Source organism: Microbacterium invictum, assembly GCF_034421375.1.
In the GTDB taxonomy this organism is placed as follows: Bacteria; Actinomycetota; Actinomycetes; order Actinomycetales; family Microbacteriaceae; genus Microbacterium; species Microbacterium invictum_A.
Window position 1 is genome coordinate 909,241 of the sequence record NZ_CP139779.1, and the last position, 55,508, is coordinate 964,748.

Genomic DNA, 55,508 nt, shown 5'->3' on the forward strand with positions numbered 1-55,508 from the left:
ACCTTGGCGGTGTGCGAGCCGGTGACGAGCGCGATCAGATCGTCGAGTTGAGCCGACGAATCACCCTCGCCGGCAGCGTCGTCCATCGATCCCGTGAGTGCGCCGAGATCGGGGAGGCCCAGCTCCGACGTCTGCTCGATCGTGCCGCTGAGCGCCTCGACCTCGCTCGCCGCCGCGAACTCGATCAGTTCCTGCGGGGTCTTGTCCGGGAGGTCGACGGCGCCGCTGGCAGCCATCGGCACCGCGATCGCTGCCCCCGCGAGGAGGGGCACCGCAACGACCGAGGTCCAGATCAACGGACGACGGATGCGTGCGCGCGGGCCGGGGTTCATGCGACCAGGCTACGCCGGTCGCGGCGTTCCGACCCGGGTCACGGCGAACCCTCAGATTGCGTGCTGTACGCGGCGAAGGGGCGAGAACGCGACGATGAGCGCGGCGACGGCGAAGATGCCGGCAGCCACGCCGAGGGTGGTCTGGTACCCGAGCTGGACCATCAGGATGCCGGTGAGGAGGGCTCCGACGAAGAAGATGACGCGGTTGATCGTGCGGATCGTGGCGTTCATCCGTCCCTGGATGTCGTCGGGCGCGACCGACTGGCGGTAGGAGATGTCGTTCGCATCTTCGATGCCCATGCCGAGGCCCCACAGGAGTTGCGTGAGCGCGACGACGACCAGGACGGGGGCGGTGCCGCTCGCGGCGGTCAGGGGGGCGATCGCCAGGGTGAGCCAGGGGATGACCACGAGGGAGCGCCCGAGGAGGATGGCGTGCCCCGCGCCGAGGCGCGCGCCGACCCGCGGTGCGACGAGCGCCCCCGCGAAGCCGCCGATTCCGCCGGCGGCCAGGGCTATGCCGAATGCCCACGAGGGGAGGCCGAGCTCGCGCAGGACGTAGACCGCCAGCACCGTGGCGACGATGCTGTTCGCCAGGAACCAGACGTGGATCGAGATCGCCAGGGGGCGAAGCGTGCGATGCCCGTAGGTGTATCGCATGCCCTCCGCGATCTCGTGTCCGACATGTCGTCCCGGCGGTCGCGGTGAGCTCGGCGGCTCGTACACCACGATGCGGGACTGCAGGAGCGCGGCGATTGCGCTGATCATGGCCTCGATGGCGAACAGCACCGCGGGTCCCACGAGGTTCAGGAGGATCCCGCCCAGGGCGGGCCCGGCGGTTCCGGCGACGGTCTCGCTCTGGCCGAGCCGGGCGTTGGCCTGAACCAGCGAGGAGCGCGGGGCGATGCGGGGGAGGAGGGGTTGCGCGGCGGAGTCGGCGAAGAGGGTCAGCACGCCGAGCGCGAGGGTGACCGCAGCGAGGGTCCAGAAGTCCAGGGTGCCGGTGAGCAGGAGCACGGCGAGCACGATGAACACGAAGGCTCGTCCGATGCTGGTGAGCACGAGAGTCCGCTGGCGTCGCCATCGATCCATCAGCGCGCCCACCACGAGACCGAGGAAGAGGTAGGGCACGACGCTCAGCGCACTGAGGATGCTGATCTGCGACGGGGTCGCCTCGAGGATGGTGACGATGACGACCTGGATGGCGACGGTCGCCATGCTGCCGCCGACCGCCCGGAGGCTCGACGCCCCCCAGAAGTACGCGAAGGGTCGTAGCCGCAGGATCTCGCCGCCGCCTTCCCCTCCCTCGCCCATGGCCACAGACTAGGCCCGGGATGTTCGTGGAAATGTCATCCTTTCGGGGGACGCGAAGGGTCGGGACGTTCTCCTAGCCTGGTTCGCATGACTGACGTCTTCGGCTGGGCAACCGTCGCGCTCGTGCTTGTCATCCCCGTCCTTTTCATCGGTGTGGGCGTCGCGTCGCTCCGGCACCGCGACGTCGCGGACGGCTCGGTACCGTCATCCGGAGGGCTTCTCGGGTTCGACGAACTCTTCCACCCGGCGGCTCACGATGCCCGACTGGCGTGGGAGGCGGAACAGCAGATCCCCGTTCCCGCTCCGACGCCCGACCGGGGGCCTGGTGTCATCGCGAACGGGAAGACGATCGTCATCGAGGTGGCCGACTGATCTTCGCCAGGACGCAGCGCGAGGGCGTTCCCCATGTCCGGAGGGGGGACTACCGTGCTCCTCATGTCGATCGATGAGCGCACGCTGACCTGGATGCTCGATACCGACCCCGCTCTGCGGTGGCAGGTGGAGAAGGATGTCGCCCACGCGCCGCCCGAGGTCTGGCGGGCGACCCGCGATCGCGTCCCGCACGAGGGATGGGGGGCGCTGCTGCTGTCGAAGCAGGACGCCGACGGCCAGTGGGCCGGCGGCGCGTACTTTCCCGCGGGGTATTTCGACAGTGAAGAGGCGCAGCAGCCGGGGCAGCCCTGGAACGCGACGACCTGGACGTTGAAAGACCTGCGCGAGTTCGGGGTTCCCGCCCACGCGCTCGGTGGCACGGCGGACAAGCTCGCGCAGAACAGCCGCTGGGAGTACGACGACCTGCCGTACTGGGGTGGAGAAGTGGATGTGTGCATCAACTCCTTCACCCTCGCCAACGGTGCGTGGCTCGGTGTCGACATGTCGGCTCTTGCCGAGTGGTTCCGCGAGCACCGTCTCGCCGACGGGGGCTGGAACTGCGAGGCCGAGGAGGGCGACTCGGTGCGTTCGTCGTTCCATTCCACGCTCAACGCCTTGCGCGGTCTCCTCGCCTACCAGCGGATCACCGGCGACCGCTCGCTGACCGAGGTGCGGCGCAGCGGCGAGGAGTACCTGCTGTCTCGGAAGCTGCTGTACCGGGCGTCGACCGGCGAGGTGGTCGCGCCATTCGCTACGCACTTCTTGTATCCCAACCGGCATGTCTACAGCGCACTCGCAGCGCTCGACTACTTCCGGGATGCCGCGGATTTCGACGGCACCCCGCCGGACGAACGCCTCGCCGAGGCAGTAGAGCTGGTACGGAGTCAGAGGCAGCCCGACGGCACCTGGATCCAGTCCCGCCGGCTGCCCGGCCGGGTCTGGTTCCACATGGATGTTCCGGAGGGCGAGCCCTCCCCGTGGCTGACCCTCATCGGCACCCGGGTGCTTGAGTGGTGGGACACCACGCACGACGTCGCCGTCGCCTGACGGCGTCGGGGTCAGTGGTGCAGCGGGGAGCCCACGACATCGAACCGGAATCCCCCGAAATCGCCGGAAAGCAGGGGCCGAGCCTCGGCGATCTGCGCCTGCACCTCGGGTAACGACAGCGACGCCCGGTGCGCCTCGGCGCTCTTCCACAGCTCCATCACGAACACCGTGTCGGGCTGGGTGTCGTCGGCGCCGACCTCGTAGGCGAGGCACCCGATATCGGCGAGGACGCTGCTCGGCCGGGTCAGCTGGGCGATCAGCTCGTCGCGTTTTCCGGGCTGTGCGCCCAGCGTTCCGACATTCACAAAGGTCATGACGGGCACCCTAGTCCGGGGCACCCCCACGCGGTGTGCCGCTCAGGCAAGCGTCGCCAGCGACACGTCGAGGAGCGGCAGATCGTCCCGCGGCAGCACCACGGTGCACACAACGTGCGGGTCGACTCTGAATCCCGCTCCCACGACGAAAGGGTCGGTGTCGACCCGGATGCCGTTGATCTCTCGTTCGTCCACTCTCATCGTCCCCGTGGCGACGGCCGAGGGCCGCACCTGCCACGACCCATCCCGGGTCGGACCGGTGGGCAGACCCAGCTGTTCGCGGAACTGATTGCGGAGCACGTGGTTCATGTGGTCGATCAGCTGCGCCTCGAGCGACCCGTGGGGCGCGCGCGGATCCGCGTGCCACGTCGTGCGGACGGCTTCCTGCAGCATGGGATAGCGGAAGAGTTGCGCCTGCTCGACCAGCCAGGCCGGGCGTCCCCACGGAGGCTCCTCCTCGATCGCGCGCCTTGTCGCGGCATCCAGCTCCACCTCGTTGCGGGGGTCGGAACGATCATCGGGATACCGCCAGAGCGTGTACGAGAACGACACCGTCCGATGATCGAACCCTCCGGTGCCCGTCGACTCGCTGAACCCGGTAATCGGCATGCGCGTGAGGCTCGGCTGGGGAACGAGCTGCATCACCGGAAAATCGATGCTCCGAAGCCGCGCCTCAGACGCCGCGCTGGGGTCGGGGGCATCGATGGGCAGGACTCCGCCGAATTCCATCGGCCCATGGTCTCCCAGGGGAGCCGCGACACGCCAGAGCCGCCTCAACGCCGTGACTCACCCCGCCGGCGCCACCGCCCTGCGGATGAGCCCGCGGATCTTCTTCTCCGCCGCTTCGGTCATCTCGAGCAGGGCGAAGGAGACGGCCCACATCTCGCCGTCGTCGATCGCAGCGTCCTCGGCGAAGTTGACTGTCCCGTACCGCGTGTCGAACTTCGACGCCGGCTGGTAGAAGAGGATGTTCTTCCCGTCCTGGGCATAGGTCGGGAACCCGTACCAGGTCTTCGGGTCGAGGCCCGGTGCCTCTTCACTCACCATCACGTGCAGGCGTTCGGCGATCGCCCGATCGGTCTCGGGCAGCTCGGCGATGGCGGAGAGGCACGCCTCGAGCTCCTTCGCCTTCTTCGCGGCGCCCTTGACGCCCTTCATCGACCGCAGCTCCTCGGCGCGCTGCTGCATCGCCGCACGCTCGGTGTCGCTGAAGCCGGACTTCGTGGTGGAGCTCTCCGGTGCCATCTCAGGCATCCCCTTTCTGCTGGAGGCGGATCAGATTGCCCGCCGGGTCTCGGAACGCCGCGTCGCGAACCCCGTAATCCTGCTCGATCGGCTCTTGCACGATGTCGGCACCGGCGGCTTCGATGCGCTCGAAGACCGCGTCGAGGTCATCCGTGGCGAGATTCACTCCGAAGTAGCTCCCCTTGGCGATGAGGCCGAGCAGCATGTCGCGCTCGTCATCGGAGATGTCGGTGCCGACGGCCGGCGGGTGCAGGACGATCGCCGTGTCGGGCTGGCCCGGGGGGCCGACCGTGATCCAGCGCATGTCGTCGTAGCCGACATCGAGCCTGACCTCGAAACCCAGAACATCGCGGTAGAAGGTCAGGGATGCTTCGGGGTCGGTGTGCGGCAGGAAACTCGAGTGAATCGTGATGTCCATGGCTTCACGCTAGGACCCACGCTCGGAGTGCGCTTCTCGATTCCTGATCGGTCTGGTCACCTGCCGGGCGATGCACGGCAGCATCCCGGGCCGGAACGGCGCTCCACGTTCGCGATAGACGCTCGGCGGGACGCCGACGAGCTCGGTGAAGCGGGTGCTGAAGGTACCGAGCGACTGGCATCCGACCTCGAAGCAGACCTCCGTCACCGAGAGATCGCCGCGACGCAGGAGGGCCATGGCCCGTTCGATGCGACGCGTCATCAGATAGGCGTACGGCGACTCGCCGTAGGCGAGCTGGAATTGGCGACTGAGGTGTCCCGCCGACATGTGCACGCCGCGGGCGAGGGAGGTGACATCGAGCGGGCGGGCGTACTCGCGGTCCATCCTGTCTCGCACCCGGCGCATCAGCACGAGGGTCTCGAGGTCGGGTCGCTTGCCCACGCCCCGATGATCGCACGAGGCGGCGGGGTCGTGTCGACCGCCGCCTCGTCACTCCTCGTCGATGATGGCGTCCTCCGCCGTCGCCATCGCCGCCGCGCCCTCCTCCGGGGACTCCGAGCCGGCGTCGGCCGCCGAGTTCTTCTCTCCGTCCGCGAGGGGCTCGGAGCTGGTCGATGGGTCGTCGATGTCGCGGTCGCTCAATCTGGTGCCTCCTGTCGTCGTCAGCCCGAGGGGTTGTCTACGGGCTGGTCGTCCTCATCGGTGGTCTCGGGCAGGTCGTCGTGCCCCGGCGGCCGGACCCCGTTCCGCGACTCGTCGTGCTCACTGCGCCCGCTCATCGGTTCGCGATCCGCTGCAGGATGCCGACGACGGGCCGCTGCTGTTCGCCCTGCTGGGCGCTGAGCACGATGAGGACGGCGGTCAATGCGGGAAGAGTCCACTGGGCGATGCGCTGCTGACGCTGGGCGGATGCGAGAGTGTCCGAGGCCTCGGGTCCGGGTTCGGTGACGCCCTCCCCGCCTTCATCGGCGTGGCGGGCGATATAGGCTCCCAGCATCCCCGTGTACACGGTCGCGACGATCGCGGCCGCGGTGACGACAGCCTTGATCACGGTGTTCGTCCTCGCTTCGGGTTGTCCGGCGAGACGGGCCCTGTTGGCGAGGATGAGGCCGACGCCTCCGACGCCGTGGACGATCATCGCGGCGAGCTGCACGGGGGCCCATCGGGCCCACCCTGCGGACGAGATGCGAAGCCGTTCCGAGCCGTCCCGCGCTGCGGCGGCACCGCCGTTCAGGCCCACCGCTCCCATCAACGTGCCGCCGAACCACGCCGCCAGACCCAGATCGTGAAGGGCGCGGACGACGGTGGACCGGCCGCCGGTCACGCTGCTGTGTGTTCCCATAGGTGTCTCCTGTTACGTCGTGTCGTATTGCCGCGCTGTGCGGCCGGGGCCGTGCGGAGTGCGAGGTCAGAGGCTTCGGCGCTGTGCGACGAGCGGGCAGTCGAAGGGGTCACGTTCACCGAGGCCGACCCGGTTGATGTAGCGCACCACGATCGCGTACGACGCGATCAGACCCGTCTCGGTGTAGGGGATGCCGAGACGGAGACAGTAGGCGCGGACGATCGGTGCTGCGCGCCGAAGGTGAGGACGCGGCATCGAGGGGAAGAGGTGATGCTCGATCTGATAGTTCAGGCCCCCCATGAACGTGTCGACGAAGCGACCGCCCCGGATGTTGCGACTCATGAGCACCTGGCGACGAAGGAAGTCGAGTTTCAGCCCCGCCGGCACGAGCGGCATTCCCTTGTGGTTGGGTGCGAACGACGCGCCCATGTACACCCCGAAGACGCCGAGCTGAACGACCAGGAACACCACGGCGATGCCGGGGGAGAGGACGAGGAACACCAGCGTGAGGAATCCGCCGATCCGGAGGGTGAGGAAGAGGATCTCGACCCAGCGGCGGTCGACGGGCTCGCGTCTGAACACCCGTGCGATCCCGGAGGCGTGGAGCGAGACCCCCTCGAGGAGCAGCACCGGGAAGAAGAACGCTCCCTGGTGGCTCACCACCCACGCCGACGCCCGCCCCCGGCGCCGTTGCACCTGCTCGGGGGTGAAGGAGATCACCGGCAGCTCGATGTCGGGATCGGAGCCTTCCTTGTTGGGGTTGGCGTGGTGCCGGGTGTGCTTGTGCCGCCACCACCCGTAGCTCATCCCCACCAGCAGGTCGCCGATCACCAGGCTCGTCCAGTCGTTCCACTTGCCTGCGACGAAGATCTGCCGGTGGGCGGCGTCATGGCCGAGGAACGCGATCTGGGTGAAGACGACAGCGAAGGCGACGGCGGTGAACAGCTGCCACCAGCTGTCCCCGACGACGATGAAGGCAGCCACCACGGCGGCCAACGTCAGCGGCAGCAGCACGAGCTTCGACCAGTAGTAGCCGTATCGTCTTCGCAGCAGCCCCGCGCCGCGGATGCGCGCGGAGAGCTCCGTGAAGTCGCTGATCCCGGTGCCCCGCACAGCGTCCGACGATCCGGTCATGACGACAGCGGCGGCCATGAGATGCTCCCGTCCACGCGTCCGCGTGCTCGATCGAGAAGAGAAGCGACCGAGGTCTGGGGCAACTTGTGCTCAGAGTACGTCCGCGCTGTCGAGAAGGCAAGGAGCTCGCGCAGACGGGGCGGCGATGATCGCCCGCGGACTCAGACGGCGAGGCGGCCGGTGATGATCGCCTCCGCCACGAGGCTCAGCCGGGTCTGCGAGGTGCGCGCGTGAGCGCGAATCCTCTGGAATGCCGCCTCCATGTCGATGCCTTCGAGCTGAGCGACGTAGCCTTTCGCCTGTTCGATGACCACTCGGCTGTCCAGAGCCCGCTGAAGTTGGGCCCGGGCGAGCGCGGACTCCTCGGCCGTGCGCTGCTGGAGGATGCTGATCGTGGCGATATCGGCGAGGGTCTTCGCTGCCGTCGCATCGGGTTCGTTGAGGGCGCCGATCCGCTCGCCGAACAGGTTCAGCGATCCGATGGTCGTGCTGCGCAGCCGCATCGGGATGGCGTGCAGCGAGGCGAAGCCCGATTCCATCGCCAAGCTGGCGAAGGCGGGCCACCGGTCGGAGATGTGCGAGAGGTCGGGGACCGAGACGACCCGACCTGTCGCGACCGCTTCGACGCACGGTCCTTCTCCGACACGAAGCTGCATCAGGCCCACGAACTCGCTGCGCTCACTGGTCGAGACGATCACTTCGAGATCTCCCTCCGGCCCCCGGAGCAGGATGCCGGCGGCGACGATGTCGAAGATCGTGGTGCACTCGTCGACGAGCACCTGCAGAAGCTCCACGACGTCGAAGTCATCGACGAGCGAGTCAGCGAGCACCCCGACGGTGTGCAGGAGCTGATCTTCCCGGGTGCTCATATCAGGATTGTAGGTCTCGGGGTGGGTGGTCGAAGGTGACCCGGCGCGCGATCACGTCACTGGCGACGGAGCGGACGCTGCGCCCCGAAGCGAAAGCGTGAGCGCGCAGCACCACCAACGCGTCGTCGACTCTGATCCGGAGCTGAGCAGCGATCATTCCGGAGGCCTGGTGCATCTCGCGCCGCGAATACGGTCCCTCGCTCATTCCCTCTTCCGTGCCGTCCAGGTCGTGGAGCACGCGACGAAGGACCTGATGGGCCGCGATGTCCGCCAGTGCCGCGACGTCGTCGACCAGAGACGGGGGCAACTGCCGAGCCGTATGCGAGAAGAGGTCGACCGAACCGACGCTCAGGTCGCCGACATGCATCGGGAACGCGAAGAGCGCGCCGATCCGCAGCGATCGGAACGCCTCCCGAGCGACGGGCCAGCTCGACCCCCCGGTGCGCTGGAGGTCGTTTTCGAGGACGGGATGCCGTGTGCTCAGCGCCTCCCAGCAGGGACCCTCGCCGAGGTCGATCTGGATCTCGTCGATCCGGGCCGCCACGGCATTGCTCGCGCACACCGTCTGGCTGCCGAGCAACCGGCCGAGCGTCGACAACGCCGCCCCCGCGACTCCGGTGACGCCGACGAAGGGGGCGCAGAGGTCGTCGGTGGGTTCGGTCGCGGCTTTCAGGCGGGCGGCGGCGGCCGCGAAGGCGTCCGATCTCGGTCCCTGCGAGGGCGAGGTGGTCATGGGTTACCGTCCGGACACCGCTGGTGAGGGCGACCGACGCGACCGCGAGCGTGCCCGCAGGCGTTCCTCGGGCGCAGGTCGAGCCTACTCTCGCACTTTCCGCTGCTGAGCGTCCGGACCGTGACGTCGAGCGCCTACTCTGGCGGAAGACCCGAAGGAGGCGCCCATGAGCGCGAACCCGGCTTCCCCTCTCCGCAACCGGCCCTGGCTGAGCTCCTACGCACCGGGGGTGCCTCACGAGATCGAGCCGGTCACCGAGACCCTGGTCGATCTGCTCGAGGGGGCGGTGTCGAGGTACGGCAGGAAGGTCGCCCTGGAGTTCTTCGGCGCCGAGACCCGGTACGACGAACTGGGGGAGCAGGTCTCGCGTGCGGCGAACGCGCTGCGCAAGCTGGGCGTGCAGGCCGGTGATCGGGTCGCCCTGGTGCTCCCCAACTGCCCGCAGCACGTCGTGGCGTTCTACGCCGCACTCCGCCTGGGCGCGATCGTGGTCGAGCACAATCCGCTCTACACCGCCCGTGAGCTGCGCCATCAGTTCGAGGTGCACGAGGCGGTCGTGGCGATCGTGTGGGACAAGGTCGCCGATGTCGTCGCCGACTTCCCGCGTGACATCGCCCCCGCCGCGATCGTCTCGGTGCGCATGCCCGATGCCCTGCCGCTCGGGAAGCGGGTGGCGCTCCGGCTGCCGGTACCGGCGGCGCGTGCGTCGCGGGAGGCGATGACGGCGACGCCGAAGGCGAAGGGAATCCTGTCGTGGTCGCAGCTGGTGAAGACCCGTCGACTGTCGAAGTCGCACCCGCGTCCCGCACTCGATGACCTCGCACTGCTGCAGCTGACGAGCGGGACCACCGGCACCCCGAAGGCGGCGATCCTCTCGCATCGGAACCTCCGGTCCAACGCCGCGCAGGGGCGCGCGTGGGTGCCGGGACTCGCCGAGGGAGCGGAGACGTTCTACGCCGTGCTGCCGATGTTCCACGCCTACGGGCTCACCCTGTGCCTGACCTTCGCGATCTCGATCGGCGCGCGGATCGTGCTGTTCCCGAAGTTCGACGTCGACCTCGTGATCGCGGCGGCAAAGACCTCGCCGCCGACCTTTCTTCCCGGAGTTCCGCCGATCTACGACGCCCTCGCCCGGGCGACCTCGCGCAAGAACGTCGATCTCACCAGCATCCGCTTCGCCATCTCCGGGGCCATGAGCCTGCCTGTGCCGACCGTGACGCGGTGGGAGGAGGTGACGGGCGGTCTACTCGTCGAGGGCTACGGCATGACCGAGACCTCGCCTGTTGCGCTCGGCAATCCGATCGGACCCTCGCGCCGCCCCGGCACGGTCGGGGTGCCGTTCCCGAGCACCGAGATCCGGGTGGTCGACCCGGATGACCCCGCCGTCGACCGCCCGATCGGCGAGGCCGGCGAGCTGCTCGTGCGCGGGCCGCAGGTGTTCCAGGGGTATTGGCACCGGCCCGACGAGACCGCGGCCGTTCTGCTCGACGACGGCTGGCTGCGCACCGGCGACATCGTCACCGTCTCGCCTGATGGCTTCGTCACCGTCATCGATCGGGTCAAGGAGCTCATCATCACGGGGGGCTTCAACGTGAGCCCGAGCGAGATCGAGCAGGTGCTGATGATGCATCCCGATGTCACCGGCGCGGCCGTCGTCGGCATGCCGCGCGCCTCCGGAGGCGAAGACGTGGTCGCCGCGGTCGTGATGAAAGACGGGGCGGCCTTCGACGCGGGCGCGCTCCGCGACTTCTGCCGGTCTCACGTCACCGCGTACAAGGTGCCCAAGCGCATCGTGGCCGTCGACGACCTGCCGCGGTCGCAGATCGGCAAGGTGCTGCGCCGCGCGGTGCGCGAGGAGCTTCTCGCCCGCTGATGCCTGCGCGCGGCCGGCGGCTCAGCGCGGGACGTGGATGCCGACGAGGCGCTCCGACACGTCCCACAGCTGTCGGGCGTCGTCCATGCTGAGGAGCGGCTGCCACAGCTCGATCTTGGTCGGGCCCCCGCCGACCAGTCGCTTCGGGCCGAAGAATTCGTCGCCGCGAGCGTCCGTCGCCGTAGCCGCCATGAGGGCCGGCTGCGCTGCGGTCTCGGGTGTCCCCGTCACGCCGATGCGAGCGAGCATACCGATCACGCGTCGTTCCGGTGTGACGCGCGTGCGCCCCATGCCGGGCTGCGCCGCGAGCAGGTTCGTCGGCGAGACACCGGGGTGCGACAGGTTGCTGCTGATGCCCCAGTCGCCCGCTCGGCTTCGTGCGTCCAGCTCGCGCGCGAAGAGGCCGACGGCGATCTTCGAGGCGACGTAGGCGCGCATCGCCTCGTAGTCCTGCTCGGAGTTCAGATCGCTCCAGGCGATCCGGCCGCTCCGGGCGGCGATGCTCGTCTGATGCGTCACCCGGGCGCGCCCCGCCCGCAGCAGCGGAAGCAATCCGAGGGTCAGCGCGAAGTGGCCGAGGTGGTTCGTGCCCCACTGCAGCTCGAAACCGTCGGCCGTCACCTGCCGGGTCGGGGGTCGCATGACTCCGGCGTTGTTGATGAGGATGTCGATGGGGCGTCCTTCGTCGTTCAGATCTGCGGCGAGGGCGCTGACGGAGGCCAGTGACGACAGGTCGAGGGTGCGGGTGCTGACCACCGCGTCGGGGACGGCCGATCGGATGCGGCTGAGCGCCGCGTCGCCCTTCGTCGCGGAGCGGACGGGGAGCACGACCTCGGCGCCGGCGGCGGCGAGGCGACGGGCGATGATGACGCCGATGCCGTCGCTCGCTCCGGTGACGACGGCGCGCTTTCCGGAGAGGTCGGGGATGGTGAATCCTGCGGTGCGTGTCATGAGCGGTGTCCTTCGTTCGCGGACCCGGATCGGGTCGTGATCCCATGGTCGATGGCCGTCGCCGCGGCATCCAGGACCCGACGATCCGTGGCTGAGCGATCCGCCCTCCCGATACCCGAGGTCAGGTCGTGAACGCCTCGGCGCCGAGGACGGCGAGGAGCTGCAGCTTCTCGTGGGTGTCGGTGCCCGGCTCGGCGGTGTAAACCAGCAGGCGGTGGGATTGGTCCGGGTCGAGGAGCGTCTGGCAGTGCAGCTCGAGCGCCCCGACCGACGGGTGATGGAAGCGCTTGACCTCGGTGGGACGTGCGCCGACCTCGTGCGCGTCCCACATCTCGCGGAAGAGCGGGTTGTCCTCGAGAAGGGCGACCATCGCCGCCGCGCGCGACTGCGGTCCTCGGAGGGCGACCAGTTCGCGCAGGCCGGAAGCGTAGACCCGTGACAGTTGGCGCTGCTCGTCCGGGGAGTATGCCGCCCGCGCGGCCGGCTCGGTGAACCACCGATAGCCGAGGCTGCGCGCGGGTCCGGTCCGGTGTGCGGCGTCCCCGAGGACCGCGACACCCAGGGGTGTCTGCCGGAGCGTCTCACCGAGCTCGGTGACGATCTCGGCCGGGGTGTCGGTCAGCCGATCGAGGATGCGCAGCATCCCCGGGCTGATGTGCTCGCTCGCGCTGTTGCGCAGCGGGGGGTGATGTCCCGCGAGCCGGAAGACGTGGTCGCGCTCGTCGAGCGTGAGGTGGAGCCCCTGCGCGATCGCGGCGATCATCTGCTCGGAGGGGTGGGGGCCGGTCGCCCGTTCGAGGCGGGCGTAGTAGTCGGTCGACATGTGGCAGAGCGCTGCGACCTCCTCACGCCGAAGACCCTCGGTGCGCCGGCGTGGCCCGCGCGTGAGCCCGACATCCTCCGGTTGCAGCGCCTCCCGCCGACGGCGGAGGAACTCCGCGAGTCCTTCCCGATCGACCACCGGTCACCCCTTTCGACCGCCCCTTTCTACGCGAGAGCGCCCACCGAAGCCAGGGTCTGTGGATCCACCCCTCACTTTCTCCTCCGCACCAACGTCCACAGCGCCACCCACTGGAGTGGTGTGAGGTCGCGGGGCAGCGAGCGCGCCGAGATGCCCGAGTCGCTCAGGGCGCGCCGCGCGGCTCTCGGGTCGAGCCCTGTTGCACTGGCGACGAGCTGATCGAGCGTTCGCCCTCTCCCGGAGAACATCGCCGCCACGAACCGTTCGTAACCCGGGCGGGCATCGAGGGGGAGCAGTGGGGCGTCGCGACGGGCGACGGTGAGGATGCCCCCGTCGACGCTCGGCGCAGGAGTGAATCCCCATCGCGGGATTCGGCCATGGAGGGCGAAGGTGTACCACGGGCCGCTCTGCGCGGTCATCATCGTCTGCCCGCCGACGCCCGCGCGTTTGCGGGCCACCTCCCACTGCGTCACGAGCACGGCATCCTTCCACTGCCGCTCGCCCAGCAGGCGGCGCAGGATCGGGGTGGTCAGATGGAAGGGGATGTTTCCGACGATCACGGGGTCGAGAAGCGGATGACGCAGGGCGTCGGCCTGTCGCACCGTGACGCCCGGCAGGGCGCGGGCGAGGCGGTGCGTGCGGTGCTCGTCGATGTCGATGGCTGTCAGTCGCCGTCCGGTGGCGGCGAGCCGTCGGGTCAGCGCACCGTCGCCGGCGCCGATTTCGAGGATCGGTCCACGGGTGTTGCGGACGAGGGCGTCGATGCGGTCGAGGGAGGGCGTGTGGGTGAGGAAGTTCTGGCCGAGTTCGTGTCGGCCGCCGTGCTGAGAACGAGGCATGGGCGTGCTCCGATGAAGAAGGGAGCACCCGGTGCGGGACGTGTCTGGCGGGGTACGCCGAAGGGCCCGTCCGAGTGCAGAAGGACTCGGAGGAGACGGCGCGATGCGACGAAGCGGTGCGCCGTCAGGCGCGGCGGTCGCGGACCAGAGCGGTGAGCGCCATCAGGGGCGCCGCGTATATCGTTCCCACGCCTCGACCGTATCAGGGTCGCCCGCGTGGGTGCATCCGAACGTCAACCCGGAAAGTGGCGCGCCCGCAGTCTCTCCACGGCGCTGTCTGCGACCAGCGACGCGATCGCGAAGATCCCGGCCACCACGGTGAGCCCGATGCCGAGGGCCATGAGGATCAGGCCGACACTCACCGTCATCTCGACGACGTCACCCACACCGCCCTCGACCAGTGCTGCCGCAACGACGATCACGACGAGGAAGGATGCCGCCGTCGCACTCCCCAACGACACGGTCGCTGCAGCGGCGGACGACTGAGCGAACAGAGCAGCGACAAGGGCGACGCCGAGAAGGACCAGCGGCAGGATCGCCCAGCCGCCACCCTCGCCGAGCAGGTGAAGGCCCGAGGTGAACCACTCCCGTCGGCCCAGGCGGAACCACGGCAGGAGGTAGCCGAGAGTCGTCAGGATGACACCGGCCAGCAGTCCGATGTCCGGGGAGAGACGCGCGCGCGAAGGTGCCATCGCAGACACCGTACCGTTCAGCGCTAGGGTGAGGGCGCTGAAGCGGTCTGGCTCGCCGGGCTCTGGCTCCGCGGGGCTAGAAGGGTGCGGGTGCGTGTGGGTCGTCGGCGGGTTCGTCGAGGATGCGGAATTCGGTGCCGGGGGTGGTCCATTTGACCCAGAGGTCGTCGGGGAGGTCTTCTTCGGGATGGAAGTGGACGCCGTGGCCGGGTGGGTTGTCGGTGTAGACCCTTCCGGTGGGGGAGGTCCATTCGATGATCCCGCTGTGGAGTTGTGTCACTTTCCAGGCGGTGAACTGTTTCATGCTGTGATGCCGTTGGCACAGGCAGCAGAGGTTGCAGATCTCGGTTCTGCCGCCGAGGGCTGCGTCGTGGTTGTGGTCGAGCTCGCATTTTCGGGCGGGCATCCGGCATCCCGGCCACCGGCAGTGTTTATCCCGGCCCTTGAGGAACCGGACCATCGCCCCGGTCGGCCGGTACTGATCCACCGCCATGATCAACCCCGTGATCGGATGAACCAGCAGCCGCTCCCACACCCCGTCACTGTTCCCCGCCAACAACCGCGCCGTCCCGGCGTCGATCGGTCCCACCCCGGCCAGGTCACACGGGACGTCACTGTGCCCCATGAGCGCCATGACCGGGATCACGACCTGCACCTTCGCCCGGATCACCCCCAACCCGCCCGGCAGCTCACCGTCGCGCACCGGGTCAAGGCTCGGGGTGGCGGTGAGGAGCATGTCCGCGAACACGTCCGCGCGGACCTCATCCAGGGACCGGGTGTCATCCGATCCCGGTTCTCGGGCGGCGATGACCTCGTTCGCCTGCCCGGTGATCCGCTGGAAGATTCCCTCGATCAGCACCGTGGAGTGCACCGCCCGCAACTCCGACATCCCCTCCCCGATCGAGTACCGGACGATCCTCCGCTGCCGGAACGCCTCCCCGTGCCGCTCGGTCAGTGTCCGGGGGTGCATCCGCTCTGCGATGACCTCCAGATCCGCCCTCGCCCTCCCGGGTGTTTCGTCCAAACAGACCTCCGCCGCGACCTGATCGAACTCCCCCTTCACCTCCGGCGGCAGGCGCCGCCCGACATCCTCCACCACCGCGACATGCGCCCGGGTGATCAGACCCTTCTCGAGGCAGTGCACCGTCGCGGGATAGTCGGTCACCAATGCGAACGCAGAATCGATCTGGCGTTGCACCGACCGGTCCGACAACCGCACCGCCGCGGCGATCTCCGCCGCCACACCCCGCAACGCCATGTCCCGATCCCGCACCACTGCCGACGACCCCTCCGCCAACCCCGCCGCGAATGCGCCGGCCTTCGCCAACACTCGGGCCTGCGCCGCCTCCGCCTGAGCCAACGCCACCTGCGCCGCCTCGACCTCACCCAGGATCCCCGTCAGCTCGGCCCGGTCCTCGTCACTGAGGAGAGTGAGCCGCGAGTTCGAACGCATGTATGAAGCATCCCACCACCCTCCGACATTGCACCTCGAAACCCTCGAGCACGGATCGAACGAGGTTCCGTCGTCTCGGGGGCCGCTGGGTCTCACTCCTTAATAAGAAACGCGCCTCAACTCGCGAAGCGCAGCCCCACCGCGTCGAGCGCGACGTCGAGCGCGCGAAACGCGCCGGGGGCCGACGCCGTGCAACGCCGCGATCTCGTCGCGGGGCCGGCCCGCGACATCCCGCAGCGTCCGAAGCCCGGCTTCGTCGAGCGCGCGCAGGGCAGGCTTCGCCAGCCCCGTCGGAAGATCACTGCCCGGCAGCGGTCGCCGCGCTCAGTCCGGGTGGGTGGAGCCGGCGCCGTACCGCGCCGCGATCTCGCCGGGATCGATCCAGCGCGAGTAGGTCGGTTCCTGCGGCCAGCCATCGGGTGAGTCCTGCCAGTCCTCCTGCCGTCCCCACGGCAGGAGGTCGACGAGGGCGAAGGTGTGACTGAGCTGCTCGGTGCCCCTCCCGTTGGTATGCCACGTGCGGTACACCGTGTCGCCGTCTCGCAAGAACACGTTCACGGCGAACCCACCGTCCACAGGCGCGTCCATATCGGCTCCGAATGGACTGTTCGCCGTGGAGTACCAGTCCATCCGGTTGCCGACCTTATCGCGGTAGGCGAGGGCCTCGTCGATGGCGCCCTGGGTGACGATGACGAACTGCGCGTCGTAATGGTCGAGGAACCCGAGGCGCGTGAACTGCGACGTGAACGACGTGCAGCCCCCGCACTGCCACTGCGCACCGGGGTGCCACATGTGGTGGTAGGTGATCAATTGCGACCGGCCCCCGAAGATGTCGACGAGCCGTGCGGGCCCCGCCTGCCCCTCGAGCACGTAGTCGGGAAGCTCCACCATCGGCAGACGCCGCCGCTGCGCGGCGATCGCGTCGAGCTCGCGGGTGGCCGCCTTCTCGCGTACCCGCAGCGCCGCGAGATCGCGTCGCCACTCCTCTTCGCTGACGACGGGCGGGAGAGCAGACGTCACGGTGCTCATGGGTTTCCTTTCCTCGTGGGACGGATGCCGCGGTTCAGCGCACCGCCGAGCGCAGGTCTTCGCCGGCTCCGCCGACGGCCGACGACTCCGTCGCCGGGGCCGGCCGGGCTGCATCGGACGTCTCGTCCGACACAGGAGGCGGCGCCGTGGCGTACGCACGCGACAGGCGCCGGTACGGTGCGGAGAAGAACGCCAGCAGCACGACGACCAGCAGGATGGCGCTCGCGGCCACGAAGACCAGCGCGATGCCCCGGGCCTCACCGGGCCCGAGCAGCCAGCCGAGCGAGGACTGCCCCGCCTCGGAGTTCATGAACGGGATCAGCCAGAACTGCGCGAGCGGCCCCACGATGAACGCCGACACCGGAGCGGCGGCCGACTCGACGCTGGCAGCGAAGCCGAAGACGCGTCCCTGCGTCTCGTAGGGCACGACCCGCTGGATGATCGTCTGCTCCGACGCCTCGGCGATGGGCATGAGGCACATGAAGATCAGGAGCCCCAGGGCGTAGAGCCACCACCATTCGCGGATGGCGAAAGTCATCCCGAGGATCGCGATCGCGACGTTGATGAGCAGGAGCGTGCGCACCGGGTTCTTCCCCAGGCCGAACTTCGCCACGAGGCCGCCGCCGATGATGAACCCGAAGCTGGTTATGCCGAGGATGATGCCCCAGACCTCGACGGAGAAGAGCTCCAGGCCGTAGGGGTCCATGAGCGCCATGAACACCCCGCCGACGAGGTTATTGAAGGTCGTGAACAGGATGAGGGCGAGGAGCCCGGGCACGACGATCACCGCGGGGATGACGCCGCGGAACCCGGTCTGCGGCACGACCCCTTCGACGTGGACGACCCCACGCTCGGGGATCGGCACGAACAGCAGATGGGTGAGTGCCACCGCGGTCGCGGCGATCGCGATGACCACCGTCCAGCCCATGCCGAGAAGGCCGACGGACAGCCCCGAGAAGACACTCGTGACCATGAAGGCGATGCCGTGCACGGCCCCGACCAGACCATTGGCGCGGTCGCGCCGGTCGGAGGGGATCAGCAGGGTCACGGTGGTGGAGAGGGCGATGTTGCGGAGATTCTCGACCACCCCGCCGATCAGGATGACGCCGGCGAACACCCAGAACCACGGCCCACCCCAGTCCACGAGCACGCTCTCGGGGAAGGAGAGGTACAGCGCCCCCGCCAGCAGGTAGGTCACCAGGGTCACGGTGCTCGACAGCAGCATGACCGCCTTCTTCTTCATGCGGTCCACCAGCACCCCGAACACGACGCCGAGGAGGGCGACCAGCAGCATGTACGAGCCGCCGATGATCGAGGTGGCGAGCACCGACCCCGTCTCGAGGTACGCCCAGAAGGTCAGGGCCCACCACAGATAGCTCGACGTGACGTTCGCGACGGCGGTGTTGACGAGCACCTGGTAGAACGCGCGGATGGTCCGCGGGCCCGGGGTGTACGCGGCGGCATCCGTTACCTGCGTGCTCATCGTGCTCATTCCCGTCGTGGTGAAACCGCTCGTCCCGCCTGCTGCGGTAGACTCATGTTCACACCGTGAACATCGGCGGTGGCGCCAATCTACACACCCGGAGCGGAGGAGGCAATGGCCGATGCCGCTCGGACGTATCATCACGGAGACCTCCGACACGCCCTCGTCCAGGAGGGGCTCGCGCGCGCGCGAGACGGCGGTCCGGGCGCCGTCTCGCTCCGCGAGATCACCCGCGCCGTCGGCGTCTCGCCCAACGCGGCCTACCGGCATTTCGCCGACCGCGACCATCTCGTGCGCGCCGTCGCCGGGCAGGCCCAGCGCCTCCTCGCGGACGCGATCGCCGAGCGGGTCGCCGCCGCGCCGTCCGCGCTCGGCCGCGCCGCGGCATCCGTCGAGCGACTCCGCCGCGTCGGCCTGGCCTACATCGCGTTCGCCGTGGATGAGCGCGGCTGGTTCGAAACCGCCTTCTTCACCCAGGACACGCGGGCCAGCGAGGGCATCGTCACGCTCGACGACGAGATCGTCGCGCCCTTCCGGCTGCTGATGGACGTGCTCGACGAGATGGTGCAGGCCGGCGCGCTCGCCCCCGAGCGCCGCGCCCTGGCCGAATGGCCCTGCTGGTCGGCGGTGCACGGCTTCGCCGACATCGCCGTGCACGGGCCGGTGCGCTGGCAGTCGCGCGAGGTCATCGACACTCTGGCGGCGAGCGTCGTGGAAGCGGCCATCGTGGGCGTACGGGGGACGACGGCTCCTGCGTGACGGGACGGAGACTCCCGGACGACGGTGGCTCCCGGATGACCGCGGGACCGCGATCTCACACCGGAGCCGGCGAGCAGTGCCAGCGCGCCTCCTTCCAGCCGCCGGGCGTCCGCTTCCATACGATCGTGGCGATGCAGGGATTCTCGATCACGGAATCGCCGATCTCGACGCGCTGCACGAACCGGACGACGCTGTACCCGAGGTCGCCCGCCTCCTCGCCGTGGTAACCGACAACGCGGGATGACAGCACGGCACCGGCCGTCCGCATGGCGGCGAAGTTCGTGGCCATGTAGGCCTCCCACTCCGCGGTGGAGTCGATGACCACCGACCGCCCCTGGGGGTCGACGTCGACGATGCCGTAATCGTCGTCGACCATCGCCCGAAGGGCCTCCAGATCCAGCGCGTTGACGGCATCGAGCAGTGCCTGGGTCTGCATCCGCAGGGGTTCTGTCGACATGTCGGCTCCTTCGCGTCCCTGGTGGTGACGCTACTCGTCCTCGGGGACGCCGGGGCCACTCGGCCTGCGGCCGCTGGGCGGCGGACGGCTCCCGACCGCGGAGCATAGGTCACTGCCACCCTTGTCGTCACCCCCGTGCTCGCAGAGAGGACGCCGGGGTGTACTCGAGAAACACTGGCGAAAGGAACCCCATGAGCGGAAACATCGACGGCGAGGCCCTTCCCGGGACGGAGGACGTCGGCGAGACAACCCCCGGCATCGCCGACACGACGGTCACGGGTGAGGACGACCTCGCCCAGCTCGAGTTCGAGGGGCGCCTCCCCGACGCCGACACCCTCGCCGCCGACGCGCCCGAAGAGGCCTACCCCGACGAGGTCCTCCAGCCCGAGACGCAGGGCGACGACCCCGTCGCCGCCGAACTCGGCGAGGAGGGGCAGGGCGACCTGGCTCCGGAGGATCTGTAAGCCCGCCGCTCACGCGCACGGAAGTCAAGAGCCCGGATCGGATGCCGCGCCGCGGCCAGAATGGGGACATGATCTCCATTCCCACGGTGACCCTCAACGACGGCGTGTCCTTCCCCCAGATCGGTCTCGGCACCTACAACCTCCGCGGGGCGGACGGATCGGATGCGATCGTCGCCGCCCTCGAGTCCGGCTACCGACTGCTGGATTCGGCGGTCAACTACGAGAACGAGCGTGAGGTGGGCGAGGCGGTTCGGAGGTCATCCGTTCCCCGCGACGAGATCCTGGTGACCTCGAAGATCCCCGGGCGTGAGCACGGCCGCACCGAGGCAGTGCAGAGCATCCGAGACTCGCTCGGCCGGCTCGGCCTCGAACGCATCGACCTGCATCTCATCCACTGGCCGAACCCGAGCGTGGGGAAGTACGTCGACACCTGGCGCGGCATGATCGAGGCGCGGGAGCAGGGCCTCGTCCGCTCGATCGGAGTGTCGAACTTCACCGAGGAGATGCTCACCGAGCTGGTCGAGGCGACAAACGTCGTCCCGGCGGTCAACCAGGTGGAGCTCCACCCGTACTTCCCGCAGACAGCGCTCCGCGCATTCCACGACGAGCTCGGAATCCGCACCGAGAGCTGGAGCCCGCTCGCCCGGCGCAGCGAGCTGCTCAGCGAGCGGGTCATCGTGCAACTCGCCGAGGCGCACGACAGGACTCCGACGCAGATCGTGCTGCGGTGGCATGTCGAGCTCGGCAGCACCGCGATTCCGAAGTCGGCCGACCCCGCGCGCCAGCGCGAGAATGCCGATGTGTTCGGCTTCTCGCTCAGCGCCGACGAGGTCGCCGAGATCAGCGGTCTGGAGCGCGGGCGGCTCTGGGACGGCGACCCCCTCACTCACGAAGAGATGTGAGCCACTCCGCGTAGGTCTGGTCGCCACGGCGAGGCTCGCCGACGGGGAGGCCGCGCCCCTCGCGGAGCGCCTTCATCTGCTTCGTCGGCAGGCTCACGGAGGGGGTCCAAACCCGTTCACCGCGGGTCCCCGCGTAGTCGGCGACCATGCGATCGAGCGCCTCCTCGAGAGGACCGGCGATCTCCTGCGCCCGCCCCCGCGGGGCGCCGACGGCGACGTCGGCGAGGTACGCCCCCACCTCGGTCGCGGCGACCGGTTGCAGGCGGGCCCGCGGCGCGAGGTGGATCGGGCCGAACGCCGCCTGCCGGTAGATCTGCGCGGCGAACTCGTGGAACTGCGTCGAACGCACGATGCTCCACGGCACGCTCCCGGCCGTGACGAGCCGCTCCTGCGCGACCTTCCCGGCGTAGTAGTCGTAGGGCATGCGGTCGATGCCGACGATCGAGAGGGTCACCAGGTGCGAGGTCCCCGCACGCTCGGCCGCGGCGAGGAGGTGCCGGGCGCCCGCTTCGAAGAACGCGACCGACGCTCTGGCCGACAGGGCGGAGAGGTTCGTGGTGTCGATCACCGCAGCGGCGCCGCGGAGCGCGTCATCCAGTCCGTCGCCCGTGGCGACATCCACCCCGTTCGAGCGGCTGAGCGCGACGGCGTCGTGCCCCTTCTCGCGCAGCGCCCGCACAGCGTGCGCGCCCACGGTTCCCGTTCCTCCGACGACGGCGACCAGCATCGGCACCCCTTTCCTCGTGCACAGCTTGCCGCACCCGGTCAGGCTCCGCAGCAGGGGCCTCGGTTAGCGTGGAGGGATGCCCACCCCCTTCGACGCCCTCGACGACTTCATCGCCCTTCCCCGCGTGGAGGGTCTGGCGCTCTCACCCGACGGCACCACTGTCGTGCTCACGGTGGCGGCGCTGAAGAAGGATGCCACGGGCTACGAGCGCTCACTGTGGGCGGTGCCCGCCCGGGGCGAGGGCGCGCCTCGACGGCTCACCCGGTCGGCGAAGGGCGAGAGCGGTGCAGCGTTCACCCCGGAAGGCGACATCCTGTTCGTCTCGACGCGCGATGACATCGAATCGGATGTCGACGACGAACCCGGCCAGCTCTGGCTGCTCCCGGCGCGCGGGGGCGAGGCCCGCCCGGTGACCCGGCTCGCCGGGGGCGTGAGCGGCATCGCCGCGACGGCGGAGCAGACCGCACGCGTCGTCGTCTCGGCGCCGCTGCTCCGCTCGTCCGACTCGATCGAGGATGACGCGGCGCGCCGCGCCGAGCGCTCCACGAAGAAGGTCTCGGCGATCCTCCACGACACCTACCCGGTGCGGTTCTGGGACCACGACCTCGGCCCCGCCGAGCCCCACCTCCTCGGCATCGACCTCGCGGGGCTCGCCGACACACTCGCGGCCGCCGTGGAGGACACCGCCGCCGAAGAGGCCGAAGCCGTCGCTGAGCACATCGGGTCCGCTGCCCCGGCGCCCACCCCGTACCCGGCGACCCTGCCGCGGCCGACCGATCTGATGCCCACTCCCGGCCGCGCCCTGCGGCATGCCTCGACGGCGCTGAGCCCCGACGGCGCCAGCCTCGTCGTCTCGCTCGACCGCGCCGAACCGCGCGGCGGCCGCCGCATCCTCGTTCGGATCGACACCGCCACCGGAGAGACCGCGGTGCTTCGCGACGAGCCCGGATTCGACATCGAGATGCCCGCGATCAGCCACGACGGCACGCGGATCGCCTACCTCCGCACCGCGGTGCGCACTCCCTCTGGCCCGACGCCCGAGGAGCTGTGGATTTCGCGGCTCGACGGTTCGGAGGCCCGACGCGTCGCCGCCGACTGGGACCGCTGGCCGTCGTCGATCGCCTTCGCCGCGATGGACGACGCGCTGATCGTCACCGCGGACGACGACGGGCGGGGGCCGGTCTTCCGCGTACCTCTGGACGGCGGAGAGGTGACGCCGATCGTGTCGGACGATTTCACCTATTCCCACGTGGTGGTCGATCGCGCAGGAGGCGGGTTCGTGGCGCTGCGATCGTCGTGGCTCGTCCCGCCCCACCCCGTCCGGGTCGACGCGACGGGTGCGGTGACGCCGCTTGCCACACCCGCCCCGGCGCCCGCGGCTCCGGGCCGGATCACCGAGGTCGAGACGACCGCCGAGGACGGCGCGCGGATCCGCGCGTGGCTGGTCCTCCCCGAGGGTGCGTCAGCCGACGCGCCGGCCCCGCTGCTGCTGTGGATCCACGGCGGGCCGCTGAACAGCTGGAACGCGTGGAGCTGGCGGTGGGCGCCGCTGCTGGCCGCCGCACGCGGGTACGCCGTGCTGCTTCCCGACCCGGCACTGTCCACCGGCTACGGGCTGGATTTCATCGCCCGAGGCTGGAACAGCTGGGGCGGGAAGCCCTACACCGACCTCCTCGCGATCACCGACGCCGTCGTCGCGCGCGACGACATCGACGAGACCCGCACCGCCGCGATGGGCGGCTCGTTCGGCGGTTACATGGCCAACTGGGTCGCCGGCCACACCGACCGGTTCCGCGCGATCGTGACCCACGCGAGCCTCTGGGCGCTCGACCAGTTCGCGGGCACGACCGACAGCTCCGACTACTGGCAGCGCATCTTCACGTCGGAGGCGATGTTTGAGCACTCACCGCACCGCTTCGTCGCCGACATCCTCACTCCCGTCCTCGTCGTGCACGGAGACCGCGACTACCGGGTGCCGATCGGCGAGGGGCTGCGCCTCTGGTCGGATCTCGCCGAGCACCACGCCGACGCCGAGGGACGGATGCCGCACCGCTTCCTGTACTTCCCGGACGAGAATCACTGGATCCTGAAGCCCCAGCACGCCGTGGTCTGGTACGAGACGGTCTTCGCATTCCTCGCCGAGCACGTGCTCGGCGAGGAGGCGGCGCCACCGGCGGTCCTGGGCTGACCGCGAAGAACGCGTCGTGAGCGACGGTGCTCTCTCAAATCGGTCGCTCTCTCCAACCGGGCGCCTTCTTCAATCGGGCGTCCTCTTCAATCGGGCGCCGTCGACAGTCGCGCGCGGACTACAGCCGGGCGCCGTCGTCGTCGGGATCGTTCAGCCCGACCTTCTGACCGCGCCACGACTCGTACGCGATGAGCCAGCCGATCGAGACGGCGGCGGCGACGACGAGCCCAAGTCCCACCGACCCCCAGATCAGTCCGAACAGCGCGCCCCCGCCGAAGATGAGGACGCTGCCGATCACCCAGTTGGTGCGGCCGCGGGGCCAGCCGGTGCGAGAAGCCATGCGCTCAGCCTACGACTGCGCCCCGCATCCAGCGGGCTGTCGAGAGGCCGTTCCGATCACTCTTCGTCGGGCCCCCACGAGAGCATCCAGTCGATGCCGAACCGATCGGTGAGCATCCCGAACCGACCGCCCCACGGCGGCGCCTCGAATGGCGCCGTCACGGAGCCGCCCTCGGCGAGGGCGTCCCAGTACCCCTGCAGCTGCGCCTCGTTGCTGCCGCTCACCGAGACGGCGATCCCCGCGGGCTCGCGGTAGGGCATGCTGCTCGGGGTGTCGGAGGCCATGAGGACCAGACCATCCGGGGTTCGCAGCTGTGCGTGCATGACGAGATCGGCGTCGGCCGGGTCTTGCACCATCCCCTCCCACTGACCGAAGGTGTCGATCGACAGATCGCCGCCGAACACGCGGTGGTAGAACTCGATCGCCTCCCGCGCGTTGCCACGGAACTGCAGGTACGGGTTGAGTGTGGTCATCGCTGATCCTCCGTAGGGTTCGCGGCCCCAGACCCCCCGGAGCCGCCCGATGCCAGTGTGCCCATGCCCTCCGACATCGCGCTCTCAGCGGTCGCGGTGATCCTCGGGATGCACCCGCGGCCCGCGGCGCTGCTCGTGCACTCCGCTCAGGCCGATCAGACGGATGACTCGTTGACGATGGCCGGTCCAGGGGGCGAGGAGCTCCAGCATCCCGTCGTCGTCGGTGCGCGCGCCGGTGAGGGCGAACCCGACCTCGTGCGCCACGTGGTAATCGCCCACGCTGACGGCGTCGGGGTCGCCGAAGGCGCGGATCCTCGTCTCCGCCGCGGTCCACACCCCCACCCCGGGCAGGCTCGTCAGCACGCGGTCGCGCTCATCGCCCGTCGGAGCGGCATGGGTGGCCCGTTCGATGCGGGTACCCCGTTGCGCGGCGGCGACGAGGGTGCGGGCCTGTGGCGGTTCGAGACCCGCACGGTGCCACGCCCAGGACGGAACGTGGCGCCAGCCGTCGACCGAGGGAGGTGCGTGCATCGGCACGGGCGTCGGCCCGGGCGCGCGCTCGCCGAATCCGCGGACGATCCGCCGCCAGGCGGCGAACGCCTGCTTGCCGGTGACCTTCTGCTCGATGATCGCGCCGGCGAGCGCATCGAAGACGAGGTCGGTGCGGCCGAGCCGGAGCCCGGGATTGCGGCGATGGGTCTCGGCGACGAGGGGATGCAGCGACGCGTCGAACCCCTCGAGGTCGTCGTCCCGCCCGCACAGTGCCGGAAGCTGCGAGATCGCCCAGTCGGCTCCCGGCCCCCACGCGGCCCCGCGCACCGCTCCGCCGGCGGCCTGGCGAAGCGCGACCGTCGCCACCCCCTCGGGCGTGCGGCACGCCCGCCAGAGCACGTGCCCGGCGTCGAGGTGGGTCGGGTCTCCGGCGCCCCGGCGCTGGAACAGCAGCACTCGCCGGAGGTCGAGCGGATGTCGCGGACGGTACTCGGTCTCGATCGGCGGACCACTCGGCGCACCGCCCGGTGACGCTCGCCGGGCGGGCGGGAATCGCTCGCCGGAACGCCGCGGAAGCCGGGGCGGAACAGGCGAGGTCACCCCTTCACGGTACGCGCGTCCACCGACATCCTGCCCCGTGTCCGAGAGGGGTCCGGCGTCGCTTATGCTCGCCGAGGAAAGGAAGGTGTCAGTGATCACTCCCCTCGTCCCCGCAGTGAGAATCGTCATCCCCTGGCGTCCGGCGCCGTCGCGTCTGGACGCCTTCGACCGCGTCGTGGCCTGGTATCAGCAGAACCTCCCCGGCGTGCCGATCCTGACGGTCGACACCGGCGATGATCCGTTCGTGCTCGCCGCCTGCCGCAACGCGGCGATGCGCGACGCCGCGGACGACGAGGTCGTGGTCGTCGGTGACGCCGACACGATCCCCGAGCGCGAGCCCCTGCTCGCCGCGATCCGTGCGGCGGCGACGAGCGATCTGGTGCACCTGCCCTACGACGAGTACCGCTGGCTCGGCCGCACCGGGTCCGCCGACTATGCCGCCGGGGTGCCCCTCGAGCGCTGCGTCGTCGAGCAGTTCGTCGACGGCGCCTGCTCGGGCATCTACGTCGCGACGCCCCGCACCTGGGCTGCCCACGGGGGGCAGGACGAGGGCTTCCGCGGTTGGGGATTCGAGGATGCCGCGTGGTACCTCGCCCACCTGACGCTCCTGGGTGCGCCCCCGCGCCGCCACCGCGGGCGGGTCTACGCCCTTCACCACATCGGAGAGGTGCGCGCCGGCACCGCGTACGACGCCAACGCGGCGCGGATGGAGCGGTACCGCGCGGCCGCGGACGATCCGGAGCGAATGGCCGCGCTCGTCTTCGGCTACGAGGATCTGGATGCCGCGGTGCTCGCGGAGCTGGGCGGGGAACCCGACGCCGTGCCTGACGCCGTCAGCTGAGCACCGCGCCGTCAGCTGAGCACCGCGCCGTCAGCTGAACACCGCGCCGTCAGCTGAACACCGCGTCGTCCGCTGAACACCGCGCCGTCAGCTGAGCACCGCGCCGTCAGCTGACTCCGCGGGCCTCTCGCGCGAGCGTCTCGTACGCGATCCGCGGTCCCGGGTGCTCGCGCTGCTCCTCCGCGATCCGGCGAAGCATCGCGCGGCCGGCGAACGCCGGATCGGCGACCTCGCGGAGCGCCTGCGCGAGCGCCTCGACATCGGCGGCGTTCGGGTCGAGCGCGCGACCCGTCCCGGTGCGTTCGATGGCGGCCGCCGCGGCGAACTGGTCGGTCGAGAAGGGGAGGACGACGAGCGGCACGCCCTGCCCGACCGCCTCGGTGACGGAGTTGTTGCCGCCGTGGGTGACCGCTGCCGCGGCCGCGCCCAGCAGACGCACCTGGGGGAGGTAGTCCGCGACGAGCCACCCCTCCGGCACCTCTCCGAGAGCTGAACGCGGCGTGGTGCCGGTGGCGATCGCGGCTCGAAGACCCGCTCTGCGAAGCGCCTCAGCGGTGCGTGCGAGCACGTCGTCGCGCACCGAGAGGAAGCTGCCGAGGCTGACGTAGACGAACGGCTCGTCGCGCGCCAGCCACGCGTCGACCTCGGCGGCGGCCGGCTCCTCGCGAGGTGTCGACCCCAGGAAACGATGAGCCGGCAGCATCCGTCCATCGCCTGCGGCGAGCTCGGCGGGGTAGTTGAACAGCACGGTGTCGCCGTGCACCATGAACGCGTCGTCGACCGCTCCGGCGGCCGGGTCCAGCGTCTCGGCGGTGGTGTTCCACTGGTCGGTGAAGCGGCGCGCGACTTCGTCGCACAGGCCTCGCAGGTCGGCGAGTTCCGCGGGGTCGGGCTGCAGGGCCGTCGGCCACGCCGGCGGGTAGCCGTACACCTCGCCCGGTACCGGCAGCGCGCTCGGGTGGCCGAGGACGACATCGCCGTGAGCGACGCCCGCGGTGTGGAGCGCCAGCCGGGCGCTGAAGGCGAGGTGGTCGACGAGGATCGCGTCGGGTGCCACCGCATCGATGACGGCCAGGGTCGCGCGGGCACGTTCGACCGGCTGCCACATCAGGTCGGTCAGCCGTTCGCGCGCTTGATAGGCGAGGGTCGGCACCATGCCCCGACGGGTGGCGGCGAAGAATCCCTCCAGCGACGCCGCCTCGGCGGCATCCTGCTCCGACGAGCGGATGACGCGGGCATTGGCCCCGCGCCCGAGCGGGAGGTCGACGCGACGGTAGCCGAACTCCGCCACGATCGGGTCGGTCGCGGGACCCGTGGCCACCACGACCTCGTCGCCCGCGTCTCGCCAGGCCGTCGCCAGCGCCGCGAGCGGAAGCAGGTGCGAGGCGTAGTCGGGGCTGATGACGAGGAGCGTCACGTCAGCAGTTCCGCCGTGCGGCGCAGCTCCGCCTCGTGCCGGGTGACGTTCAGGTACATCGGCGTGAGGGTCGCCGCCATCCCCTGGATCGTGAAGCGCTCGGCCACGAGGGTGCGGGAGCGCTCGGCGCGACGCGGGTCGCCGTCGGCGGCGGCGTCGAGCGCCCGGCCGATCGCGGCGACCAGCGCCGCCGGGTCGGCGGTGTCGGTGAGGAACCCGGTGTCTCCGTCGTTCACGTAGGTCGCGGGTCCGCCGCTGTCGGGGGCGACGACGACGAGGCCCGTGGCCATCGCTTCGAGGATCGCCAGGCCGAACTCCTCCTTGACGCTCGCGCAGACGTAGGCGCCGCCCGGGGCGATGGTGCCCGGAATACCGAACCGGGCCGCGGCGAGCCAGGCGGCGGCGATGTCGTTCGAGCGATGGCCCGCGATGATCAGACCGCGCTCTGCGCGCTCGGCGGCCGGGACCGCGCCATCGATGAGATCCAGCTGCTGACGCTCATCGCTCGACGGATCGGCGAGGTCGCCGCCCACGACGAGGAGGTTCGCGCGGGCGGAGAGATCGCTTCCGGCCCAGGCCTCGACGAGCGCCGCCATCCCCTTGATGCGGTGCATCCGGCCCACCGTGATGAGCAGAGGCAGATCCCGACGCGCGGGGGAGAGGCCGGCGACCAGGCCCGCGAGCTCGGCGAAGGCGCCCTCGGGGGGAGTGCCGGCGGCGACGGCGACCGCGCGACTGAGGGCGTCATCGACGATCGCGAGGTCCACGCCCTCGGCGACGACGGTGTGGCGCTCGGGATGGGAGGTCAGGTCGATGCCGATGAGCGCACGCATGTCGCGCTCGAGCTCGGGCCGGGGGAAGAACACCGAGTGCGCGGCCGATGCGGCAAGGCTCTGGACGAGATGGCTGCGGAACCAGAAGTGCTCGGTGCAATCGACCTCGCCGAAGTCTTCGCGCGAGAGGCGTCCCGACCGCTCGAGCGAGGCGATCACACTGTGCGGATCGGGGGCGACGGTGAACACCGTCGGGATGCCGAGCTCGCGCGCCACATCGGCGGCGGCAAGGCTGCCGACATCCGCCATCCGAAGGTGCAGCACGTCGATGCGTCCGGCGGCCCGCAGCAGGCGACGGATGCCACGGCGCACCGTCACCCGCAGGTGCCAGGCGGTCGCCGACGAGGCCGGGATGCTCGTCAGGGGGACGTGTCCGTAGAGGTGGCCGCGCTCGCCGCCGGCCATCTGCAGGAGGTCGGGCCCCGCCTGGGCGACGGTGCCGCGCGAGAGGGTGAGCACGCGGTCGACGACCGAGCCGTCGGCGACGAGGGCGTCGCCCAGGCGTACCAGCAGGGTCGCGATGCCGCCGTTGTCTCCCGCGCCGGAGGCGGACAGGGCGGGATCGATGTCGGCGTGGAGGAACAGCTGCGCGACGGTCAGCCCGCCGTCGCCGCCGGCGTCGTCGGCCGAGGTGCGGGTGCGCGGCGGATCCGCGTCGATGAGCGCGAGACGCGCGAGGTCGCCGATGAGCCCGCCCTCTGCGACGAGGTCTTCGAGGTGAGCGATGACCTCGGCGTCGGCACGCTGGCCGAGTGCGGCGATCGCCGCCTCACGGACGGTCGCGGGGGCCGAGGTGTCGCCGGCGAGGGTGCACAGCGGCGCGGTGGTGAGCGGATGCCTCACGAGGCCGAGCGTCTCGGTCAGACGTATGCGCGCGTCGTTGCCGACTTCTCCGGTCGTCGCGCTCAGCAGCGCCACGGCGAGGAGCTCGCCGCTGCCGGCCGACCACTTCTCCAGCGTGTGCTGCGCGAGCATGCCGGTGAATCCGCCGGAGATGACCTGCGAGATGAGGGGTGCGATGGCGGACGCGCGGGCGGGACGGCGACCGAGCGCCCAGGCGGCGTGCTCGACGATGAAGGGCCGATCGTCGTCGAGGAGGGTGACCAGCAGCGCACCGGCGGCTTCGTCGTTCATCTCGGCGAGGGCGTGCACGGCCGCGATCGCGGCGATGTCGTCGGAGCCGACGAGAGCGGCGGAGAGCACCCGGAGGGTGCGCACGCCGGGGTCGCGCCCGGCCTCGAACGCGACGTCGTCGGCGGCCTGGAGGGCTTGCACGATCGTGGGTGCTTCGGTGATGCGGTCCATCGCCGTCTGGATGCCCATCGCTGCCTCCGAAGCGGGTGCCGCCCGATCGGCGATCGGACGAGGTGCGGCGACCCGTTCGGAAGTCTACGGTTGTCCGGGTGCCGGTGGACCGGCTTGACGTGAAGGGACCGTGTGTGAACGTACTGACCATCGGCGACATCGGGGTGCTCGCGGGCATCATCCACATCGGTGACGAGGCGATGTTCGAGGCCGCGGCCGACGAGCTGTCCGCTCGGGGTGGGCAGGTGGTCGGGGTCTCCTCCGCTCCCCAGGAGTCGGCGGCCCGGTACGGCCTCGGCACCGTCGATCGCCTCGGTTTCATCGGGCTCGAGCGTGCGGTGGCGCGCGAGCGCGCGGCGCACCTGTGCGCGGCAGCGGCCGGCGATGCGGAGCTCGCCGCCGGAGACCCCGCGCGCGGTGCGCTCGAAGCGCTGGACGAGGCGTCGGGAGTGCTCATCGCCGGTGGCGGCAACCTCGCCTCGCGATGGCCGGTGCACGTGTACGAGCGCACGACCCTTGCGGCGATGGCCCGCGCGCGCGGGATCCCCGTGGTGGTGAGCGGGCAGACGTTCGGGCCCGACCTCGACCCCGAGGATGCAGACCGCGTCGCCGCCATGACCCGCGACGCGGCGTGGACGGGCGTGCGCGAGCACGACTCGGCCGCACTCGCCCGCTCGTGGGGGGCGCGGGTCCACGCCGGGGTCGACGACGCCTCGTTCCTTCACAGCAGCCAGGCGGCCCCGGCTGAGCCGTACGTTCTCGTGAGCCTGTCCGGGTGGTTCGCTGGACGGCACGCCGACGACGTCGAGGCCGGGATCGCGCGGGTGCTCGACGAGGCGTCCGACGCTGTGGGCCCGGTCGTCTTCCACGCCCACTTCGGGCCGGTGGCGGCAGGTGCCGAGCCCGCGGGTGATGCCGCCCTCCACGAACGGGTGCGGGAGCGGATGACGCGAGGGAGTCGCGTCCTGCCGAGCGGTGACTCCCGGGGTGCGGCGGCGCTCGCGCGCCAGGCTCAACTGCTCGTCACGAGCCGGTACCACCCCGCGGTCTTCGCCGCACCGGCGGGGGTGCCGATCCTGGGCCTCGCCGCCGACGACTACACACGGATCAAGCTGCGTGGCGCACTCGGCCACTGGGGTCAGACGGGCGTCGTCGATCTCGATGACCTGGCCGGCGCCCCCGAACGCCTGCGTGATCTCCACGCCCGGCGGACGGCGATCGCCGAAGATGCCGCAGCGCGCGTCGATGCGCACCGCGTCGACGCGGCACGGTGGTGGGACACGGTCGCCGAGGGCCTGGGGTGAGGTCTCCCGGCCGTACCGGGATCAGAAGCGGTCGGGCGAGGGCGTGCCGTGGCCGAAGCGGATGACGACGTCGGCGTGCCGGTCGAAGCGGTAGCCGACACCGCGCACCGTGCGGACGATGTCCTCGTAGCGGCCGAGCTTGGCGCGCAGGCGCCGGACGTGCACATCGATGGTGCGCTCGCCCGGGGCATCCTGCTCCTCGGCGTGCCAGAGCGAGGAGACCAGCTCGGTGCGCTCGATCGTGCGGCCCTCGCGGAGGACGAGGTACTGCAGCAGCTCGAACTCCTTGAAGGTCAGCGCCGCCGAATCGCCGTCTATGACGACGCGCTTGCGCGAGATGTCGACGACGACACCGCGGGCGGTGTCGTCGTCCTCTTCGGGCTCTTCGGGCTTGGTGCGGGCGACGGCCGCCGGCTCCTGAAGGGCGAGGCGCACGACGTCGACGTCGCGGCCGCCGGCGCCGACGGGGGCGAGTGCCACGGTGGCGTAGGTCTCGGCGTCGGGGGCGAGTTCGGCAAGGGTGCGGCGGAGGGCCTCGACGAGGACGGGAAGGCTGACGCCCGAGGCCTGCGCCTTCGCCTCGTCGAACCCGACGTAGAGGGCGAAGCCGCGCGGCGCGGTTCCGGGGGGCAGGTGCCGCTGCGGGGCGGGCGCAGCGGTCGGAGCGGCGGCGGGTGTCACGGCCGACGCGGTTGCGGCGGGAGCGGCGTCCGCGATGCGCGGGACGGCGCGGAGGTGACGGGCGGGAGCGGGACGGTCGAGAAGAGCGGTGGTCGACATGATGATGTTCCTCGAGGGAGCGGAACCCGTGTGGTCGAGCGGGTTCGGGAAGTGCTGCGAAAGCGGCCGAAGGGGCCTGACTCGAGGCATCCGCTGCGCGTCGGTACGCGAGGAAAGGCGGAGTCTCGGGGGACGTGTCGCGCGTCGCCTGCGCGGGTAAGCGGAGCGGCGACGCTGATGTCCGGCGGGGTTACCGAGTCAGCGGCACATTCGACAACACATGACAACGCGGCCGGCCACCATCATGCCGGCAGTCCCGTTCGCCTCCCAGGCGGACAGAGAGCGTGCGTCGTCAGTCATGGGCTGATTATGACCGACGGTCCCCGCCCTTGGCAAATTCTTCCCGCTCAGCCCCACTCCGGCCGCGCACAACGGCGGGCCTCGCCGTCGACACGCCGACCCTCGGCGGACGTGGCCGGCGTGTCATCCCGCATTCCCGCGGTTGCGCGCACCGGAGACGGATGTCGGAGGGAGGGGCGGCGGCAGGAGGGATGCCGCGCCGCGGCGCCGTGCCGATTTGTTGCGAGTTGCACCAAAACCCTTGCGCTCCGAGAAGGGTCGTGCGACCATCGTCGAAACGCTTCCGCGAAGCGCTTCGACCACGCGCAGAACCATCCCCTCACACGACGACGGAGTCCCCATGGCGAAGATCGATGAGGTGGCCAAGGCCGCCGGTGTCTCGATCAGCACCGTGTCGTACGCCCTGAGCGGCAAGCGGCCGGTCTCGGCCGACACGCGCCGGCGCATCGAAGAGGCCGTGGAGCGCCTGGGGTACAGCCCCAACGCCGGTGCGCGCATGCTCGCCGGTCGCCGTACGCGCATCTTCGCCCTCACCGAACCGCTGCGGAAGGACACCCACGCGCCGACCCACATGGCGTTCGTGCTCGCCACGGCGGTGGCCGCGCGCCGCAACGACTACGACGTGCTGCTGCTCACCGACGAGGACGCGCAGGCCGGGATGCGACGGGTCGCCTCGAATCGCCTCGTCGACGCGATCCTCGTTCTCGATGTCGCCCCCGAGGATCCCCGGGTCGCGCTCGCGCGCGAGATCGACACCCCGACCGTCTTCATCGGCGTTCCGAACGACAACGACGGTCTCGTCTGCGTCGACCTCGACTTCGAGGCGGCCACGCGCGAGGCGGTGGGACGGATGGCGCGGGCCGGCCATGCCCGTATCGGGCTCGTCGGACAACCCGAGGTCTCGTACTCCCGGTCGAACTTCCCCCCTCGGGTGCGGGAGGAGTTCTTCGCGGCGGCGAGCATGTTCGCCGTCACGGCCGACTTCCGCGCGACCGGTCACGAGCACGCCACCGATGCGGGCGTGCGGGCGGCGACGGGTGAACTCCTCGACGCCGGCGCCACCGCCCTCCTGCTGCACTGCCCCGAGGAGTCGCATCGTGCGGTCCTCGCCGAGCTCGCCGACCGCCGTCTGCGCGTCCCCGACGACATCTCGGTCATCTCGGTCGCGCCGACCTTCGACACTTCCGCGCTCCCGCGTCCCCTCGACGCGCTGCCGCTCGTCCCGCAGGCCTCGTGCGACCTCGCCGTCGACCTCGCCCTGACGTTCTTCGACGGGGACCGCCCGGCCCCCGGCATCCGCCTGATTCCACCCGCCTATCTCGACCACGGCTCGCTCGCGCGGGTTCCCGACGCCCCGTCGGCGGCCGTGGCCGCTTCCGCCGTCGCCTGACCTCGGAGCCTCCCGCCCTATCCACTCGCGCATCATCGAAGCGCTTCGACACCACACATCGCACCACCTGCACACGCGAAAACCGACCGACGAAGGTCACCGAGAAAGGAGTGCCACCGATGGCACGCATCACACGCAAGACGACCGCGCGGGCGGCCACGGCCGCGGGAGCCCTCGCGGCCACCGCGCTCGTCCTCTCCGCCTGCGCCGGCGGCTCGGGGAGCGAATCCGACGACACCCTCACCCTCTGGCACTACGAGGGCGAGAACAGCGCGATGGGGATCGCCTGGGACCAGGCGATCCGCATCTTCGAGGAAGAGACCGGCGCCACGGTCGAGTTCGAGGAGCGCAGCTTCGAGCAGATCCGCTCCACGGCGAGCCAGGTGCTCAACTCCGACGAGGCGCCCGACCTCATGGAGTTCAACAAGGGCAACGCCACGGCCGGGTTCCTGGCCAGCCAGGGACTCATCACCGACATCACCGAGGCGGTCGAGGAGTACGGCTGGGACGATCAGCTCGCCCCGGCGCTGCAGACCACGGCGCGCTACAGCGACGAGGGCGTGATGGGCTCGGGCGCCTGGTACGGGGTGCCCAACTACGGCGAGTTCGTCACGGTCTACTACAACAAGGATGCCTTCGCCGAGGCGGGCCTCGAGGTGCCGACGACCTACGACGAGTTCATCGCGGTCCTCGACGCGTTCGTCGCCCAGGGCGTCACCCCGCTCGCCGAGGGCGGGTTGGAGTACCCGCTCGGGCAGCTCTGGTACCAGCTCGCGCTCAGCCAGGCCGACCGGCAGTGGGTCAACGACTATCAGCTGTACGAGAACCCGGTCGACTGGAGCGGCGAGGAGATCACCTACGCCACCGAGACGCTCAAGGAGTACCTCGACGCGGGCTACTTCTCGCCCGACGTGACCGGCATCGCGGCCGAGGACGCGGGGCTGTCGTTCATCAACGGCACCTCTCCGATCTTCGTCTCGGGCAGCTGGTGGTACGGACGGTTCGTCGACGAGATCGCCGACTTCGAGTTCGGCGTCTTCCCCTTCCCCGACAGCGATCTGAGCCTCGGCTCGTCGGGCAACATCTGGGTCGTGCCCGAGCGCGCGGCCAACAAGGAGCTCGCCTACGAGTTCATCGACATCACGATGCGCCCCGAGGTGCAGGCGCTCATCGGCAACAACGGCGGGCTCCCCGTCGCCGCCGACGAGGCCGACATCACCGACGAGAAGAGCCTCGAACTGATCCAGGCCTTCAACGCCGTCAACGAGGCCGACGGGCTGTCGTTCTACCCCGACTGGCCGACGCCGACCTTCTACGACGCCCTCGTCGCCGAGCTCCAGGAGCTCGTCAACGGCACGAAGACGCCGGCCGAAGTCCAGCAGTCGCTCGGCGAGGAGTACGACTCCTACGTGGCGGACTTCCGCTGATCGAACCAGCCGGGGCGCCGTCTGCCACACGGCGGCGCCCCGGCTCCCACCCCGGCACGTCAGGAGTCCCCGCGATGTCCGCAGTCCCCTTCGTCCGCGCCCCGCGGGCAAAGCTCCCTCCCGAGGAGCCCCTGATCCCGCAGCGGCGGGGCGGCACCGCCGGCTACTGGCTCTACCTCATCCCGGGGCTGGTGCTGGTCACCGTCATCGTCGTCGTGCCGCTGGTGTGGAACATCTACCTCAGCTTCACCGACTGGCGCGGCATCCGTCCCCCGGAGTTCATCGGCTTCGAGAACTGGATCGAGCTGTTCGGCGACGCGACCTTCTGGACGTCCTTCGTGAACAGCGTCTGGATGATCGTGGCGATGGTCATCTTCCCGACCCTCATCGGGCTCGTGCTCGCCGCGCTTCTGTTCGACGTCATCGGCCGGAAGTACGGCGGGCGTCTGGCGAGCTTCCTCCGGGCCACCTATTACCTGCCGCAGATCCTCCCCGCGGCGATCGCCGGCATCGTGATCGGCTGGATCCTCCGCCCTCAGGACGGCGCGCTGAACACCATCCTCGAGAGCATCGGCCTTGGCTTTCTCGCCCAGAACTGGCTCGGTTCGCCCGAGACAGCGCTCGGCAGCATCATGGTGGTGCTCGTCTGGGTCCAGATCGGCTACCCCGTCGTGGTCTTCATGGCGGCCCTCCAGCGGGTGGACCCCGAGCTCTACGAGGCCGCCGAACTCGACGGCGCCAACTGGTTCCAGCGGTTCCAGGCGATCACCGTCAGCATCATCCGGCCCGAGATCTACGTCGTCACCCTCACCTGCACGATCGCGGCGCTGAAGGTCTTCGGCCCCGTGTACGTGCTGACCCGCGGCGGCCCGGGCGACTCGACGATCGTGCCCGCGTACTACGCCTACAGCGAGTTCTTCCAGTCGCAGCAGGTCGGCTACGGCGCCACCATCGCCACCGCGCTGACGGTCGTGATCGCCGTCGTGTCGATCCTCTTCATCCGCGCGCAGAACGCCGCGGAACGCAAAGAAAGGGCGGGACTGTGATGGCCACGACCCTCGCCGTGACGACGGCCCCGAAGACAGGGCGCCGGCCCGGCCGCGCTCCGAAACCGCGCGGCGGCATGACGCGCAAGACCGGCGTCGACTGGCTGATGCTCGCCTTCGCGATCGTCGCCGCGATCCTCATCGCCGCGCCGTTCTACCTGATCCTCATCAACTCGTTCAAATCGCCCGCCGACTACTCCACGGGTGGTCCGCTCGCGCTTCCCTCCGCCATCTACCTCGACGGGATCGCGGCCTTCTGGGAGCGGGTCAACTTCCCCCAGAAGGTCTGGAACTCGGTGTTCATCTCCGGCACCGTCGCGATCCTCGCCGTGCTGATCTCGGTGCTGAACGCGTTCGCGATCGGGATCGGGCGCATTCGCGGACGCTCCTGGATCGTGCTGCTGTTCCTGCTGGCGAACCTGCTCCCGCAGGAGGCGCTGCTCTACCCGCTCTACTACATGTTCCGAGAGGTCGGGCTGTACAACAACGTGTGGTCGGTGATCATCGTCTTCACCGTCATCCAGGCGGCCTTCGGCACCTACCTGCTCTCAGCGGTGTACGGCACCTTCCCGAAGGAGGTGCTCGAGGCCGCGGCCATCGACGGGGCCACGCGGTGGCAGATCCTGTGGCGGGTCATCTTCCCGATCAGCCGTCCGACGCTGTCGGTGCTGCTGATCTTCTTCTTCATCTGGACCTGGAACGAGTTCCTCATCCCGCTCACCTTCCTCGTCTCCAACGAGAACCAGACGGTGCCGGTCGCCATCAGCCTCCTCCAGGGGGAGCGGCTGATGGATGTCACGACGACGAGCGCCTCGGCCCTCCTCGGCCTCATCCCCACCCTCCTCTTCTTCCTCATCTTCCAGCGCACCCTCACCCGGGGCATCACGGCAGGAGCAGTCAAGTAATGAAGTTCACCGACGGGTTCTGGCAGCTGCGCCCCGGCGTCACCGCGCTCTACGCTTCCGAGGCGTACGACATCCGGCAGAAGGATGACGGTGTCGACGGCGCCGCACTCGAGATCACCGCGCCCACCCAGGTGATCGCCCGCCGGGGCGACGTGCTGAACCGCACCACCCTCACCACGACCATCTCTTCGCCGATCGAGGGTGTCATCCGGGTGCGGATCGCCCACCACGTCGGCGGCCGGTGGCACGGCGGGTTCGCGCTGCCGGGCGCGGGCGAGCGAGGCAGCGGTGCGGGAGTCGCCGACGCCGGCGCCGGCACGCTGGCCAGCGGTGCACTCACTGCCCGGATCGCGCCGGGCGCCCCGTGGGCGCTGTCGTTCGAGGTCGACGGCGTGCGGGTGACCGGCAGCGGCCACAAGGCGCAGGGGTTCGTGCGCCTGGGTGCCGAGGCCGCGGTCGAGCACGGCATCGTCGGGAACGCCCGCGCCGAGACCGGTGTGCCACCCGAGCGGGTCTTCGTCCACGAGCAGCTCGACCTGGGCGTCGGGGAGACCATTTACGGCCTCGGCGAGCGCTTCGGGCCGCTGGTGAAGAACGGGCAGACGATCGACATCTGGAACGCCGACGGCGGCACCTCGAGCGAGCAGGCCTACAAGAACGTGCCGTTCTACCTCTCCTCGCGCGGGTACGGGCTGCTCGTCAACGATCCCGGGCACGTGTCGTTCGAAGTCGGGTCCGAGGCCGTCGAGCGGGTGCAGTTCAGCGTGCCCGGTGAGGTGCTGGAGTACTTCGTCTTCGCCGGCCCGACACCGAAGGACGTGCTGACCCGGTACACCGCGCTGACCGGCCGCGCTCCCGTCGTGCCCGCGTGGTCGTACGGCCCGTGGCTGTCGACGTCGTTCACGACCGACTACGACGAGAAGACCGTCACCTCGTTCATCGAGGGGATGGCCGAGCGCGACATCCCGCTGTCGGTGTTCCACTTCGACTGCTTCTGGATGCGCGAGTTCAACTGGTGCGACTTCGAGTGGGACCCCCGGGTCTTCCCCGATCCGGACGGCATGCTGCGTCGCCTTCACGACCGCGGGCTGAAGGTCTCGGTGTGGATCAACCCCTACATCGCGCAGCGCTCGCCGTTGTTCGCCGACGCCGCCGCCGCGGACTACCTCGTGCAGCGCGGCGACGGGTCGGTGTGGCAGTGGGACCTCTGGCAGGCCGGGATGGGGCTGGTCGACTTCACCAATCCCGCCGCGGTGCGCTGGTACCAGGACAAGCTCCGTGCGCTCCTCGCGCAGGGCGTCGACTGCTTCAAGACCGACTTCGGCGAGCGGATCCCCACCGACGTCGTGTGGCACGACGGCTCCGACCCCGCCCGCATGCACAACCTCTATGCGCAGCTGTACAACCGCGCCGTCCACGACGTGCTCGTCGCCGAGCGCGGCGAGGGCGACGCGGTGCTGTTCGCCCGCTCGGCGACCGCCGGCGGCCAGACGATGCCGGTGCACTGGGGCGGTGACAACACCTCGACCTTCCCGTCGATGGCCGAGAGTCTTCGCGGCGGCCTGTCGCTGGCGATGAGCGGCTTCGCGCACTGGAGTCACGACATCGGCGGGTTCGAGGGCACCCCCGATCCGGCGGTGTTCAAGCGCTGGGTGGCCTTCGGGCTGCTCTCCAGCCACAGCCGCTTCCACGGGTCGGACTCGTACCGGGTGCCGTGGGCGTTCGACGACGAGGCCGTCGAGGTCACCCGGCGCTTCGCGAAGCTGAAGATGCGGCTCATGCCGTACCTCTTCCAGGCGGGGATCGACGCTGCCCGCACGGGGACGCCGATCATGCGGCCGATGCAGCTGGAGTTCCCGGATGACCCGGCGACGGCCTACCTCGACCGGCAGTACCTCCTCGGGCCCGACCTGCTCGTCGCTCCGGTGTTCTCGGCGTCGGGCGAGGTCGAGTTCTACCTGCCGGCGGGGGAGTGGACGAGCCTCCTCACCGGCGAGACGGTCAATGGCGGAGGGTGGCGGCGCGAGGTGCACGGGTTCGACAGCGTGCCGCTCTACGCCCGGCCGGGCGCGGTCATCCCGTGGGGGGCGCGCGACGACCGACCCGACTACGACTATCACGACGGGCTGGCCGTCCGTGTGTTCACGGGTGGCAGCGGGACCCGCGAGGTGACGGTGACCGCTCCTGACGGCTCGTCGCGGACCTATAGCGTTGACCTGTCGGACGTGACCGGATGACGGGAGACGATGTGGCCGAGGGACGAGCGGACTACCGCGACGCGGGGCTGGTGTTCCCGCCCGACTTCACCTTCGGCTCGGCGACCGCCTCGTACCAGATCGAGGGGGCGGCGGCGGAGGGCGGACGCGGCCCGTCCATCTGGGATACCTTCTCGAAGACCCCCGGAAAGGTGTGGAACGGCGACACCGGCGATGTCGCGTGCGACCACTACCACCGGTGGGAGAGCGACCTCGACCTGATGAAGGCCCTCGGGCTCGAGGCGTACCGCTTCTCGATCGCGTGGCCCCGCATCATGCCGACGGGCACGGGCGAAGTGAATCAGGCGGGCCTGGACTTCTATGCGCGGCTCATTGATGGACTCCTCGCCCGCGGCATCCGTCCGGTCGCCACCCTCTACCACTGGGATCTGCCCCAGGCTCTCGAGGATGCCGGGGGCTGGCCGGCGCGCGCGACGGTCGACGCCTTCGCGCGATACGCCGAAGTGGTGGGCGCGGCGTTCGGGGATCGGGTGGACACCTGGACGACCCTGAACGAACCGTGGTGCTCCGCCTACCTCGGGTACGGCCAGGGCGGTCACGCGCCGGGCCGCCACGAGCCGGCCGCTGCTCTCGCCGCCGTGCACCACCTGAACCTCGCCCACGGTCGCGCGCTGCAGGCGCTGCGCGCGACCTCGACCGGGTCGCCGGATTACTCCGTCACCCTCAACTTCCACGTGCTCCGCGGCGTCGGCGACGGCGCCGACGAGGCGATGCGGCGAATCGACGCGCTGGCCAATCGGGCCTTCACCGGGCCGATGCTGCGCGGCGAGTACCCCGCCGATCTGCTGCAGGACACCGCGGCGGTGACCGACTGGGCGTTCGTGCAGGACGGCGACCTCGGCGACATCCATCAGCCGATCGACGTGCTGGGCGTCAACTATTACTCGACCGCGACCGTGCGTCTGTGGGACGGTGTGTCGCCCAAGCAGATGAACGACGGGCACAAGGGGGCCGCCGGGGGGACCGCGTGGCCGGGCAGCGACCAGGCCGTGGAGTTCGTCGAGCAGCCCGGGCCGTACACCGCCATGGGATGGAACATCGCCCCCGAGGGGCTCGAGGAGCTCTTGGTGTCGCTGTCGGGGCAGTTCCCCGACCAGGCGCTCATGGTCACCGAGAACGGTGCCGCGTTCGACGACGAGGTCGCCCCCGACGGGTCGGTTCCCGACCCCGAGCGCCGGGACTACCTGCGCCGGCACTTCACCGCGGCGCACCGGGCCATGGCGCGCGGCGTCGACCTCCGCGGCTACTTCGTCTGGTCGCTCATGGACAATTTCGAATGGGGCTACGGCTACGCCAAGCGGTTCGGCATCGTCCGGGTCGATTTCGACACGCTCGAGCGGACCGTCAAAGACAGCGGGCGGTGGTACCGGGAGCTCGTGCGCACCCGGGCGATCCCGGAGTGAGCCCCCGGCGTTCCTTCAGCGCCGCTCCAGCGAACCGGGCGTAGCCTGTCGGGGTGACCGAACTGCGCTTCACCGACGAGAAGGACGCCTCGCGGTACACCCTGCACCGCGGCGACGACCTCGTCAGCGTCCTCGACTACCGAGACGACGGCCGGACCGTCGCGATGACCCGGGCCTACACGATCCCGACCTTCCGCGGGAAGGGCTACGCCGGCGAACTTGTCGACAGGGCCGTTGCGCACCTCGAGGCCGCCGGCCGCCGACAGGTGATCCCGGTGTGCTGGTACGTCGCCGACTGGTTCGAGCTGCACCCCGACCGCGCGGGCATCCTGCGCCAGCGCTCCACCGCCTGAGGCACCTCCCGTCCTTCGCGCCACAGGCCCGTACACTGGCCCCGTGCGGCTCGAAGACGTCTTCTCCGGCGTGGCCGTCGCCTTCGAGGCGACCGGCGCCGCCGCGATGATCGTCGGTTTCGTCATCGCCCTCGTCCTGGGCGCCCGGTCGCTGCGGCGCGGCGAGGGAGGCCGGACGGCATTCTCGGTGCTCCGCAACGCCCTCGGCTCGGCGATCCTGCTGGGCCTGGAGATCCTCGTCGCCGCCGATCTGATCCGCACGATCACCTCGAAGCCGTCCCTCGAGGACGCGCTGATCCTCGGCCTCATCGTGCTGATCCGAACCGTGCTGTCGATGTCGATCCAGATAGAGATCGAGGGCGTGCTGCCCTGGCGCCGCGCGTTGCTGACCAGCGGCGGGCAGATGCTCGGCGAGGCCGTCCGCCGAGACCGCGCGGCGCAGGCGGGCGCCGACCGATAGCGAGGCCGCGGCCGCCCGTCAACCCCGCGCCGGGCGCCGATGCGGGGAGCAGGATGGCGGCATGGACGACAAGGACCTGCCCGAGGGCGTCATCAACGCCGACCCCGCCGGGGGATACGGCGACCAGCACGACTCCGCCGCGGCCGAGCGCAGCAGCGCCGGCGCCGACTCCGAGGCCCTCGACCGGTCCGGTCTCGCCGTCAACCCCGAGACCATCGCCGACGGCGACGTCGAGAGCGACGCGCCGACGCAGGGTCTCGACCCCGACCTCTCCACCGACAACCAGACCGAGGAGGACTGATGGCCGACGAGCGCGAACCCGACCACGAGGCCGTGGGCATCGGTGTGCCTCCGGCCGAGCCGCTGCAGGCGCCCGAGGGTGCGTCCTCCGCGTCCGACGCCGACGAATCGGCTGACGCGGCAGCGTCCGGGGCCGACGGCGATGTCGCCGAGCGTGCCGTCGCGGCGGCCGAGGCGCGGGCGACGGCGTCCGAACCCGAGCCCGAGAAGGTGGAGGAGGACGTGCGCGAGCGTGTCGAAGACGTCGGCGGCCAGGCCTCCGACGACGAGGTCGACGATCTGGCCGAGCAGGTGACGACCGGGGACGAAGAGGCCTGAGGCGTCACCGATCTGCGAGGAACTCGCGGATCACCATCGCGGTCGGGCGGGCGTTCCGGATCATGGTCTCGTGGCCGAACTCGGCGACCTCGCGCAGACGTGCGTCGGGGAGCGCGTCGGTGAGCTGCCGGGCCCACTCCACCGGTACGAGGATGTCGCGCTCGCCGCGGATCACGAGGGCCGGTGCGCTCACCCGCTGAGCGGTCTCCTCGGGTCGGTGAGACATCACCGCGCGCACCTTGTCGAGAAGGCGCGGGCCGGCCCGCAGGTATTCGCGAGCCCCGACGGCGATCACGCGCGGGCTCTCGGGGATGATGTCGCGGATCAGCCGCCACAGCTGGCGGAGGGTCGATCGCGCTCCCGGCTCGACGGTCGGGCCGACGAGCACCAGCGCGTCGACGAGCTGCGGGTGTCGCGCGGCGACCTCGAGCGCGACCTGGGCCCCCATGGAGTGGCCGAGAACGACGGTGCGCGCGTCCTCTTCGCCGGCGGTCAGATCGGCGAGGTAGGCGGCGACGACGTCGGCGTTCTCCTCCATCGACAGCACGCGCCCCGGTTCGGGCGTGTCCCCGTAGCCCGGCAGGTCGACCGCGACCACGCGGCCGATGTCGTCGAGCAGGTCGGCGAGCTCGGCGAACGCCGACCGCCCCATGCCGATGCCGTAGATGAGGACGAAGAGGTCGCGGCCCCCGCCGGACTCCTGCGCGACGAGGGTCGCCCCGGCGTGGGTGAACCGCTCGATCGCGAAGGAGGGGGCGTCGCTCATTGCTCCCGACCCTAGGCGAGCAGGGTGTTCTCGGCGAACCGCGGGGGTGGAGCGGGGCGATGTCGGCGGCTGCGCTTACGGTGTGGGACATGCGGATCCTGCACACCTCGGACTGGCACATCGGGCGGTCGTTCCACGGCCATTCCACCCTCGATGCGCTGCGCGGGGTGCTCGACGCCCTCATCGCCCAGGTGCATGAGCACGACGTCGACCTGGTCGTCGTGGCGGGGGACGTCTTCGACTCGGCCGCTCCCGCAGCCGACTGCTATCGGCTGCTCACCGACGCGCTGCGCGGCATCAGCGACGCCGGTGCCCGGGTGATCGTCACAAGCGGCAACCACGACTCCGCGGCGCGGCTGGGATTCCAGGCGGGACTGCTGCGCGACGGCATCCACGTCCTCACCGATCCGGCCGCGATCGGCACCCCCGTGACGATCGACGACGAGCACGGTCCTGTCCACGTCTACGGGGTTCCCTTCCTCGAGCCCTCGCTCGTTCGCCACCTCTGGCCCGGGGTGGAGGTCCGCTCGCAGGCGCAGGCTCTGGACCAGGCGCTCGGTCTCATCCGCGCCGACCTCGCCGACCGCGGGGGTCGGTCGGTGGCGATCGCGCACTGCTTCGCCGCGGGGGTGGAGCCGACATCCGGCCTGGAGCGCGACATCCAGCAGGGTGGGCTCGACGTGGTTCCGCTCGCGGCGTTCGACGGGATCGACTACGTCGCCCTCGGGCACATCCACGGGCGTCAGCGCCTCTCCGACGCGGTCCGCTACGCCGGGGCGCCCCTGCACTACAGCTTCGGCGAGGCCGACAAGCCGCGCGGCTCGTGGCTCGTCGACCTCGACGCCGCGGGCCTCGCCGCCGTCACGTGGCTGGATCTTCCCGTGCCCCGTCGACTGGTCACGCTCCGCGGGCGGCTCGACGACCTCCTCACCGCCCCAGCGCACGCCGAGATCGAGGACGCCTGGGTGTGCGTGCAGTACACCGACCCGACCCCGCAGAGCGATCCGATGCGACGGCTGCTGTCGCGCTTCCCGTACTGCGCCACCGTCATGCACACCCCCGAGGGGGCGCGGGCGGACGACGGGTCGACCTATGCGCGGCGCGTGCGCGCGGCCCGCAATGATCGCGAGCTGATCGACGCCTTCCTCGCCCACGTCCGCGACGGCGAGGGCGCGACCGAGCGGGAGCGCGAGATCATCGCCGAGGTCGTCGACGAGCGGGTCGCCGCAGAGGTCAGCGCGTGAAGCTGCATCGCGTCGAGCTCGAGGGGTTCGGACCCTTCCGCGAGCGTCAGGTGGTCGATTTCGACGCCTTCGAGGCGGACGGCATCTTCCTCATCTCCGGCCGCACCGGGGCGGGCAAGTCCAGCGTGCTCGACGGTGTCTGCTTCGCCCTGTACGGCGGCGTTCCTCGCTACGACGGCACCGAGAAGCGGCTGCGCAGCGATCACTGCGGACCGGATGACCCGACGAGCGTCGCGGTGGAGTTCACCGCCGCGGGTCGGCGCTTCCGGGTGAGGCGGTCGCCCGATTACCCGCGACGCAAGCGCCGGGGAGAGGGCTACACCGTCGTCGCGGCCGATGCCGAACTCGCCGAGCTCGTCGACGGCGCATGGCGGGGGCTCGCGAGCGGACCGCGGCACGTGGGTCTCGAGCTCGACGAGATCCTGGGCCTCAGCCAGCAGCAGTTCCTGCAGGTGATCCTCCTCGCCCAGAATCGATTCGCCGAGTTCCTGCTCGCCAAGAACGACGATCGTCAGAAGCTGCTGCGGCGCCTGTTCGGCACGCGCACCTTCGAGGACTACCTCCACGCCTTCGAGGAGCGACGTCGCGCGACCGAGCGCGACGTCGCCGACGCGACCGGCGCGGCTGCGCTCCTCCTCGGCGAGGCGGAACGCCTGGTTCCCGACGGCGCGTCGGGCGACCTCGACCGAGAGGCCGCCGCGGCGCCCCGCGACGCCGCGGGATCGTCCGCGGTGGGCGCGCGGTTCGACGCGGTCGAGCGCGGCGCGCAGCGCGCGGACTACCGCGCCGAGACTCTTCGAAACGCCCGGGACGCGGCCGAGGCGGCGCACCGTCGTGCCGAGGATCACCACCTCGCGATGCGTCGCCTGCGGCAGATGCAGGAGGACCGGGAGCGCTCGCGCGCCGCGCTGGCGGCGCTGGACGCCGAGGCGCCCGTCATCGACGTCGCACGACGCGAACTCGCCGCTGCGCACGATGCCGAGGGCCTCCGTGCACCGCTCGATGCGGCGGCTGTCGCCCATGCCGACCGGTCTTCCGCCGAGGCGGCGGTCCAGGCGCTCGTCGACGACCTCGGCTCCGCCGCCGAAGACGGCGACCTTCCCTCGTTCTCGCTCGAGGCGCTCGACGCTCTCGTGCGTCAGCTCACCGGCGACCTCGCGGTCTCGCGTGACGCCGAGGCGACCGAGAAGGGGATGGATGCCGCCGAGCAGGCGTTCGCCGACGACGTCGCCCGCGTTCGGGGCGAGGAAGAGCTCATCGCCCGTCTCGACGCCGATCGGGCGCGGATCCCCGCTCAGCGGGCCGTCGTCGAGAGCGAGCTCGCCCCCGTGCGCGACGCCGCCGCCGGACGGGATGCGGCGCGAATCCGCCTCGACGAGGCACGCGCGCGCCGCAAGGCTGCGGCCGAGGCCGTCGGGCTCGCCGAGCGCGCGGTGGTCGCCGAGCAGGCAGCGCTCGCCGCCGCCGAGGCCGCGGCGGGGGCGAATGAGGCCGTGGTCTCGCTGCTGCGCCGCCGGGCTGCAGACCGAGCCGGGTCGCTCGCCGCCGGCCTCGTCGAGGGAGAGCCGTGCCCGGTGTGCGGGTCGGCCGAGCACCCGCATCCGGCGGAACCGACGGGCGACCCCGTCTCCGACGACGACATCGCCCGTGCCGAGGCGGGGCAGCAGCAGGCGGGGAAGCGGGCGCGTCGCGCCGCCGAGGAGTTCCGGGCGGCCCGCGATGCGGAGGCACAGGCCGCGGCCCGCGCGGGGGGCCTCGATCTCGACGCCGCGACGACTGCGGTGGCCGAGGCCGAGGCGGCGTTCGCCGCCGCCACCGCCGCCGTCGCCGAGCGCGATCGGCTGCTGGCCACCCTCGAGACGCTCGGCCTCCTCGAGGCCGAGGCGGCGCAGGAGCGGGAGCGCCTCACGGCCCACCTGGCGGCGTTGCGCGAGGACGTGTCGGCCCGCGAAGCGGAGCTGCGAGAGAAGCGCCGCGTGGTCGCCGCGGCGCGCGGCGACCACGACTCCGTCGCCGCGCGCGTCGCGGCCTTGACCCGTCGATGCGACCGTGCGACACGTCTCGCCGCGGCACGACGGGCGGCCCTGACCGCCGCCGCGGCGGCGGATCGCGCCGCGACCGACCGCGACGGCCGCGTCGCGGCATCGGGCTTTGACGACGCCGCGGCGGCGCGCGAGGCACTGCGGACCGCTTCGGAGCGCGACGCACTCGACGAGCGCATTCGCACCCATCAGGCCGCCTTCCACGCCGAGCGCGACCGGCTCCGCGACCTCGAGCTCGCGCTCGCCGGGGAGCCCGAGGAGTTCGTCGACGTCTCCGCCGCGGAGTCCGCCCTCGTCGCCGCCCGCGACGCGTGGATGGCTGCCGTCGACGCGGCCGCCGACGCCACCGGCACCGCCGAACGACTCCGCGCGCTGCTCGGCCGCGCTCGTGTGGCCCTCGGCGAGGTCGCCGGTCTCGCCGAGGAGCATCACGTGATCGCACGTCTCGCCGACACCGTCGCCGGCCGCGCGCCGAACACCCACCGGATGACACTCGAATCCTTCGTCCTCGCCGCAGAGCTCGAAGAGATCGTCGCCGCGGCGAATCTCCGTCTCGGCGACATGTCGTCGGGTCGGTATCAACTGCGTCACACCGACGCGCTCGCCGCGCGCGGTGCCGCGTCGGGCCTCGGCCTCGAGATCCTCGACGCGCACACGGGTGCCGCCCGTCCCGCGCACTCCCTGTCGGGCGGCGAGACCTTCCTCGCGTCGCTCGCGCTCGCGCTCGGGCTTGCCGAGGTCGTCACCGCCCGCGCCGGCGGCGTGCGCCTGGACACCCTGTTCATCGACGAGGGCTTCGGCTCCCTCGACGACGACACCCTCGAGCTGGCCATGGCGACGCTCGACGAGCTCCGCCAGGGCGGGCGCACCGTCGGACTCATCAGCCACGTCGCGTCGATGAAGGAGCGCATCCCCGCGCAGCTGCACGTGCGGGCCACCCCGCAGGGGCCGAGCGTCATCCGACAGGACGCCGCGGCGGCGGCATCCCTCCCGGTCTGATCGCCCCATCCCCGCTTTCGAGGCCGGTCTCACCCAGCGGCGCAAGAGGCTCCTCGCCCCCACTACCCGGCGTAGTCTGGTCCGGTGAACAAGGGCACGATCTGGACCATCCTCGGAGTGATCGTCGCGATCCTGATCGCGTGGTTCCTCGTCAACATCCTCTTCTCGGTGCTGGCATTCGTGTTCAAGCTCGCCGTGGTCGCCGTCGTGGCGGTGATCGTCTTCTTCGTCCTCCGCGCCGTCTTCACCCGGGACGGGTCGGAGCGGCCGTGACGACGAGCGCCCCGACGACCGCGATCATCCCGCTCTCGAACGCCCGCAGGTGGCAGGCGTTCTGGGTCTGCGTCTCCGTCGCCGCGCTGACGATCCTCGACCTCACAAAGGTCAACGTCGCCCTGCCGTCCATCGAGACGGGTCTCGGAGCGGGCTCCACCGAGGTGCAGCTCATCGTGTCGGGCTTCGTCCTGACCTTCGGTCTCACCCTCGTCCCCATGGGCCGGCTGGGTGATCAGCGCTCGCGCCGCACCCTCTTCGTCGTGGGCCTGGCGATGTACACCGTGACGAGCATCCTCTGCGCCCTGGCGCCGAATGCCCTGGTGCTGCTCGTCGCACGCCTGCTCCAGGGGGTGGCGGCGGGCATCCAGATGCCCCAGGTGCTCGGCACCGCCCAGGAACTGTTCCAGGGCAAGGAGCGCGGCCGGGCGTTCGGGCTCTTCGGCGCGACCATCGGCATCGCCACCGCCTTCGGCCCGACGATCGGCGGCCTGCTCATCGCCCTCGGCGGCGAGACCGACGGCTGGCGCCTCATCTTCTGGATGAACGTGCCGCTCTGCCTCATCGCGATCGCGCTCGTGCTCTGGCTGCTGCCCGACACCCGCACCCGCTCGGCCCGCAAGGTGCAGCTCGACCCCGTCGGCCTTCTCCTGTTCGGGCTCACCGTGCTCTCGCTGATGTGGCCGTTCCTGTTCACCACCGGCGCCCCCACCGACGACCCCGCCCGCTGGTGGCTGCTCCTCGCCTTCGCGGCGTTCCTCACGCTCTTCCTGCTCTGGGAGCGCCGGTACGAGGCGCGCGGGGGACAGCCGCTCATTCCGCTGAAACTCTTCCGGATCAGTTCGTACCGCAACGGCACGATCATCCAGACCACCTACTTCACCGCGCTGCCCGCGCTGTTTCTGCTGACGACGCTCTACCTGCAGTTCGGGCTCGGCCTCGAGCCGGTCTTCGCCGGCATGGTGTCGATCGGCTTCGCTCTGGCCAGCGCGATCGCCTCGTGGGTCGGCGGCAACCTGGTCACCCGTTTCGGGCGCCCGGTGGTCGTTTTCGGGGTCGTGGGCGTGCTCATCTCGGTGGTCGGCCTGGTGACCGCGGCGGTGTTCTCGGCCCCCGCCCTCACCCCCTACCTGATGGCGGCCGTCATGATCGTGGGCGGATTCGGCGGCGGCCTGGTCATCGCTCCGAACCAGACCCTCACCCTCGCCGAGATCCCGGTGAAGCAGGGCGGCGTCGCCGGGTCGGTCGGGCAGCTCGGTCAGCGCATCGGCACTGCCGTCGGCACGGCCGTCGCACTCTCGCTCTTCTACGCCACCATTTATCGCGAGCAGGGCGGCGCGTCCGACCTGGTCGTCTACCATGACGCCTATCTGTTCGGGATGCTGTCGGTCGCCGGCTTCCTGACTCTCGCCCTCATCGTGTCGATCCTCGACCTCGCCAAGCGCAAGGCCGCCGCCGAGAGCTGACGCGCCTCTCGCTCTTCCTCCCACCTCGGGGTCGAGGTTCTGCGCCCCTTCCCGGAGCGGCGCCCTTCCCTTTCTCCCACTTCCTCTCCCGACGCAGCCGAACCTCGGAGAATCGCGCCTCCGTCGGATCGGATCGGCCATCGGGCGCCGCAGATCGCGCGATTCACCGAAGCGAGGGTGCGGGGAGGGCGGCTCGGCGAGGGCGCGCGCCGCGCCCGCACCGCGATCAGGTGAGCCGGTAGCCGACGCCGCGCATCGTCTCGATGCGGCCGGGCCCGAGCTTCTGGCGGAGGTACCCGATGTACACGTCGACGACGTTCGAGCCGGGGTCGAAATCGAACCCCCACACGCGGCTCAGCAGCTGCTCGCGGCTGAGCACCTGACCGGCGTGGCGCACCAGTTCCTCGGCGAGGGCGAATTCGCGTGCCGAGAGCTCGACCGCCGTCCCACCCACGTGAGCACGTCGCGTGCGGATGTCGAGCACCAGGTCGCGATGGCTCAGCTGGGTGGGCGCGGCTGCCTCGTCCCGTCGCATCCGCAGCCGGATGCGTGCGACGAGCTCGTCGAAGCGGAACGGCTTGCCGAGGTAGTCGTCGGCCCCGCCCTCGAGGCCGGCGACGGTGTCTTCGAGCTCGACCCGGGCCGTCAGCATGATGACCGGCATCGACGATCCGCTGCCGCGGAGCTCTTCGAGGACGCGGAATCCGTCCATGCCGGGAAGGTTCACATCGAGCACGAGCAGATCGAACTCGCCGCTGAGGGCGAGGTTCAGCGCTTCGGGGCCGGTCGGAGCGACGCGGGTGGCGAACCCGGCGGCGCGGAGCCCCTTGTCGATGAACCCCGAGATCCGGGCTTCGTCATCCGCGATCAGAATGGATGCCACATCGTCCTCCTCACACGCTCGCTCCGGCGCCCGAGCTCCCCGGCCCCGAGCTCCCCGGCGCCGCCGTGCTCGCCGCACCGGCCCACGCGGGGAGGGGCGGCCTGGGCGGGATGATCTGCCGCGCAGCCCCGGCGTCGACCGTCGGCAGCGTCATCACGAAGAGGGCGCCGCCGCCGGCGGCATCCTCCACCCTCACCCGACCGCCGTGGGCCCGAGCGATCACCTGGACGATGTTCAGGCCGAGTCCGCTCCCGGCCCGTTCGGCCGAGGCCGCACCGCGGTGGAACCGGTCGAACACGACTGACTTCTCATCGTCGGGGACGCCGGGGCCGAAGTCCCGCACCGAGATCTCCAGCTGATCGCCCAGGCGCCTGCTCGAGAGCACCAGCCGGCCGCCGCCGTGGGTGACCGCGTTCTGCGCGAGCTGGAGCACGGCCTGCGTCACCCGGGCGGCGTCGAGCGGAGCGACCACCTCGGCGAACCCCGCGGTCTCGACCGTCGCCCCCGCGATCCCTTCGGCCTTGCGCGCGATCTGGTGCATCAGGTCGGCGGCGTCGAGGGGCACCGGCTTCACCGGCGCCGGGCCGTGGAGGGCCGCCGTCGCCGCGAGATCCTGCACGAGCCTGCTCATCCGCTCGAGTTCGTCGACGGCGAGGTCGCGGGTCTCGCGCACATCCGTCGGACTGTCGGGGTCGACCACCTCGAGGTATCCGCGGACGATCGTGATCGGCGTCTTCAACTCATGCCCCACGTCGCTGAGCAACCGACGCTGCGAGTCGAGGGCCTGGTCGAGCCGGTCGAGCATGTCGTTCATGGTCCGTGCGAGCTCCGAGACGTCATCGCGCCCCGACACCGGCAGCCGCTCCGACAGCGACTGGGCCGAAACCCGCTCCGCCGTCTCGCGCATCTGGCGGAGCGGGCGCAGGAGGCGACCGGTGACGAGGGCGGCGACGGCACCGATGACGACGAGCGTGATCGTGCTGGCGATGATCCACACCCGTGCGGCCGCGTCGATCTCGGCGAGCTCGGCATCCAGGTCGTAGGCGATGACGAACACCGCCTCTTCTGCGTCGCCCGCCACCGCGCCGCCGTCCACCGCCACGGCGATCGGCGTCGCGAGGAACCGCCAGGTCACTCCGTCCTCGGCGTAGGTGCCGATGTAGGGCGAGCCGTTCGCTGTCACGTCGTTCACATGGGCGACGAATCCCGCGGCATCCCGCAGGTCGACATCCATCGGCACCCCCGGCACGAGTCGGGGTTCACCCGCGACGAGGCCCATCACGCCGGTGTTGTCATCGGGGGCCGCGCGCTGCACGACCGCGGCGAGGGCGTTCTCGGTCGACGCCCAGGTGGCGGTGTCGGCATCGCCCTGCTCGACGAGGAACCGGGCCGCTTCGAGGTTGGCGTTCAGCAGGTCGTCGACCTGGCGGAGGATGCGCCCGCGCTCCTCGAGGTACACCGCGGCTCCCACGACGACCATCCCGAGCCCTGCGACGAGGGTGATGACGAGGATGATCCGCGCCCGCACCGACATCACGGGTCGCCGACGGCGGGGCGCGCGCGGGTCGGTGGTCACCCCTCCAGTATCGAGGGGCGCGCCGCGCCGGCGCCGAAGCCTAAGAGAGGTCTCATGACCGGGCCGCGGCATCCGTGTTGGAATCGAAGGATGACCCTCTCCATCGCCGCCGGCGAGGTCGAGCTGCTCCGCGATGCGCTCGACCTCGCCGCCGACGTTCCCGTGGCGCTCCTCAGCCGCGAGCCGTTCGGCGACGGGGCGATCGCGGGGTTCGAGGTCACCCCGCCGGATGCCGCGCCCCTTACCTACTTCGTCGACACGTCGGGCAGGGTCGTGGCGGAGGAGACGGGGATGCTGCTGGGCAGCCCCGCGGCTCCCGAATGCCGGATCTGGGTGCACCCCGCCGACCCCTACCTGCCGGCACTCGCGCCGGCCGCGTTCTCGCAGGCGGCCGAGACCCTGCTCGCCCGCCTCGGCGTCAGCGCCACCGCGCCACCGCGCATCGTCGGCTACCGCGCGGGGCGTCGCGCCGTGCTGCGGATCGACGTGGCGGGCGGTGTGCGCTGGATCAAAGTCGTCCCGCCTCAGCGCGTCGACCGCATCGTCGGCACGCACCGTCGGCTCGCGGACGCGGGCATCCCGATGGCCGACCTCGTCGGCTGGTCGTCGGACGGCCTCATCGTGCTCGATCAGGCGCGCGGGACGGGGGCACCGGATGTCGTGTGGCGACCGTCCGCTCTACTCGACGCCGTCGACGGGCTGCGCGCGGCGCTCGCGGTGGTGGAGGTCGAGCATCCGGCGCGCGTCGGGCTCGCAGAGCGGCGCGACTGGTACGCCGCGCGATTCCGCGAGGCGACCGGGGCCGACCCGGTCGGGCGCGTCGCCGCCGTGTTCGACGAAGTGGCGAAGGCGTGGCGCGACGACGAACCTCGCGCCACGATCCACGGCGACCTGCACTTCGGCCAGCTGTTCCTCGACGACGCCGGCCGGATCTCGGGCCTCATCGACGTCGACACCACCGGTCGAGGGGATCCCGACGACGATGCTGCCGCGTTCATCGCGCACGCCGTCGCGAGCGCGTACCTCACCCCCGAAGACCGCGATGCGCGCGTCTGGGAGCTCGCGCGCGGCGCGCTCTCCCGATGGGGGAGCGCGCCGGTGCGGGCGCGGGCGGCGACCCTGCTGCTGGGGCAGGTGCTCGGGGCGCAGGAGCGCGGGAACCCAGAGTGCGCCGACGACCTTCTCACCCTCGCCGAGGCGGCGCTCGACCCGGCGATCGAGGTGGGACGACCCGATGCGAGCGACCCTCGGAGAACGTAAGAGCTGTCTCATGAACCCCTTGGAATCGGCTTAGTCCCGCCCGCCATTGTGGAATCACCGCCGGGGCCGACCCCCCGGAGCCCCGGCGGACAGACGAAGGAGATCGACAGATGAACGACAAGAAGAAGTGGCTCACCTACGGCATCGCCGGCGCCCTGGGTCTCACCCTCGTCGGCGGCGCAGCCGCCGCGACGGCCGCCTCGATGAACCTCCAGTCCACCGACGGCACCTCGGTGCCCGGTGGCGCGATCGTCGGCCCGGGCGGGTCGGTGCTCGACCGCACCGGCGTGCAGATGAGCGTCACCGACACCTCGGCCACCGTGGTCTCGGCGACCTCGCCGACTCCGTCGCCGACGGCCGACATCCCGTCGCCCGCGAGCCCGGCGGCCCCCGCCAGCTCGGTCTCGGTGGTGAGCGCCCCCACCCCGGTGCCCCCGCCCGCCCCGGCCCCCGCTCCGGCGGCCCCGGCACCGGCCCCCGCCGACTCGCCCGCGTCGGCTCCGTCGGCGGGCTCCGTGGCCTCGGCGAACAGCTGATCCCAGCCCCCGCAAAGCAGAGGGGATGACCGCGAGGTCATCCCCTCTGCGCATGGGTGCGCGCGGCCCCCACGCCCGCGCCCCTACCGGCCCCCGCGCCCACACCCATACGCGCCCCCCACGCCGCGCCCCGCCTCATCCCTCTCTCCCGTTCATTCGTCGCAGATGCACGGCAACCGGGCCGTTTCGCGTACATCTGCGACGAACGAACGATCGCGGCGCGGCCGGGCGGCGCAACACTGCGGCGCGGCGGGGCGGGGCAATATCGCGGCCCGGCCGGGCGGCGCTACACCACGGCGCGGCGGCGCGTTACGTTCTCGTTGCGACTCGCGAACGTTCCGCGCCATCCGGCGGGTGCCGACGTAATGTGAAGCATGGTGTCACTATCCGCTTCCGGAACCGTCGTCGCCGTCGTGGGCTCCGCCTCGGAAGAGGCGCTGCAGGTTCTCAGCAGCGTCCCGGGCGTGGAGACCCTCAGCCTGCAGGGGAGCGAGCCCGCCCTCGGCGCGCGGCGCATCGCCGCGGCATCCGCTCCTCTGGTGGTCCATGATGCCGACCCGCTCGCGCATGTCGCAGCCGCCTGGGTCGAACTGTTCGAGGCGCGCTCGACCCTCGGGGTGCTCGAGGTCGAGGTCGAGACGGCGCTCGCGCAGTTCGAGGACGGCGCGGCGATCATGCCCGACTACTACATCGTGCTCGACCCCGCCGAGGCCGATGACACGTGGCGGCACTGGTGGTGCGGCGCGCTCGGCTACCGCGCTCCGCGGCGGGTGCTCCCGGCCGCGTCGCCGACATCGCCGAGGGATGCCGCGCTGCGGCGTCTTCTCGCGGCTCTGCCGTCGTCGCGGCCGTGGCCCGAGCCCGAGAGCTGGCTGCCGCGTCTCGCGTTCGACATCCCCGACCGGGTCGGGGTGCGCGACACCGGGCTCTGACCCTCGGTCGGCCCCGTTCCTCGTGCACAACCGCGGGGATCGCCGCCGACACCCCGACCCGGTCCGCCGCTTCGCGGCGTGTCGCCGGTGAGCCCCGCCGTTGTGCACGCGGGAGGGGGATGCGGGGCTGCGGACGCGTCCCTCAGGCCGGAGCTAGTCAGTCCACGACACCCAGCGGCCGGAGGAGAAGGGTCGAGTCTCGGGCCGGAGGCCGGATCATCGCCCGGACGCCGGCATCATCGCCGTATCGCGCCCGGAAGGCCGCGTCGACGTCGCCGGGCGGCTCGGAGGCGGGCGTGACGGCGACCCCGATGCGCCGACCGCCCACGTCGATCTCCGCGCGTCCAGACCGAAGCGCACCCCGGTACCAGGCGCCGTCGGCACCGCGGAGCGACCGGACGAGCTCAGCGTCGCCGACCCGGACGTGACCGATCGTCGCGAACCGCCCGACGGAGCCGTCGCTGCGCGCGGCCGCGATGCGGATCAGCGGAGCTCGGTCCAGTGCCCGGCGCTCATCGGGTTCCCACGCGCGGACGCCGGCCTCGTCGCCCACGGGATCTGCGCCCCTCACAGGTACTCGCCGTAGAACCGCACCAAGCGATCCACCGCGGCGTCGACGTACTCGGGCACGTCGTACATGTCGTAGTGCCCTGCCCCTGCGACGACCATCAGATCCACGGGATTCGGGGCGAGCTTCAGCAGCTCCATCCCCGCTTCGAACTGACGGGTGTTGCCGCGCCTCCCGCCGACGATCACCTGGAGCGGCTGGGTCAGGAGCGGGTCGACGAGGTGGAAGGCGTCGAAACCTAGCAGCAGCGAGTCGCTCCGGGTCAGGCGCCTGTTCGTCGAGCGTTCGTGGCGCCCGCGTTCGGTGCGGTAGAAGGTGATCGCCTGGGTCGTATCGATGTCGGTCGCGCCCACCATCGCGGCGTCCTCGAGCGTGTCGGGCAGCCAGTTCACCCGGTGGAGATCGCTCGTCCGGTTCTCCTCGAGCCGATCGCTCGCGAGGGTATCGAGGTCGCCGATGGCACCGCTCCGCTGCATCGCCCGCCACGACGTGCCCATGTTCCCCG

Annotated in this window: 59 protein-coding genes (2 of these 59 only partly in view); 26 read left to right on the top strand and 33 right to left on the bottom strand. The window is 70.9% G+C overall.

The genetic code is table 11. The annotated features are described in order from the left end of the window. On the bottom strand, nt 1–332 hold the 5' portion of the coding sequence (locus tag T9R20_RS04305; RefSeq protein ID WP_322411315.1) for a hypothetical protein. 799 nt of this gene lie to the left of the window's left edge; 332 of the gene's 1,131 nt are visible here — the first part of the coding sequence; the start codon lies at nt 330–332; its stop codon lies off the left edge, out of view. Nucleotides 333–383: 51 nt separating this feature from the next. Continuing rightward, nucleotides 384–1,643, bottom strand: coding sequence for an MFS transporter (locus T9R20_RS04310; RefSeq protein ID WP_322411316.1), 1,260 nt, complete (start codon nt 1,641–1,643; stop codon nt 384–386). Between the two features lie 87 nt (nt 1,644–1,730). Here T9R20_RS04310 and T9R20_RS04315 point away from each other — a divergent pair, with 87 nt between their 5' ends. Together T9R20_RS04315 and T9R20_RS04320 are read left to right on the top strand one after the other, a co-directional pair. Continuing rightward, nucleotides 1,731–2,015, top strand: coding sequence for a hypothetical protein (locus tag T9R20_RS04315; RefSeq protein ID WP_322411317.1), 285 nt, complete (start codon nt 1,731–1,733; stop codon nt 2,013–2,015). Between the two features lie 63 nt (nt 2,016–2,078). Next, the gene (locus tag T9R20_RS04320; RefSeq protein ID WP_322411318.1) at nt 2,079–3,062 is read left to right on the top strand and encodes a squalene cyclase; all 984 of its coding nucleotides are present in this window, start codon (nt 2,079–2,081) and stop codon (nt 3,060–3,062) included. An 11-nt stretch (nt 3,063–3,073) separates the two neighbouring features. Here the strand turns inward: T9R20_RS04320 and T9R20_RS04325 are convergent, their stop codons facing one another. From T9R20_RS04325 to T9R20_RS04370, 10 genes are all read right to left on the bottom strand, one after another. Beyond that, the gene (locus T9R20_RS04325; RefSeq protein ID WP_322411319.1) at nt 3,074–3,376 is read right to left on the bottom strand and encodes a putative quinol monooxygenase; all 303 of its coding nucleotides are present in this window, start codon (nt 3,374–3,376) and stop codon (nt 3,074–3,076) included. Between the two features lie 42 nt (nt 3,377–3,418). Continuing rightward, nucleotides 3,419–4,105, bottom strand: coding sequence for a hypothetical protein (locus T9R20_RS04330; RefSeq protein ID WP_322411320.1), 687 nt, complete (start codon nt 4,103–4,105; stop codon nt 3,419–3,421). A 57-nt stretch (nt 4,106–4,162) separates the two neighbouring features. After that, a complete protein-coding gene (locus T9R20_RS04335; protein WP_322411321.1) occupies nt 4,163–4,621 on the bottom strand; it encodes a hypothetical protein in 459 nt (152 codons plus the stop codon). A 1-nt stretch (nt 4,622) separates the two neighbouring features. After that, a complete protein-coding gene (locus T9R20_RS04340) occupies nt 4,623–5,039 on the bottom strand; it encodes a VOC family protein (protein ID WP_322411322.1) in 417 nt (138 codons plus the stop codon). Nucleotides 5,040–5,048: 9 nt separating this feature from the next. Then, nucleotides 5,049–5,444, bottom strand: coding sequence for a helix-turn-helix transcriptional regulator (locus T9R20_RS04345; protein ID WP_322412099.1), 396 nt, complete (start codon nt 5,442–5,444; stop codon nt 5,049–5,051). A gap of 84 nt (nt 5,445–5,528) precedes the next feature. Next, a complete protein-coding gene (locus T9R20_RS04350) occupies nt 5,529–5,681 on the bottom strand; it encodes a hypothetical protein (RefSeq protein ID WP_322411323.1) in 153 nt (50 codons plus the stop codon). Nucleotides 5,682–5,814: 133 nt separating this feature from the next. Continuing rightward, on the bottom strand, nt 5,815–6,381 hold the full coding sequence (locus tag T9R20_RS04355; RefSeq protein WP_322411324.1) for a hypothetical protein: 567 nt from the start codon (nt 6,379–6,381) through the stop codon (nt 5,815–5,817). 66 nt (nt 6,382–6,447) lie between these two features. Further along, nucleotides 6,448–7,533, bottom strand: coding sequence for an acyl-CoA desaturase (locus tag T9R20_RS04360; RefSeq protein ID WP_322411325.1), 1,086 nt, complete (start codon nt 7,531–7,533; stop codon nt 6,448–6,450). A 143-nt stretch (nt 7,534–7,676) separates the two neighbouring features. Then, nucleotides 7,677–8,384 carry a GAF and ANTAR domain-containing protein gene (locus T9R20_RS04365; protein ID WP_322411326.1) on the bottom strand — a complete coding sequence of 236 codons (708 nt, stop codon included), beginning with the start codon at nt 8,382–8,384 and terminating at the stop codon, nt 7,677–7,679. A 1-nt stretch (nt 8,385) separates the two neighbouring features. Next, nucleotides 8,386–9,117 carry a GAF and ANTAR domain-containing protein gene (locus tag T9R20_RS04370; RefSeq protein ID WP_322411327.1) on the bottom strand — a complete coding sequence of 244 codons (732 nt, stop codon included), beginning with the start codon at nt 9,115–9,117 and terminating at the stop codon, nt 8,386–8,388. 166 nt (nt 9,118–9,283) lie between these two features. Between T9R20_RS04370 and T9R20_RS04375 the strand changes: the two genes are divergently transcribed. Continuing rightward, nucleotides 9,284–10,990 carry a long-chain-fatty-acid--CoA ligase gene (locus T9R20_RS04375; protein ID WP_322411328.1) on the top strand — a complete coding sequence of 569 codons (1,707 nt, stop codon included), beginning with the start codon at nt 9,284–9,286 and terminating at the stop codon, nt 10,988–10,990. A 21-nt stretch (nt 10,991–11,011) separates the two neighbouring features. Here the strand turns inward: T9R20_RS04375 and T9R20_RS04380 are convergent, their stop codons facing one another. The 8 genes from T9R20_RS04380 to T9R20_RS04410 all read right to left on the bottom strand — a co-directional run bounded on the left by T9R20_RS04380 (nt 11,012) and on the right by T9R20_RS04410 (nt 18,398). Continuing rightward, nucleotides 11,012–11,941, bottom strand: coding sequence for an SDR family oxidoreductase (locus T9R20_RS04380; RefSeq protein WP_322411329.1), 930 nt, complete (start codon nt 11,939–11,941; stop codon nt 11,012–11,014). A gap of 121 nt (nt 11,942–12,062) precedes the next feature. Beyond that, entirely contained in the window at nt 12,063–12,902 is an 840-nt protein-coding gene (locus T9R20_RS04385) for a helix-turn-helix transcriptional regulator (protein WP_322411330.1), read from the bottom strand. A 71-nt stretch (nt 12,903–12,973) separates the two neighbouring features. Further along, nucleotides 12,974–13,741 carry a 23S ribosomal RNA methyltransferase Erm gene (erm, locus tag T9R20_RS04390; RefSeq protein WP_322411331.1) on the bottom strand — a complete coding sequence of 256 codons (768 nt, stop codon included), beginning with the start codon at nt 13,739–13,741 and terminating at the stop codon, nt 12,974–12,976. A 233-nt stretch (nt 13,742–13,974) separates the two neighbouring features. Continuing rightward, nucleotides 13,975–14,433: a hypothetical protein gene (locus T9R20_RS04395; RefSeq protein ID WP_322411332.1), complete on the bottom strand. Its 459-nt coding sequence runs from the start codon at nt 14,431–14,433 to the stop codon at nt 13,975–13,977. 76 nt (nt 14,434–14,509) lie between these two features. Then, nucleotides 14,510–15,886: an HNH endonuclease gene (locus T9R20_RS04400; protein WP_322411333.1), complete on the bottom strand. Its 1,377-nt coding sequence runs from the start codon at nt 15,884–15,886 to the stop codon at nt 14,510–14,512. Between the two features lie 99 nt (nt 15,887–15,985). After that, nucleotides 15,986–16,198 (bottom strand): helix-turn-helix domain-containing protein, encoded by a 213-nt coding sequence (locus T9R20_RS17070; RefSeq protein ID WP_416182965.1) that lies wholly within the window; start codon nt 16,196–16,198, stop codon nt 15,986–15,988. Nucleotides 16,199–16,210: 12 nt separating this feature from the next. Further along, nucleotides 16,211–16,915, bottom strand: a complete 705-nt coding sequence (locus T9R20_RS04405; RefSeq protein ID WP_322411334.1) for a DUF899 domain-containing protein — start codon at nt 16,913–16,915, stop codon at nt 16,211–16,213. 34 nt (nt 16,916–16,949) lie between these two features. Continuing rightward, nucleotides 16,950–18,398, bottom strand: a complete 1,449-nt coding sequence (locus T9R20_RS04410) for an MFS transporter (RefSeq protein ID WP_322411335.1) — start codon at nt 18,396–18,398, stop codon at nt 16,950–16,952. A 114-nt stretch (nt 18,399–18,512) separates the two neighbouring features. Between T9R20_RS04410 and T9R20_RS04415 the strand changes: the two genes are divergently transcribed. Then, a complete protein-coding gene (locus T9R20_RS04415; RefSeq protein WP_322411336.1) occupies nt 18,513–19,157 on the top strand; it encodes a TetR/AcrR family transcriptional regulator in 645 nt (214 codons plus the stop codon). A 55-nt stretch (nt 19,158–19,212) separates the two neighbouring features. Here T9R20_RS04415 and T9R20_RS04420 read toward each other — a convergent pair whose 3' ends face one another. Then, nucleotides 19,213–19,614, bottom strand: coding sequence for a YybH family protein (locus T9R20_RS04420; protein ID WP_322411337.1), 402 nt, complete (start codon nt 19,612–19,614; stop codon nt 19,213–19,215). Between the two features lie 191 nt (nt 19,615–19,805). Between T9R20_RS04420 and T9R20_RS04425 the strand changes: the two genes are divergently transcribed. Further along, the gene (locus T9R20_RS04425) at nt 19,806–20,078 is read left to right on the top strand and encodes a hypothetical protein (protein ID WP_322411338.1); all 273 of its coding nucleotides are present in this window, start codon (nt 19,806–19,808) and stop codon (nt 20,076–20,078) included. A gap of 68 nt (nt 20,079–20,146) precedes the next feature. Next, on the top strand, nt 20,147–20,980 hold the full coding sequence (locus tag T9R20_RS04430) for an aldo/keto reductase (protein ID WP_322411339.1): 834 nt from the start codon (nt 20,147–20,149) through the stop codon (nt 20,978–20,980). On the opposite strand, the gene T9R20_RS04435 is transcribed toward T9R20_RS04430, so the two are convergent. After that, the gene (locus T9R20_RS04435) at nt 20,961–21,707 is read right to left on the bottom strand and encodes an SDR family oxidoreductase (protein ID WP_322411340.1); all 747 of its coding nucleotides are present in this window, start codon (nt 21,705–21,707) and stop codon (nt 20,961–20,963) included. The two genes, T9R20_RS04430 and T9R20_RS04435, sit on opposite strands and share 20 nt — an antisense overlap. Before the next feature lie 76 nt (nt 21,708–21,783). Between T9R20_RS04435 and T9R20_RS04440 the strand changes: the two genes are divergently transcribed. Then, complete coding sequence (locus T9R20_RS04440) at nt 21,784–23,895, top strand: S9 family peptidase (RefSeq protein ID WP_322411341.1); 2,112 nt, start codon at nt 21,784–21,786, stop codon at nt 23,893–23,895. Nucleotides 23,896–24,013: 118 nt separating this feature from the next. Here the strand turns inward: T9R20_RS04440 and T9R20_RS04445 are convergent, their stop codons facing one another. The 3 genes from T9R20_RS04445 to T9R20_RS04455 all read right to left on the bottom strand — a co-directional run bounded on the left by T9R20_RS04445 (nt 24,014) and on the right by T9R20_RS04455 (nt 25,800). Beyond that, complete coding sequence (locus T9R20_RS04445; RefSeq protein ID WP_322411342.1) at nt 24,014–24,235, bottom strand: hypothetical protein; 222 nt, start codon at nt 24,233–24,235, stop codon at nt 24,014–24,016. 56 nt (nt 24,236–24,291) lie between these two features. Next, a complete protein-coding gene (locus tag T9R20_RS04450) occupies nt 24,292–24,708 on the bottom strand; it encodes a VOC family protein (RefSeq protein WP_322411343.1) in 417 nt (138 codons plus the stop codon). Nucleotides 24,709–24,792: 84 nt separating this feature from the next. Continuing rightward, the gene (locus T9R20_RS04455) at nt 24,793–25,800 is read right to left on the bottom strand and encodes a DNA-3-methyladenine glycosylase family protein (protein WP_416182940.1); all 1,008 of its coding nucleotides are present in this window, start codon (nt 25,798–25,800) and stop codon (nt 24,793–24,795) included. A gap of 91 nt (nt 25,801–25,891) precedes the next feature. Here T9R20_RS04455 and T9R20_RS04460 point away from each other — a divergent pair, with 91 nt between their 5' ends. Beyond that, the gene (locus T9R20_RS04460) at nt 25,892–26,641 is read left to right on the top strand and encodes a hypothetical protein (RefSeq protein WP_322411344.1); all 750 of its coding nucleotides are present in this window, start codon (nt 25,892–25,894) and stop codon (nt 26,639–26,641) included. Between the two features lie 106 nt (nt 26,642–26,747). Here T9R20_RS04460 and T9R20_RS04465 read toward each other — a convergent pair whose 3' ends face one another. Then, a complete protein-coding gene (locus T9R20_RS04465) occupies nt 26,748–28,058 on the bottom strand; it encodes a glycosyltransferase (RefSeq protein WP_322411345.1) in 1,311 nt (436 codons plus the stop codon). After that, nucleotides 28,055–30,214 (bottom strand): glycosyltransferase, encoded by a 2,160-nt coding sequence (locus tag T9R20_RS04470; protein ID WP_322411346.1) that lies wholly within the window; start codon nt 30,212–30,214, stop codon nt 28,055–28,057. The genes T9R20_RS04465 and T9R20_RS04470 overlap by 4 nt, the downstream gene beginning before the upstream one ends. 116 nt (nt 30,215–30,330) lie before the next feature. Here T9R20_RS04470 and T9R20_RS04475 point away from each other — a divergent pair, with 116 nt between their 5' ends. Next, nucleotides 30,331–31,500 carry a polysaccharide pyruvyl transferase family protein gene (locus T9R20_RS04475; RefSeq protein WP_322411347.1) on the top strand — a complete coding sequence of 390 codons (1,170 nt, stop codon included), beginning with the start codon at nt 30,331–30,333 and terminating at the stop codon, nt 31,498–31,500. A 21-nt stretch (nt 31,501–31,521) separates the two neighbouring features. Here the strand turns inward: T9R20_RS04475 and T9R20_RS04480 are convergent, their stop codons facing one another. Continuing rightward, nucleotides 31,522–32,280: a winged helix-turn-helix domain-containing protein gene (locus T9R20_RS04480; RefSeq protein WP_322411348.1), complete on the bottom strand. Its 759-nt coding sequence runs from the start codon at nt 32,278–32,280 to the stop codon at nt 31,522–31,524. Nucleotides 32,281–32,920: 640 nt separating this feature from the next. On the opposite strand from T9R20_RS04480, the gene T9R20_RS04485 reads away from it, so the two are divergent. From T9R20_RS04485 to T9R20_RS04530, 10 genes are all read left to right on the top strand, one after another. Further along, entirely contained in the window at nt 32,921–33,970 is a 1,050-nt protein-coding gene (locus tag T9R20_RS04485; RefSeq protein ID WP_322411349.1) for a LacI family DNA-binding transcriptional regulator, read from the top strand. 119 nt (nt 33,971–34,089) lie between these two features. After that, on the top strand, nt 34,090–35,397 hold the full coding sequence (locus tag T9R20_RS04490; protein WP_322411350.1) for an ABC transporter substrate-binding protein: 1,308 nt from the start codon (nt 34,090–34,092) through the stop codon (nt 35,395–35,397). 74 nt (nt 35,398–35,471) lie between these two features. Beyond that, nucleotides 35,472–36,443, top strand: a complete 972-nt coding sequence (locus T9R20_RS04495; protein ID WP_322411351.1) for a sugar ABC transporter permease — start codon at nt 35,472–35,474, stop codon at nt 36,441–36,443. Further along, nucleotides 36,443–37,348, top strand: a complete 906-nt coding sequence (locus tag T9R20_RS04500; RefSeq protein WP_416182942.1) for a carbohydrate ABC transporter permease — start codon at nt 36,443–36,445, stop codon at nt 37,346–37,348. Before T9R20_RS04495 ends, T9R20_RS04500 begins: the two co-directional genes overlap by 1 nt. After that, complete coding sequence (gene yicI, locus T9R20_RS04505) at nt 37,348–39,585, top strand: alpha-xylosidase (protein ID WP_322411353.1); 2,238 nt, start codon at nt 37,348–37,350, stop codon at nt 39,583–39,585. Before T9R20_RS04500 ends, yicI begins: the two co-directional genes overlap by 1 nt. Beyond that, on the top strand, nt 39,582–41,027 hold the full coding sequence (locus T9R20_RS04510; protein ID WP_322411354.1) for a GH1 family beta-glucosidase: 1,446 nt from the start codon (nt 39,582–39,584) through the stop codon (nt 41,025–41,027). Before yicI ends, T9R20_RS04510 begins: the two co-directional genes overlap by 4 nt. Before the next feature lie 53 nt (nt 41,028–41,080). Next, nucleotides 41,081–41,380, top strand: a complete 300-nt coding sequence (locus tag T9R20_RS04515) for a GNAT family N-acetyltransferase (protein ID WP_322411355.1) — start codon at nt 41,081–41,083, stop codon at nt 41,378–41,380. 43 nt (nt 41,381–41,423) lie between these two features. Further along, on the top strand, nt 41,424–41,840 hold the full coding sequence (locus tag T9R20_RS04520) for a DUF1622 domain-containing protein (RefSeq protein ID WP_322411356.1): 417 nt from the start codon (nt 41,424–41,426) through the stop codon (nt 41,838–41,840). Nucleotides 41,841–41,901: 61 nt separating this feature from the next. Beyond that, the gene (locus T9R20_RS04525; RefSeq protein WP_322411357.1) at nt 41,902–42,141 is read left to right on the top strand and encodes a hypothetical protein; all 240 of its coding nucleotides are present in this window, start codon (nt 41,902–41,904) and stop codon (nt 42,139–42,141) included. Continuing rightward, on the top strand, nt 42,141–42,458 hold the full coding sequence (locus T9R20_RS04530) for a hypothetical protein (RefSeq protein WP_322411358.1): 318 nt from the start codon (nt 42,141–42,143) through the stop codon (nt 42,456–42,458). Before T9R20_RS04525 ends, T9R20_RS04530 begins: the two co-directional genes overlap by 1 nt. A 4-nt stretch (nt 42,459–42,462) precedes the next feature. Here T9R20_RS04530 and T9R20_RS04535 read toward each other — a convergent pair whose 3' ends face one another. Then, nucleotides 42,463–43,224, bottom strand: coding sequence for an alpha/beta fold hydrolase (locus T9R20_RS04535; protein WP_322411359.1), 762 nt, complete (start codon nt 43,222–43,224; stop codon nt 42,463–42,465). Between the two features lie 89 nt (nt 43,225–43,313). Between T9R20_RS04535 and T9R20_RS04540 the strand changes: the two genes are divergently transcribed. The 4 genes from T9R20_RS04540 to T9R20_RS04555 all read left to right on the top strand — a co-directional run bounded on the left by T9R20_RS04540 (nt 43,314) and on the right by T9R20_RS04555 (nt 49,248). Then, the gene (locus T9R20_RS04540) at nt 43,314–44,468 is read left to right on the top strand and encodes an exonuclease SbcCD subunit D (RefSeq protein WP_322411360.1); all 1,155 of its coding nucleotides are present in this window, start codon (nt 43,314–43,316) and stop codon (nt 44,466–44,468) included. Beyond that, on the top strand, nt 44,465–47,509 hold the full coding sequence (locus T9R20_RS04545; RefSeq protein WP_322411361.1) for an SMC family ATPase: 3,045 nt from the start codon (nt 44,465–44,467) through the stop codon (nt 47,507–47,509). The genes T9R20_RS04540 and T9R20_RS04545 overlap by 4 nt, the downstream gene beginning before the upstream one ends. Nucleotides 47,510–47,593: 84 nt before the next feature. Then, a complete protein-coding gene (locus T9R20_RS04550) occupies nt 47,594–47,782 on the top strand; it encodes a hypothetical protein (protein ID WP_322411362.1) in 189 nt (62 codons plus the stop codon). After that, nucleotides 47,779–49,248 (top strand): MFS transporter, encoded by a 1,470-nt coding sequence (locus tag T9R20_RS04555; protein WP_322411363.1) that lies wholly within the window; start codon nt 47,779–47,781, stop codon nt 49,246–49,248. Before T9R20_RS04550 ends, T9R20_RS04555 begins: the two co-directional genes overlap by 4 nt. 226 nt (nt 49,249–49,474) lie before the next feature. Here the strand turns inward: T9R20_RS04555 and T9R20_RS04560 are convergent, their stop codons facing one another. After that, the gene (locus tag T9R20_RS04560; RefSeq protein ID WP_322411364.1) at nt 49,475–50,131 is read right to left on the bottom strand and encodes a response regulator transcription factor; all 657 of its coding nucleotides are present in this window, start codon (nt 50,129–50,131) and stop codon (nt 49,475–49,477) included. A 10-nt stretch (nt 50,132–50,141) separates the two neighbouring features. Further along, on the bottom strand, nt 50,142–51,707 hold the full coding sequence (locus tag T9R20_RS04565; protein ID WP_322411365.1) for a sensor histidine kinase: 1,566 nt from the start codon (nt 51,705–51,707) through the stop codon (nt 50,142–50,144). Between the two features lie 90 nt (nt 51,708–51,797). On the opposite strand from T9R20_RS04565, the gene T9R20_RS04570 reads away from it, so the two are divergent. The 3 genes from T9R20_RS04570 (at nt 51,798) to T9R20_RS04580 (ending at nt 54,435) form a co-directional block, all read left to right on the top strand. Further along, the gene (locus tag T9R20_RS04570) at nt 51,798–52,967 is read left to right on the top strand and encodes a phosphotransferase (protein WP_322411366.1); all 1,170 of its coding nucleotides are present in this window, start codon (nt 51,798–51,800) and stop codon (nt 52,965–52,967) included. A gap of 110 nt (nt 52,968–53,077) precedes the next feature. Next, nucleotides 53,078–53,503 carry a hypothetical protein gene (locus tag T9R20_RS04575; protein WP_322411367.1) on the top strand — a complete coding sequence of 142 codons (426 nt, stop codon included), beginning with the start codon at nt 53,078–53,080 and terminating at the stop codon, nt 53,501–53,503. 374 nt (nt 53,504–53,877) lie between these two features. Further along, entirely contained in the window at nt 53,878–54,435 is a 558-nt protein-coding gene (locus T9R20_RS04580; RefSeq protein WP_322411368.1) for a hypothetical protein, read from the top strand. A gap of 157 nt (nt 54,436–54,592) precedes the next feature. Here the strand turns inward: T9R20_RS04580 and T9R20_RS04585 are convergent, their stop codons facing one another. Next, nucleotides 54,593–55,006, bottom strand: a complete 414-nt coding sequence (locus T9R20_RS04585) for a DUF2255 family protein (RefSeq protein WP_322411369.1) — start codon at nt 55,004–55,006, stop codon at nt 54,593–54,595. Next, nucleotides 55,003–55,508, bottom strand: the 3' portion of a protein-coding gene (locus tag T9R20_RS04590) for an alpha/beta hydrolase (protein ID WP_322411370.1). The gene runs 412 nt beyond the window's last position; 506 of the gene's 918 nt are visible here — the last part of the coding sequence; the start codon falls outside the window, past its right edge; the stop codon is at nt 55,003–55,005. Before T9R20_RS04590 ends, T9R20_RS04585 begins: the two co-directional genes overlap by 4 nt.

Bases quoted from the DNA above. Each gene is read 5' to 3' on its own strand.
- T9R20_RS04310 (WP_322411316.1), bottom strand. From the start codon at position 1,643: ATGGGCGAGGGAGGGGAAGGCGGCGGCGAGATCCTGCGGCTACGACCC.
- T9R20_RS04315 (WP_322411317.1), top strand. From the start codon at position 1,731: ATGACTGACGTCTTCGGCTGGGCAACCGTCGCGCTCGTGCTTGTCATC.
- T9R20_RS04320 (WP_322411318.1), top strand. From the start codon at position 2,079: ATGTCGATCGATGAGCGCACGCTGACCTGGATGCTCGATACCGACCCC.
- T9R20_RS04325 (WP_322411319.1), bottom strand. From the start codon at position 3,376: ATGACCTTTGTGAATGTCGGAACGCTGGGCGCACAGCCCGGAAAACGC.
- T9R20_RS04330 (WP_322411320.1), bottom strand. From the start codon at position 4,105: ATGGAATTCGGCGGAGTCCTGCCCATCGATGCCCCCGACCCCAGCGCG.
- T9R20_RS04335 (WP_322411321.1), bottom strand. From the start codon at position 4,621: ATGGCACCGGAGAGCTCCACCACGAAGTCCGGCTTCAGCGACACCGAG.
- T9R20_RS04340 (WP_322411322.1), bottom strand. From the start codon at position 5,039: ATGGACATCACGATTCACTCGAGTTTCCTGCCGCACACCGACCCCGAA.
- T9R20_RS04345 (WP_322412099.1), bottom strand. From the start codon at position 5,444: ATGCGCCGGGTGCGAGACAGGATGGACCGCGAGTACGCCCGCCCGCTC.
- T9R20_RS04355 (WP_322411324.1), bottom strand. From the start codon at position 6,381: ATGGGAACACACAGCAGCGTGACCGGCGGCCGGTCCACCGTCGTCCGC.
- T9R20_RS04360 (WP_322411325.1), bottom strand. From the start codon at position 7,533: ATGGCCGCCGCTGTCGTCATGACCGGATCGTCGGACGCTGTGCGGGGC.
- T9R20_RS04365 (WP_322411326.1), bottom strand. From the start codon at position 8,384: ATGAGCACCCGGGAAGATCAGCTCCTGCACACCGTCGGGGTGCTCGCT.
- T9R20_RS04370 (WP_322411327.1), bottom strand. From the start codon at position 9,117: ATGACCACCTCGCCCTCGCAGGGACCGAGATCGGACGCCTTCGCGGCC.
- T9R20_RS04375 (WP_322411328.1), top strand. From the start codon at position 9,284: ATGAGCGCGAACCCGGCTTCCCCTCTCCGCAACCGGCCCTGGCTGAGC.
- T9R20_RS04380 (WP_322411329.1), bottom strand. From the start codon at position 11,941: ATGACACGCACCGCAGGATTCACCATCCCCGACCTCTCCGGAAAGCGC.
- erm (WP_322411331.1), bottom strand. From the start codon at position 13,741: ATGCCTCGTTCTCAGCACGGCGGCCGACACGAACTCGGCCAGAACTTC.
- T9R20_RS04395 (WP_322411332.1), bottom strand. From the start codon at position 14,433: ATGGCACCTTCGCGCGCGCGTCTCTCCCCGGACATCGGACTGCTGGCC.
- T9R20_RS04400 (WP_322411333.1), bottom strand. From the start codon at position 15,886: ATGCGTTCGAACTCGCGGCTCACTCTCCTCAGTGACGAGGACCGGGCC.
- T9R20_RS04405 (WP_322411334.1), bottom strand. From the start codon at position 16,915: ATGAGCACCGTGACGTCTGCTCTCCCGCCCGTCGTCAGCGAAGAGGAG.
- T9R20_RS04410 (WP_322411335.1), bottom strand. From the start codon at position 18,398: ATGAGCACGCAGGTAACGGATGCCGCCGCGTACACCCCGGGCCCGCGG.
- T9R20_RS04415 (WP_322411336.1), top strand. From the start codon at position 18,513: ATGGCCGATGCCGCTCGGACGTATCATCACGGAGACCTCCGACACGCC.
- T9R20_RS04420 (WP_322411337.1), bottom strand. From the start codon at position 19,614: ATGTCGACAGAACCCCTGCGGATGCAGACCCAGGCACTGCTCGATGCC.
- T9R20_RS04425 (WP_322411338.1), top strand. From the start codon at position 19,806: ATGAGCGGAAACATCGACGGCGAGGCCCTTCCCGGGACGGAGGACGTC.
- T9R20_RS04430 (WP_322411339.1), top strand. From the start codon at position 20,147: ATGATCTCCATTCCCACGGTGACCCTCAACGACGGCGTGTCCTTCCCC.
- T9R20_RS04435 (WP_322411340.1), bottom strand. From the start codon at position 21,707: ATGCTGGTCGCCGTCGTCGGAGGAACGGGAACCGTGGGCGCGCACGCT.
- T9R20_RS04440 (WP_322411341.1), top strand. From the start codon at position 21,784: ATGCCCACCCCCTTCGACGCCCTCGACGACTTCATCGCCCTTCCCCGC.
- T9R20_RS04445 (WP_322411342.1), bottom strand. From the start codon at position 24,235: ATGGCTTCTCGCACCGGCTGGCCCCGCGGCCGCACCAACTGGGTGATC.
- T9R20_RS04450 (WP_322411343.1), bottom strand. From the start codon at position 24,708: ATGACCACACTCAACCCGTACCTGCAGTTCCGTGGCAACGCGCGGGAG.
- T9R20_RS04470 (WP_322411346.1), bottom strand. From the start codon at position 30,214: ATGGGCATCCAGACGGCGATGGACCGCATCACCGAAGCACCCACGATC.
- T9R20_RS04480 (WP_322411348.1), bottom strand. From the start codon at position 32,280: ATGTCGACCACCGCTCTTCTCGACCGTCCCGCTCCCGCCCGTCACCTC.
- T9R20_RS04485 (WP_322411349.1), top strand. From the start codon at position 32,921: ATGGCGAAGATCGATGAGGTGGCCAAGGCCGCCGGTGTCTCGATCAGC.
- T9R20_RS04490 (WP_322411350.1), top strand. From the start codon at position 34,090: ATGGCACGCATCACACGCAAGACGACCGCGCGGGCGGCCACGGCCGCG.
- T9R20_RS04495 (WP_322411351.1), top strand. From the start codon at position 35,472: ATGTCCGCAGTCCCCTTCGTCCGCGCCCCGCGGGCAAAGCTCCCTCCC.
- T9R20_RS04500 (WP_416182942.1), top strand. From the start codon at position 36,443: ATGGCCACGACCCTCGCCGTGACGACGGCCCCGAAGACAGGGCGCCGG.
- yicI (WP_322411353.1), top strand. From the start codon at position 37,348: ATGAAGTTCACCGACGGGTTCTGGCAGCTGCGCCCCGGCGTCACCGCG.
- T9R20_RS04510 (WP_322411354.1), top strand. From the start codon at position 39,582: ATGACGGGAGACGATGTGGCCGAGGGACGAGCGGACTACCGCGACGCG.
- T9R20_RS04525 (WP_322411357.1), top strand. From the start codon at position 41,902: ATGGACGACAAGGACCTGCCCGAGGGCGTCATCAACGCCGACCCCGCC.
- T9R20_RS04530 (WP_322411358.1), top strand. From the start codon at position 42,141: ATGGCCGACGAGCGCGAACCCGACCACGAGGCCGTGGGCATCGGTGTG.
- T9R20_RS04535 (WP_322411359.1), bottom strand. From the start codon at position 43,224: ATGAGCGACGCCCCCTCCTTCGCGATCGAGCGGTTCACCCACGCCGGG.
- T9R20_RS04540 (WP_322411360.1), top strand. From the start codon at position 43,314: ATGCGGATCCTGCACACCTCGGACTGGCACATCGGGCGGTCGTTCCAC.
- T9R20_RS04570 (WP_322411366.1), top strand. From the start codon at position 51,798: ATGACCCTCTCCATCGCCGCCGGCGAGGTCGAGCTGCTCCGCGATGCG.
- T9R20_RS04575 (WP_322411367.1), top strand. From the start codon at position 53,078: ATGAACGACAAGAAGAAGTGGCTCACCTACGGCATCGCCGGCGCCCTG.
- T9R20_RS04580 (WP_322411368.1), top strand. From the start codon at position 53,878: ATGGTGTCACTATCCGCTTCCGGAACCGTCGTCGCCGTCGTGGGCTCC.